This window comes from Haloferax denitrificans ATCC 35960 (genome assembly GCF_000337795.1).
In the GTDB taxonomy this organism is placed as follows: Archaea; Halobacteriota; Halobacteria; order Halobacteriales; family Haloferacaceae; genus Haloferax; species Haloferax denitrificans.
In genome coordinates, this window is the sequence record NZ_AOLP01000006.1 from 1 (window position 1) to 57,671 (window position 57,671).

53 protein-coding genes and 2 pseudogenes (1 of these 55 running past the window's edge) are annotated in these 57,671 nt (G+C 53.9%); 27 read left to right on the forward strand and 28 right to left on the reverse strand.

All coding sequences use genetic code 11. From position 1 onward, the window contains the following. The 4 genes from C438_RS18945 to C438_RS04830 all read left to right on the forward strand — a co-directional run. Positions 1-416, forward strand: a 416-nt coding sequence (locus C438_RS18945) for a sensor histidine kinase (RefSeq protein WP_004968158.1), incomplete at its 5' end; no start/stop codon positions are given. 1,172 nt (positions 417-1,588) lie between these two features. Then, a complete protein-coding gene (locus C438_RS04825; RefSeq protein WP_004968160.1) occupies positions 1,589-2,488 on the forward strand; it encodes an SOSS complex subunit B family protein in 900 nt (299 codons plus the stop codon). A 224-nt stretch (positions 2,489-2,712) separates the two neighbouring features. Next, complete coding sequence (locus C438_RS18950) at positions 2,713-3,867, forward strand: outer membrane protein assembly factor BamB family protein (RefSeq protein ID WP_004043306.1); 1,155 nt, start codon at positions 2,713-2,715, stop codon at positions 3,865-3,867. Positions 3,868-4,143: 276 nt separating this feature from the next. Then, positions 4,144-4,533: a hypothetical protein gene (locus C438_RS04830; protein WP_004968161.1), complete on the forward strand. Its 390-nt coding sequence runs from the start codon at positions 4,144-4,146 to the stop codon at positions 4,531-4,533. Between the two features lie 237 nt (positions 4,534-4,770). Here the strand turns inward: C438_RS04830 and C438_RS04835 are convergent, their stop codons facing one another. Both C438_RS04835 and C438_RS04840 read right to left on the reverse strand, forming a co-directional pair. Continuing rightward, the gene (locus C438_RS04835; protein ID WP_004062180.1) at positions 4,771-5,055 is read right to left on the reverse strand and encodes a PadR family transcriptional regulator; all 285 of its coding nucleotides are present in this window, start codon (positions 5,053-5,055) and stop codon (positions 4,771-4,773) included. A gap of 1,147 nt (positions 5,056-6,202) precedes the next feature. Then, positions 6,203-7,852 (reverse strand): sensor histidine kinase, encoded by a 1,650-nt coding sequence (locus C438_RS04840; RefSeq protein ID WP_004968162.1) that lies wholly within the window; start codon positions 7,850-7,852, stop codon positions 6,203-6,205. A 549-nt stretch (positions 7,853-8,401) separates the two neighbouring features. Here C438_RS04840 and C438_RS04845 point away from each other — a divergent pair. From C438_RS04845 to C438_RS18955, 6 genes are all read left to right on the forward strand, one after another. Beyond that, positions 8,402-8,893, forward strand: coding sequence for a hypothetical protein (locus C438_RS04845; protein ID WP_049917743.1), 492 nt, complete (start codon positions 8,402-8,404; stop codon positions 8,891-8,893). Between the two features lie 16 nt (positions 8,894-8,909). Next, the gene (locus C438_RS04850) at positions 8,910-9,170 is read left to right on the forward strand and encodes a hypothetical protein (RefSeq protein WP_004968164.1); all 261 of its coding nucleotides are present in this window, start codon (positions 8,910-8,912) and stop codon (positions 9,168-9,170) included. A gap of 331 nt (positions 9,171-9,501) precedes the next feature. Continuing rightward, positions 9,502-9,897, forward strand: a complete 396-nt coding sequence (locus tag C438_RS04855; protein WP_049917744.1) for a DUF7567 family protein — start codon at positions 9,502-9,504, stop codon at positions 9,895-9,897. A 98-nt stretch (positions 9,898-9,995) separates the two neighbouring features. Further along, a complete protein-coding gene (locus tag C438_RS04860; RefSeq protein ID WP_049917745.1) occupies positions 9,996-10,334 on the forward strand; it encodes a hypothetical protein in 339 nt (112 codons plus the stop codon). Positions 10,335-10,408: 74 nt separating this feature from the next. Beyond that, positions 10,409-11,338, forward strand: a complete 930-nt coding sequence (locus C438_RS04865; protein ID WP_004968167.1) for a hypothetical protein — start codon at positions 10,409-10,411, stop codon at positions 11,336-11,338. 581 nt (positions 11,339-11,919) lie between these two features. Further along, positions 11,920-12,324 (forward strand): SWIM zinc finger family protein, encoded by a 405-nt coding sequence (locus C438_RS18955; RefSeq protein ID WP_004968168.1) that lies wholly within the window; start codon positions 11,920-11,922, stop codon positions 12,322-12,324. Between the two features lie 35 nt (positions 12,325-12,359). Here C438_RS18955 and C438_RS04870 read toward each other — a convergent pair whose 3' ends face one another. Next, positions 12,360-12,545 carry a hypothetical protein gene (locus C438_RS04870; RefSeq protein WP_049904842.1) on the reverse strand — a complete coding sequence of 62 codons (186 nt, stop codon included), beginning with the start codon at positions 12,543-12,545 and terminating at the stop codon, positions 12,360-12,362. 374 nt (positions 12,546-12,919) lie between these two features. On the opposite strand from C438_RS04870, the gene C438_RS18960 reads away from it, so the two are divergent. Beyond that, on the forward strand, positions 12,920-13,846 hold the full coding sequence (locus tag C438_RS18960; RefSeq protein ID WP_083899959.1) for a transcription initiation factor IIB: 927 nt from the start codon (positions 12,920-12,922) through the stop codon (positions 13,844-13,846). A 262-nt stretch (positions 13,847-14,108) separates the two neighbouring features. On the opposite strand, the gene C438_RS20250 is transcribed toward C438_RS18960, so the two are convergent. Beyond that, the gene (locus C438_RS20250) at positions 14,109-14,453 is read right to left on the reverse strand and encodes a hypothetical protein (RefSeq protein ID WP_004968171.1); all 345 of its coding nucleotides are present in this window, start codon (positions 14,451-14,453) and stop codon (positions 14,109-14,111) included. Further along, a complete protein-coding gene (locus tag C438_RS04875) occupies positions 14,446-14,808 on the reverse strand; it encodes a MarR family transcriptional regulator (RefSeq protein ID WP_004968172.1) in 363 nt (120 codons plus the stop codon). Before C438_RS04875 ends, C438_RS20250 begins: the two co-directional genes overlap by 8 nt. 210 nt (positions 14,809-15,018) lie before the next feature. Between C438_RS04875 and C438_RS04880 the strand changes: the two genes are divergently transcribed. Continuing rightward, on the forward strand, positions 15,019-15,327 hold the full coding sequence (locus C438_RS04880; protein ID WP_004062141.1) for a ribbon-helix-helix protein, CopG family: 309 nt from the start codon (positions 15,019-15,021) through the stop codon (positions 15,325-15,327). Continuing rightward, the gene (locus tag C438_RS04885; protein ID WP_004968173.1) at positions 15,328-15,828 is read left to right on the forward strand and encodes a PIN domain-containing protein; all 501 of its coding nucleotides are present in this window, start codon (positions 15,328-15,330) and stop codon (positions 15,826-15,828) included. It begins immediately after the preceding gene. A gap of 931 nt (positions 15,829-16,759) precedes the next feature. Here C438_RS04885 and C438_RS18970 read toward each other — a convergent pair. The 3 genes from C438_RS18970 to C438_RS18975 form a co-directional block, all read right to left on the reverse strand. Beyond that, positions 16,760-17,701, reverse strand: coding sequence for a hypothetical protein (locus C438_RS18970; RefSeq protein ID WP_083899951.1), 942 nt, complete (start codon positions 17,699-17,701; stop codon positions 16,760-16,762). Between the two features lie 81 nt (positions 17,702-17,782). Then, complete coding sequence (locus C438_RS04890) at positions 17,783-18,232, reverse strand: outer membrane protein assembly factor BamB family protein (RefSeq protein ID WP_004968174.1); 450 nt, start codon at positions 18,230-18,232, stop codon at positions 17,783-17,785. Next, on the reverse strand, positions 18,181-18,660 hold the full coding sequence (locus C438_RS18975) for an outer membrane protein assembly factor BamB family protein (protein WP_083899953.1): 480 nt from the start codon (positions 18,658-18,660) through the stop codon (positions 18,181-18,183). The genes C438_RS04890 and C438_RS18975 overlap by 52 nt, the downstream gene beginning before the upstream one ends. A 742-nt stretch (positions 18,661-19,402) precedes the next feature. Here C438_RS18975 and C438_RS04895 point away from each other — a divergent pair. Together C438_RS04895 and C438_RS19310 are read left to right on the forward strand one after the other, a co-directional pair. Further along, the gene (locus tag C438_RS04895) at positions 19,403-20,224 is read left to right on the forward strand and encodes an IS5 family transposase (RefSeq protein WP_049913495.1); all 822 of its coding nucleotides are present in this window, start codon (positions 19,403-19,405) and stop codon (positions 20,222-20,224) included. 74 nt (positions 20,225-20,298) lie between these two features. Next, positions 20,299-20,649, forward strand: coding sequence for a hypothetical protein (locus tag C438_RS19310; RefSeq protein WP_152421749.1), 351 nt, complete (start codon positions 20,299-20,301; stop codon positions 20,647-20,649). A gap of 563 nt (positions 20,650-21,212) precedes the next feature. On the opposite strand, the gene C438_RS19315 is transcribed toward C438_RS19310, so the two are convergent. Continuing rightward, complete coding sequence (locus tag C438_RS19315; protein ID WP_152421750.1) at positions 21,213-21,674, reverse strand: hypothetical protein; 462 nt, start codon at positions 21,672-21,674, stop codon at positions 21,213-21,215. Between the two features lie 2 nt (positions 21,675-21,676). After that, a complete protein-coding gene (locus tag C438_RS19320; protein WP_152421751.1) occupies positions 21,677-22,267 on the reverse strand; it encodes a hypothetical protein in 591 nt (196 codons plus the stop codon). A gap of 106 nt (positions 22,268-22,373) precedes the next feature. On the opposite strand from C438_RS19320, the gene C438_RS04900 reads away from it, so the two are divergent. After that, complete coding sequence (locus tag C438_RS04900; RefSeq protein ID WP_004968176.1) at positions 22,374-23,258, forward strand: IS1595 family transposase; 885 nt, start codon at positions 22,374-22,376, stop codon at positions 23,256-23,258. Positions 23,259-23,522: 264 nt separating this feature from the next. Here the strand turns inward: C438_RS04900 and C438_RS19325 are convergent, their stop codons facing one another. After that, positions 23,523-24,011 (reverse strand): hypothetical protein, encoded by a 489-nt coding sequence (locus C438_RS19325; RefSeq protein WP_152419985.1) that lies wholly within the window; start codon positions 24,009-24,011, stop codon positions 23,523-23,525. An 803-nt stretch (positions 24,012-24,814) separates the two neighbouring features. Here C438_RS19325 and C438_RS19940 point away from each other — a divergent pair. The 3 genes and pseudogenes from C438_RS19940 to C438_RS19635 all read left to right on the forward strand — a co-directional run. After that, a pseudogene (locus tag C438_RS19940) lies at positions 24,815-25,129 on the forward strand (IS5/IS1182 family transposase); the annotation flags it as partial. 168 nt (positions 25,130-25,297) lie between these two features. Further along, a pseudogene (locus C438_RS20150) lies at positions 25,298-25,501 on the forward strand (transposase); the annotation flags it as partial. Positions 25,502-25,927: 426 nt separating this feature from the next. Further along, a complete protein-coding gene (locus C438_RS19635; protein WP_167321093.1) occupies positions 25,928-26,065 on the forward strand; it encodes a hypothetical protein in 138 nt (45 codons plus the stop codon). Between the two features lie 8 nt (positions 26,066-26,073). Here the strand turns inward: C438_RS19635 and C438_RS04915 are convergent, their stop codons facing one another. Then, complete coding sequence (locus tag C438_RS04915) at positions 26,074-26,385, reverse strand: hypothetical protein (RefSeq protein WP_004968180.1); 312 nt, start codon at positions 26,383-26,385, stop codon at positions 26,074-26,076. Between the two features lie 199 nt (positions 26,386-26,584). On the opposite strand from C438_RS04915, the gene C438_RS04920 reads away from it, so the two are divergent. Then, a complete protein-coding gene (locus C438_RS04920) occupies positions 26,585-27,133 on the forward strand; it encodes a hypothetical protein (protein WP_004968181.1) in 549 nt (182 codons plus the stop codon). A 202-nt stretch (positions 27,134-27,335) separates the two neighbouring features. Here the strand turns inward: C438_RS04920 and C438_RS18980 are convergent, their stop codons facing one another. The 8 genes from C438_RS18980 to C438_RS04950 form a co-directional block, all read right to left on the reverse strand. Then, positions 27,336-27,845 carry a hypothetical protein gene (locus C438_RS18980; RefSeq protein ID WP_239640642.1) on the reverse strand — a complete coding sequence of 170 codons (510 nt, stop codon included), beginning with the start codon at positions 27,843-27,845 and terminating at the stop codon, positions 27,336-27,338. 475 nt (positions 27,846-28,320) lie between these two features. After that, the gene (locus tag C438_RS18985) at positions 28,321-29,535 is read right to left on the reverse strand and encodes an MFS transporter (RefSeq protein ID WP_004968183.1); all 1,215 of its coding nucleotides are present in this window, start codon (positions 29,533-29,535) and stop codon (positions 28,321-28,323) included. A gap of 27 nt (positions 29,536-29,562) precedes the next feature. Next, positions 29,563-30,225 (reverse strand): ABC transporter permease, encoded by a 663-nt coding sequence (locus tag C438_RS04925; protein WP_004968184.1) that lies wholly within the window; start codon positions 30,223-30,225, stop codon positions 29,563-29,565. Then, a complete protein-coding gene (locus C438_RS04930; protein WP_049917746.1) occupies positions 30,226-31,212 on the reverse strand; it encodes an ABC transporter ATP-binding protein in 987 nt (328 codons plus the stop codon). It lies immediately after the preceding gene. Continuing rightward, positions 31,209-31,937 (reverse strand): ABC transporter permease, encoded by a 729-nt coding sequence (locus C438_RS04935; RefSeq protein ID WP_004968186.1) that lies wholly within the window; start codon positions 31,935-31,937, stop codon positions 31,209-31,211. The genes C438_RS04930 and C438_RS04935 overlap by 4 nt, the downstream gene beginning before the upstream one ends. Before the next feature lie 2 nt (positions 31,938-31,939). Continuing rightward, entirely contained in the window at positions 31,940-32,890 is a 951-nt protein-coding gene (locus C438_RS04940) for a glycine betaine ABC transporter substrate-binding protein (RefSeq protein ID WP_049917761.1), read from the reverse strand. A gap of 514 nt (positions 32,891-33,404) precedes the next feature. Further along, positions 33,405-33,815 carry a nuclear transport factor 2 family protein gene (locus C438_RS04945; protein WP_004968188.1) on the reverse strand — a complete coding sequence of 137 codons (411 nt, stop codon included), beginning with the start codon at positions 33,813-33,815 and terminating at the stop codon, positions 33,405-33,407. Positions 33,816-33,933: 118 nt separating this feature from the next. Further along, on the reverse strand, positions 33,934-35,391 hold the full coding sequence (locus C438_RS04950; RefSeq protein WP_049917747.1) for an aldehyde dehydrogenase family protein: 1,458 nt from the start codon (positions 35,389-35,391) through the stop codon (positions 33,934-33,936). 115 nt (positions 35,392-35,506) lie between these two features. Between C438_RS04950 and C438_RS04955 the strand changes: the two genes are divergently transcribed. Then, the gene (locus C438_RS04955) at positions 35,507-36,211 is read left to right on the forward strand and encodes a helix-turn-helix domain-containing protein (RefSeq protein ID WP_004968190.1); all 705 of its coding nucleotides are present in this window, start codon (positions 35,507-35,509) and stop codon (positions 36,209-36,211) included. An 8-nt stretch (positions 36,212-36,219) separates the two neighbouring features. Here the strand turns inward: C438_RS04955 and C438_RS04960 are convergent, their stop codons facing one another. Both C438_RS04960 and C438_RS04965 read right to left on the reverse strand, forming a co-directional pair. Next, positions 36,220-36,711 carry a universal stress protein gene (locus tag C438_RS04960; protein ID WP_049917748.1) on the reverse strand — a complete coding sequence of 164 codons (492 nt, stop codon included), beginning with the start codon at positions 36,709-36,711 and terminating at the stop codon, positions 36,220-36,222. 88 nt (positions 36,712-36,799) lie between these two features. Continuing rightward, positions 36,800-37,774 carry an aldo/keto reductase gene (locus C438_RS04965; protein ID WP_004968192.1) on the reverse strand — a complete coding sequence of 325 codons (975 nt, stop codon included), beginning with the start codon at positions 37,772-37,774 and terminating at the stop codon, positions 36,800-36,802. Positions 37,775-38,082: 308 nt separating this feature from the next. Between C438_RS04965 and C438_RS04970 the strand changes: the two genes are divergently transcribed. The 4 genes from C438_RS04970 (at position 38,083) to C438_RS04985 (ending at position 44,376) form a co-directional block, all read left to right on the forward strand. After that, on the forward strand, positions 38,083-39,282 hold the full coding sequence (locus C438_RS04970) for a tyrosine-type recombinase/integrase (protein WP_004968193.1): 1,200 nt from the start codon (positions 38,083-38,085) through the stop codon (positions 39,280-39,282). Positions 39,283-39,555: 273 nt separating this feature from the next. After that, positions 39,556-40,395 (forward strand): hypothetical protein, encoded by an 840-nt coding sequence (locus C438_RS04975; RefSeq protein WP_049917749.1) that lies wholly within the window; start codon positions 39,556-39,558, stop codon positions 40,393-40,395. Between the two features lie 132 nt (positions 40,396-40,527). Then, positions 40,528-41,934 carry a ribonuclease H-like domain-containing protein gene (locus C438_RS18990; protein ID WP_239640648.1) on the forward strand — a complete coding sequence of 469 codons (1,407 nt, stop codon included), beginning with the start codon at positions 40,528-40,530 and terminating at the stop codon, positions 41,932-41,934. A 3-nt stretch (positions 41,935-41,937) separates the two neighbouring features. Then, positions 41,938-44,376 carry a DEAD/DEAH box helicase gene (locus C438_RS04985; protein ID WP_049917751.1) on the forward strand — a complete coding sequence of 813 codons (2,439 nt, stop codon included), beginning with the start codon at positions 41,938-41,940 and terminating at the stop codon, positions 44,374-44,376. Between the two features lie 310 nt (positions 44,377-44,686). Here the strand turns inward: C438_RS04985 and C438_RS18995 are convergent, their stop codons facing one another. From C438_RS18995 to C438_RS05010, 5 genes are all read right to left on the reverse strand, one after another. Continuing rightward, the gene (locus C438_RS18995; protein WP_239640643.1) at positions 44,687-46,822 is read right to left on the reverse strand and encodes a Piwi domain-containing protein; all 2,136 of its coding nucleotides are present in this window, start codon (positions 46,820-46,822) and stop codon (positions 44,687-44,689) included. A gap of 339 nt (positions 46,823-47,161) precedes the next feature. After that, positions 47,162-50,992 carry an Eco57I restriction-modification methylase domain-containing protein gene (locus C438_RS05000; protein WP_004968198.1) on the reverse strand — a complete coding sequence of 1,277 codons (3,831 nt, stop codon included), beginning with the start codon at positions 50,990-50,992 and terminating at the stop codon, positions 47,162-47,164. 243 nt (positions 50,993-51,235) lie between these two features. Next, positions 51,236-51,838: a hypothetical protein gene (locus C438_RS05005; RefSeq protein WP_239640644.1), complete on the reverse strand. Its 603-nt coding sequence runs from the start codon at positions 51,836-51,838 to the stop codon at positions 51,236-51,238. Positions 51,839-51,898: 60 nt separating this feature from the next. Then, positions 51,899-52,897, reverse strand: coding sequence for a hypothetical protein (locus tag C438_RS19000; RefSeq protein ID WP_004968200.1), 999 nt, complete (start codon positions 52,895-52,897; stop codon positions 51,899-51,901). Positions 52,898-53,283: 386 nt separating this feature from the next. Beyond that, a complete protein-coding gene (locus C438_RS05010; protein WP_049917755.1) occupies positions 53,284-54,543 on the reverse strand; it encodes an orc1/cdc6 family replication initiation protein in 1,260 nt (419 codons plus the stop codon). Between the two features lie 891 nt (positions 54,544-55,434). Here C438_RS05010 and C438_RS19005 point away from each other — a divergent pair. Continuing rightward, positions 55,435-56,115 carry an IS6 family transposase gene (locus tag C438_RS19005; RefSeq protein ID WP_004968202.1) on the forward strand — a complete coding sequence of 227 codons (681 nt, stop codon included), beginning with the start codon at positions 55,435-55,437 and terminating at the stop codon, positions 56,113-56,115. Positions 56,116-56,176: 61 nt separating this feature from the next. Next, a complete protein-coding gene (locus C438_RS05020; protein WP_004968203.1) occupies positions 56,177-56,542 on the forward strand; it encodes a hypothetical protein in 366 nt (121 codons plus the stop codon). A gap of 731 nt (positions 56,543-57,273) precedes the next feature. Here C438_RS05020 and C438_RS19010 read toward each other — a convergent pair. Beyond that, positions 57,274-57,671: the end of an ADP-ribosylglycohydrolase family protein gene (locus tag C438_RS19010; protein ID WP_004968204.1), read on the reverse strand. Its footprint extends 511 nt past the window's final position; only the last 398 of its 909 coding nucleotides appear in the window; its start codon lies off the right edge, out of view — the gene reads right to left on this strand; the stop codon is at positions 57,274-57,276.

Sequence of the window (57,671 nt, forward strand, 5' to 3'; positions counted from 1 at the left end):
TTGGTGAGACCGAATCGGTTGATATCCGTGAGTGTCTCCATGCGTCGTGGAGTAGCGTTGAGACACAGCAAGCGACGCTCCAACTAGACGATGATCTCGGAGTGATCGCCGCGGATAAGAGTCGTTTTCAGGAACTACTAGAGAACTTGTTCCGCAATGCCGTTGAACATGCTGGTGCTGGGGCGACTGTGACTGTTGGAAGCCTCCTTGACGATACGGGACTCTATATCGAAGATGATGGCCCCGGGATCGCTGAGCCGATTCGGTCAGAGATATTTACCCATGGATATTCGACAACTGCTGACGGAACTGGCTATGGGCTCTCGATTGTCTCTCAAATTGTCGAGGGCCATGGTTGGGATATTGCCGTTACAACGGGTTCTGAAGGTGGCGCACGATTTGAGATCACGTGGTGAGAGTTGGACGACGTCTGCTGAGTTAGTTTTTCGAGAGCATCTTTGGCGGCCTCGTACTGCTGCCATATTCGAAGCAAGCGTGAGATACTCCGTTGTTGTGTTTCATTTGGGATGGAGACGAGGGTCACGTCCTCAACGATCTGGATAGCAAGCTAGCGAGTAGAAACTAGCAATCTCACGTGTTTGGGAGGTGAGTTGTGTCGGTACGTTTGGGGGGCGACTGCTCGGGTTGTGCGCGCTCCGGCGGGCAGCCCGTTCCTGCCGGGCCCGGGCGTTTCGCGCTTCCGTTGCGTCTCCGACGGACGGTGCACGGTCGCGGGGCCGGGTCGGGCCGCGTGCAGCCACCCGATACCGGTCAGCCCCGAGGGCGGGTCTGCGAGCACTCGACCCGCATCCGGGCCGTGACCGAGACCGGGCTGGCTGCATCTTCACCAGCCGTTGCGTCGGCGCTCCCTCGATGCGGTCGCGCCGCCGGCCGGCTGGCTCAGACGTGGCCGCTTGCGCGGTCCGGGCGGGCTGCTCGCCGTTCGGGCACTTGCCCTCACCCCTCGTTCACCCGGGCTGCGGTGGCTACTGGGGGCTCGCCGTGCTCACCCCCAGTATGCCACGGTCCGGGGCTCACTCAGGGCTGGCTGTGCGGCCTGCCGGGCATGCGCTCAAACTCGGCCGCGACGAGCTGTGGGTCCGCGGGCGTCCAGCCCGCGCCGGGCTGCCGCACGAGGCGTTTCCGTTGCGTCTGCGACGGACGGGACAGGCTCGTGCGGGTCCGGGCGCGGTGCTGGTCCGGCGGGTCCTCGCTCTCTGCGGCCTCGCTGTGGCCGTATGCGACGCCGTTCACCACCGTATACCCCCCGGCCGTGCCGCCTCGGCGCCGCGACCGCTGCCGTTGCGTCTGCCGACGGACGGGCGTCGGCGCGGCGCCGACCCGCGGTGACCGGTTGGGTATATGGTGGTGACCGCGCGCTCACCTCGAGGTTCACCCCCCGCACTCGTCTGTGGGGGTGCCGTCGGTGCCGCGCCGCGCCGGACAGGGTCCGGCGTGAAGGCGCGGCGCGGGCACCTCGGTGACGGCGTCATCGGTCGACGTCGGAGCCGTGGCTCAAGTGTTGGTTCGTGAGAATCCCGCGAGTGAGGTCGCGGGAGTCGGCGCGTTAGCGCCTTCAGGAACTACAATGTCTAGTAACAACTCCAATCGCAAGGTAGTTTCGGTGGCTGAACAGGCGTTCGAGCAAGCGGATGAGACGACAGTCGACGAAGACGGCTTCGAGGTTGTCGACGAGACGCCGCAGTTTCAGGCGACGGTGCAACAGGAAATCCAAGCAAAGGTGGATGCGAACCACCCAGATGGGATCGCAGACACGAGCGACGAGCGGATCGACGGCGTGACGTTGGCCCAAGAAGAGCGCATTCGAGCGCGGGAAGCTGAACTCGAACGGATTAGTGCCCGTGCGGAACTGGGCTCGCAAGAGGGTCGTGAGGCGCGGTCGCGGATGATTGCGGCCGAGCGGAGCGCTGCGCGACGGCGGCAGTTCCAGAAGCGGGCGGCGAGTGTGAATCCGATAGCTGACCCTGACCGGGCAGACCCCCGGACGGAGCTGACCCAAGAGCAGTTGGGCGCAGTACACAAGCAGGCAACGCGCTTAGCGGAGAAGCTGGATGGCTGGTCGCGAGCGGCGATCAGTCGGCGGCTGAGCGAGGCGGTGTTGAGTGGGAAAGACATGCTGTCGGCAGCGGTGAGTGTGTTCGAAGAACTCGAAGGTGCCCCGGGGACGATGGTGCCAATCGGGAAGCTTGAGGGCGTGTCGCGACGCGAAGTGTGCGTTGAAGGGACGCTGACGACAGTGTGGGAGTCGGAGTCGCCGGCGATTCAGCAAGCGGGGCTCCTCGAAGACGAAAGCGGGCAGGTGAAGCTGACGAGTTGGAAGGCCTCGGACGTGCCGTGGATTCGCGAGGGCGAACGCGTGCGGGTTCACGGAGCGGCGCGGAACTGGTACGATGGGCGCGTCTCGGTGGCGCTGACGGGGTGGACGACCGTGATGTTCCCCGAGCGCGACGCTTGGTGGGACGCCTAACGGCGCGCGGCGGCCTTCTTTTTTGCTGGTGGCCGGGCCGACCCAGACCCCACCGCCCCACCCTCCGCTCCGTGCTCGCAGACGCTGCGCGCGCAGCCACGACCTCTAGAACTCTTTTTCGACGTCACGGTGAGGATTGGTGCCTTCGATATTCTCCAATGAAAGTGACTGTTAAACTGGGGTATCACTATCATGACTATTACCCTGTCTCCCCACCGACTAGCATGCTTCGGGGGAACCAACAAGGGCTGAATCGACGACAGGCACTCCGAATTTTGGGGACCTCATTTGCGATTGGAACTGCAGCTCTCCGCACGGGACGCCCCGTTGCTGCTCGTGCAGCAACAGAGCCGTCGTGGCCGACGTTCCAGTTTGACAATGGTCGGTCTGGATATAACCCGCATGGGAGACGGCCCACAGGCAAACTCACAAAAGTATGGGAGACGACCGACGGATCATTCTCGAGTAGTCCAGCCGTCGTCGGAGAACTACTTTACCACGGGACAGCCGCGAATGGTCTCTTCGCCTACGATGTCGCTGATGGGTGCATCGTCTGGAACAGTCCAACCAACGGGCGAATCGCCCCCTCAAGACCAACTGTAGCGAACGGAGTCGTCTATATTGGCGATTGGGAGCATATCTTCTACGCATTCGATAGCGCTACTGGGAGTGAACTCTGGCGCTACGATGCTGGTGCGATACTTAATCATGATTCAGTTGTTTCTGATGGGGTGGTGTATTTTAGTGACGCGAATGGGGTTATTCACGCGATTTCAGCAGCTGACGGGACTCCTATCTGGAGTCTCGACACCGGCTTTGGAATCACATCACTTGCGATGAGTGATGGGAGTATTTTCTTCGGGGGGTCTAATTCACGGATCTCTCGGCTCGACGCAGCAACTGGCGTGGTCGAGTGGTCTCACCCTGTTCCGTACTCTCCACGACACATTGTCCTCGTCGATGGGATTGTGTATGTTGGTGGCTGGCCGTATCTCGCGACCTACGACGCAGCAGATGGAACAGAACGTTGGCGTGTCTATGTCGGGACAATTACCAACTCACCAGCGATCTCTGATCGACTCATCTATCTTGGCTCTACCAACAACCAACTACTCGCATTTGACCGAGCGACTGGTGAAGAACAATGGGCCTTCAGCGTTGGTGACCACCCGATTCAAGGAATTGTCTCGTCGCCTGCTGTTGTCCAAAACCGTGTGTATTTCGGCGGCTACGACAGGTACGTATACGAACTCCATGCACGGACAGGTAAGCTGATGTGGTCATTCGACACCGGTACTGAGATCACAGGATCGCCAGCTGTCGTTAACCGGCGTCTCTATATTGGGAGCCGCTTGGGTGGTATGTACGCATTCGGTTGATGAACAACACCGACTCTATACTGGACTCACAGTTCACCACGGGTTTCATCGTGTCGGGTAAAGTCGACGATCTAAGTCTAGTGGGCTCTGTTGAAATCCTAAGCCCCTGATGGTTTGTCGAAGGCGTGCTGAATAGAGGGCGCAAGTCGGTCACGCAACTGTCACACCTTACAGTGGCCCAGACAACTAGCAACCCAGCCATTGATTCCGCTAAATTAGCGAATTGAGGTGGATTTGACCGTGGTTATATGATTCTTCACAGACAACATACTGACAATGGCTACCAAGATGGCGTCTCGGCTCGAAGAATATTTCGAGGAAAGGACAAACGGCAATCTTCGGAGCATCGTGAAGTACAACCAAGACAGTCACGACGTCGTTTACTTGCGAGATGACGTGGCTGTCCGATACACAGAGGACGACATTAAAAAAGCGGTTGACGAGTCACGGCTGGACTCGTTGACTGCACCGGTCTACAAGGACACGTTTGCAGAGGACCACGGCGAATTGACGTGCTTGGTCCAGTGCTTCGAGAACGTCATCGAGATGAACTTCGTCCTCCGAGATGGGGTCGGTGCAGCTGTCGCTTTAGACGCAGAGGCATTTGCGGAGACTCAAGGTATCGTAGCTGAGGCCCGGAAGATCGTCATCGAAGAGCGCGAGTAGTCTTCTGTACCCAAGAATGTGAACGATGTGAGAGTCGAGCTTCTTCCTTGCTTCTGTCGGCCTCAATTCCCGAGATGTAACCTATCTACTACTCTCGAATGCTGGCTTCACTCTCTGTATGTTGCACGCACTTCCTGTCACAGTCTGAGGATTTCAATGGGGTCGATCCAACGTAATAGGAGACGCTAGTCTCACTCGTACGGACAGTCGACGAAAACAGTCACTCGTCTCGTACAGTTAGGTGGTGAGTTCGCTTGTATACTGTTGTTCCCAGTCGTCACGGGCTTCGATTTCTCGGCGACCTCTGGCTGTGATCGCGTAGACGTTCGTTCGGCGGTCCTTTTCGCCTTTGTCGAGCAGTCCCTTCTCGACGAGTGTATCGAGATTGGGATACAGCCGGCCGTGGTGGATCTCGGTTTCGTAGTAGTCTTCGAGTTGGTCTTTGATTGCGAGTCCGTGTGGTTCATCCAAGCCGGCGGTGACGTACAGCAGGTCGCGTTGGAACCCGGTCAAGTCGTACATTTTGCTGTCCGCAGCTAGTTTAAGAATACATATACGTTTGTTGGCCATCGGCCGGGTTTCAGAGTGGCCTTGCTGGACGAACGTTTATATCCGAACGTACAGCCACGACGCGGTATGCCGCCCTACCGTGACCGGACCGCTGAATTTCGACCATATGGCGAAGCGACGCAAATCCCGGACCCACAGTTGGAAACTGACCATGCCGAGTACGGCGACGGAATCCCGGAGCGTGACTACCCTGCAGGTAACGACCGGGATACGGACACCTGCCAGACCTGTGAGTGGGCTATTCCTCGGACCGAGAGCCAGTGTCGGTTCTGCCTTGAACAGGACGTCTCGGTCCCAGACAGCACCTCAGCGCCCCGCGAGCAATCACTCCACGGCATCATCTGCCTGCTCGTTCCGTCACAGTCATCGCGGGGTGCACTCGCAAAAGGGACTGCAGCAGCCCGATTACTGCAGAAGTCCCACTCATCCCCTATCGACGAGTGTACACTCATTGCGGCGCTCGAACAGTCGCTCGGGGAGCCACTTCGAATGCGATGGGGTCACCTCCCGGACGTCGTCCCAGCGACTGGGTCGCGGGAGGATGGCTTCGTGGCGAAAGCACGGTCCGTCTCGCTGTGGTCCGCCTCTCCTTCGACGGAGGGTTCTTTTTCGCGATGGTACGACGCTGCTGGGACGCAGATTACTGAGGACTCCCGTCGTGAGCAGTTACTCTCGGACTCGGAGACGTGGGTTGTCCCGGCGATTGCAGTTCGACGAGCGTCTGCCGACTCCTCGCCACCACAATCGTCGTCAGCCTCGACAACACGGCAACTGCTCCGCTGTCAGTCGTGTGGCGAGCAGACACCGCATCGGTTCGACTTACGCGACGACGGTCCGCCCACAGTGTGGGCTGGAGAGCCGATCTGGCGGTGTTCCGTGTGTCGAACACCACAGTACGGACCTGATCCAGATACCTGATATTGGTACGGAGACGACTCAGAGGGCTCTGTTGAGTTCCGTAGAACTAACAGAAACCGTGTGACATAGAGAGGGTGCATTCATCATAGAAGGCTCGTTTATTCCATCTCACCCTCCTGAACTAACCGGTGAGTAGGACTGCTGTGGTTAGCAGTGGCGCGGTCTGGGACTGCCAGTTGTTTCACGCCACGGTTTCGATACCGAAAATCTCGAAGCGAGCACCGCCAGTGTCACTCTCGGTCACCTGTACTGTCCACCCATGGGCAGCGACTATCTCGGCGACAATCGCAAGCCCAAACCCGGTCCCACCCTCTCGCGTCGTATACCCCGGCTCAAACACCGAATCACGGTCCTCCAGGGGGATACCGGGCCCATCATCCGCCACGTAAAATCCCTCTCGATCAGGAAGCACCCCCACCGTAACCGTCACATCGGGCCCACCGTGGTCAAGGGCATTCCGAAACAGGTTCTCGAACAGTCGCTGTAGCCGTGCCGTATCTGCCTTGAACTCTACGTCGTCAGCCACTCGTAAGTCGGCGGTGGCTGTCTCAACCATCCCCCAACTCTCCGTTGCAACCGATGAAAGTAACACAGCGTCCCACTGCTCAACCGGTCGTCCCTCGCGGGCAAGCGTGAGGACTTGGCCAATCAGGTCATCCATCCGGTCAAATGCTCGCTCGACAGCTACTGCATGCTCATTTTCTTCCGCTACGCTTAGTTCCTCGCACAGTAACTCGAACTGGCCTGTGGCCACGTTGAGTGGATTGCGGAGGTCATGGCTCACTAGACTAGCGAACTGGTCGAGGCGTTCGTTCTGCCGTTCTAATTCCTCACGGTACCGCTCACGCTCGGTCACGTCGGTGAGGACGATGGTTTGTCCGAGCCCAGACTTCACTGTCCCATACGGCGTCTCAGTCACCCGGTAATAGCGTGTAAAATCCGACTGTTGGACCGGCAGAATTGGGTCGTCGCTGTTGAGACAGGCAGCCACATGCGGGAGTGCCTGCTCCAACTGAGCTCCCTCAGCACCGTTGAGCGTGGGGAATACGGTCCGCGCCGCGTGGTTCGTATCCCGGATGTGGTTGTCCGCGTCGAGTGCGATGATGGGTTCGTCCCGTTCGCCGGCCAGTTGGACGGCATCAAACTGGTCGATATAGGCAAACGCAACACCGACGGCGAACACAGCGACTCCCAGAGGCTCGTAGGTGATGTCGATGAGGTAGGACGTGGTGTACCCAATAATATCTAGCACGACTGGGAGGCCCGTGATTCCGACGAGTGCGAAGAGTGGGCGTGTGTCATAGTCGATTTGGGTAAACAGTTCTAGGAGCATGAAGTAGCCGACGAAGGCGAGTGCGTACGAGAAAGCCATCGCGGTCCAGTGGAGTGGCCCGGTAGCCACGGAGAGATGGGGGAAGGGGGTGGTGACGGCGGTGGTTATGAAGTATTCGTGGTGGAGAGGGTTGGTAATTTTCACCGCGACGAGGACGACGTAGACGCCGACAGCGAGGCGGCGATACGTCGGGTTGTGGTGGTAGGTTCGACCGGTGTATGCAGAACAGAAGTAGAGCCAAGCTCCGACAGCGGCGAGACCTACCACCAGTCCGAGCGTATACCAGCCGAGTTTGAGGGCCGGCGTGGGGGAAACAAGAAAGCCGACCTGTGCGGTCGCCCAGCTACCACTAGTTAGGAGGAGTGCCCACAGGCCGCGTCGCGTGTCGGAGTCGGTGATTTGGTGGAGGCGTGTGAGGCTTGCAAAACAGGCGAGGGCGGCTACAGTGAAGGTACCAACATAGAGGTGGAAGAGCGGTGATGTTGGTACGGCTGCCATAGCGGGCGTATCTGAGGAACGACTAATAGTCTACCGATATAGACGGTGACGTAGTGTGGATCACCTGCGAGACATGCGCTCTGTATTCAGCACGGGTTGAGAAATATCATCGGAAAATGACGATCTGATTGCGTCAAGTCTGCATATGTTTTGGGCGACTCAGCTTTCTCAGGCGGATATTATACCGGGGACCGACTTGCACCCTGAGTTCAGCATGGTTTCACCGATTTATCAGCGACTGTGGATTCAGCAGAGTCAGTGTGATGTATCCTCTACAGTAGTCCACGATTTTACTGGCTGTTGTTGCATCGGGTCGACGACGTTGTCAGCTCACTTGACGAATAGCGTGGCGTACTACTGGTTAGTAAACAACATTGTCACGTGCAACAGTCACTCGTGACATCGGGCCCTACTGTGTAGGAACCCAAGAGCACCCGAACACGTGATTTCTGGCGTGTCGTAGTGGGTTGTGTTTGTGTGCGCCGGCGATGGGCGCCGGCGCAGGGGGTCGGACAGACATCGACTCCTGAGTCGGCGAGGTGACGACGAATGCACCAAGTAATCTACGCACTCGTGACTGCATCGACAACAGACGACGCCCTCTCACGGGCCGCTGACGTGTTCAACCAACTGGTGGGTGCTGCCCCGCACGCCGAGTCGGTGTTTGACTACTATGTGACGTTCGATGACGATTCAACGACCGTCGCCGGCAGCGCCCGATGGGGTGACCTCCCAGTTGCAGTGCCCGTTGGCTCGGAGGACGGCCAGGAACTCCTCGAGCGTGGGTGGCAGGCGACGACACGTGAGTTCGAACGAAATCTCGAGCGTGTTCGAGAGGGTGTTGACGAGCTTGACGCCGCGGCGATTATGCGCGATGAGGACCTTGTCAGGCATGCGTGCCACAATCTCGGGGCATACCGCGGACCGGCGGTGTACCTCTACGACGAGTTCGCTGACGGGATTCGGCATCGCGAGCGGCTTGAGCAACTCGTTGGGCCCAACGACCATCTGTGGATCGTTCCCGCTGATGTCCATTACTGAGTCGACGCTGTGGCCAATGGCACTCCTGAGAGAGACACTTTCTGATCGTGGTATCGCTGTTCGAATCGTCGTCGACGACGTGGCTGACACCTATCGTGTCGAGTACACGCCGCTGTCCGGTGGTGTGGTGACCGACGAGTGGACTGTGTTCGGTGGCTCCGTCGGCTATGATGCGTCGGTGTTTGCGACTGACACTGCTGCACGTGCGTTTGTCGAGTGCGTTCGAACGACCTCACACGATGACGTCCTCGCGGAGTTAGCAGTAGACACAGAGTAAAGTCTTCCTGTGGTGTGTCGCACCGGGCTCATATTGGGATACTACTCTGCAATTGCCACAGGAAGACAGACGAAATGTACTCTCACTCTGCCACTTTCACGATTGTATCCGTGAACTCGCAACCTCACAGTCGACGGATTACCTAACTCCTACGACAGGGTACCTCATTCAGCTCTATTGCGCATTCAGCAGGTCTACACTACGGCGTTGTTTTTGCGCCGCCCGAAGGGGCGGAGGCACAGTAACAGATGTTGATTCCAACGTCAGCAGCCGAGTTGTCTCACTTCCCACACCAGCCGCTCGTGACACCTGCAACGGTGGTGAATGATCGATGAGTCTTGAGCGTGTGTGCCGCCACGACGACGCGCTGTTCGAGTTTCTGTGGTGTCCGGTGTGTGGCACGGAAGCGTTCACGCACATTCCCTTCGAGGGGGTGTTCTGCACAGAGTGCAATACCAGTGTGACGTGCCGTGAGTCGCCTGAGTCGCGGGGGTACGATGAGGCGGTCATCATCACATTCGACGCGACGACGACGTGGAATCTCCACGTTGACGAAAAACTTCGCCGGCCGCTCCCGGACGACGAAGCACAAGTTAAGATTCTCGGTGCACCGGGTGACTACCACGTCGATTGGTGGGCACCAACCACGACCGAAGACTGGACGCCAGTCGAGCGCAACGAGTTCGCTGACGAATCCGAACCGGAGGAAGTGTCGCACCTCGCATAGTGTCGGTTGAGAGACCCGTCGGTACTAGCGCGACATCGAGATTTTTTGCGCCCGTGATGGGTGCGGGCTGAAGACACAGTCCGTGTGACGTGATTTCCATGAGTCACCAACAAACAGAGTCAGACGTATCAATCGATCAGGTTCCGGTCGACCTCGAACTCGTGCATCGTTCGGAGTTCACCCGAGCCGACGTTCCCGATGAAATCGAGTCGATTTCGTGGGACCTTCTGAGTGAACAACCGCCGACGAATCCGCTCGTTGTGCTCAAAGCCGCTCGCTGGTGGTACATCCACGGCACAGGTGAGTCCGATCCCGTGTACTGCTGGGCGATTGAGTGGGTTCGCCACCTCACGACTGGCGAGGCGACTGCAAGCGGCCTGTTCGGCGAGTGTCGACAGTACCTTCGGAGCCTCGAGTGCGAGGACACCGACCAGTAGGTCGTCTTACCTGTTTTTTGTGCGCCCCAGAGGGGTGCGGCGCGTCCTAGAGAGACGTGTTAGAACTGAAACCAATGGCAACAACGAGTTCTCCGTCGGTGTCGTTCGACGAGACCGACACGCGACACGATGAGATGCATCGCACGATCGAACAATGGCTTGCGGACCTCGCTGACGACGTCTCCGACGCTCGGGCGAGCAAGCAGTTCCAAGCGTGGCTGGACGTCCAGAGCCAGTTCCACGACTACTCCCACCGCAACACACTCCTCATCACCCTCCAATGCCCCGAGGCGACGAAAGTCGCTGGCTACCGGACGTGGCAGGAGGTGTTCGACCGATACGTCCAGGAAGGCGAGTCGGCGATCTGGATTTGGGCGCCGATCATCACGACCCAATGCCCCGAGTGTGGGAACGCACCGAGCTATCACGAAAACAGCGAGTGTGAGTACGATGAGACGCCACCCGAAGAGTGGTCGGAGGGCCTCGTGGGCTTCAAGCCTGCACCGGTTTTCGACATTTCGCAGACTGAGGGCGAGCCACTCCCAAAGCTGGATACGGCGGCGACCGGTGAGCCTGATACGCTCGTCGATGACCTCACTCACATCGCGTCGGACCTCGGCGTGACCATCCGCATCGTCGATCCCGACGAGTGGCGACATGGGGAGGCGAAGGGCGTCTGCCAGTCGCGGAGCGTCCAAGACCTCACCCCACTCGTGGAAGTGAAGGACCGGCCGAACCGTGCCGATCTCGCATCGACGATCATCCACGAGTACGCCCACGCGATTTTGCACTTCGACATCACCGACGCAACCGAGCGGGCGAAACGCGAGGTCGAAGCGGAGGCCGTTGCGTACGTGGTCGGTCGATATCTCGGCTTAGACACGAGTGGGTCGGCGTTCTATCTCGCGGCGTGGCAGGGCGAGGAGACAGACGTGCTGCAAGAGCGACTGGGTCGGATTAGTGGGACGGCTGAAGAGATTCTCTCAACACTCGACGCGGTCTGAGATCTCTCATCTGTGGTTCTGCTGTCGCGGCTCTGTTGAACCTCTTTGTCAGCTATATCTTGCCCTGCGACAGAGGGTGTTGAGGAACACTTTACAGGGTGTTGTTTTCGTAGATTCAGCGGTGAATCACCTGAGACATCGAGAAAGCATGCTTATCAGCACCACCAATGGCACAGATATTCTTGAAAATTCTACACTAGAGTTGTATTGTCATCAAAAATCTACCCGCTGCAGCACAGCTATCTAAAGCCAATGTACTTCTGAAAAGTTGGGAAAGGGGACCCAACTAACCCTAAACCGGCCGGGCACCCGGATTAGGGACTTGCCGGTGTTAACACAGAGGCACCCCGGCATTGTGGAGTTCACACATTTATTATTAAATCTATTGATTGAACAGATGTCACTATAACATCTGGAGAAAACCAAACACAGTTGCTCGATACGGTCTCTGTATTGACTTCAGGACAATCAGGATAGGTCAGCACAAAGAATCCGACCTGATTCTGTGTCACCTGTCACTCCGTTCGACAGCGTAGTTTTTCATGCGCCCGAAGGGGTGCGCGCAGTGCGCGCTGGCTACCATGACTCCTGTACTCCCAGAGTTCGTACCTACGCGCGTCCTCAAGCGGGCGCAGTACGAGGCGTTCGCGTTCGAACTCCTTGATGGCGATGTCCGTGTTCGAAACGAGAGCTATGCTGACCCAACCGCGCACGAGTACCGCGTTCGAATTCGGGATGGCGTCCCCCATTTGTGTTCATGTCCTGCTGATGCGAGCGGTGACGGCCCGTGTAAACATCGGGTTGCAGTCGCGATTCGTCCCCAAGTACTCGAACTCGCCGTGCAGATGCGTGTCGTCGCAGATGGTGGGTCAACATCGAGCGGCGATGATGACACAACAGACCTGCCCTGCGAGTGTGAACAGCTATCTGAAGCTCTTCCCTGTTGGAACTGCGTCGACGCTGGGCGGCGTGATCTGTCTGAATAGTCGTTAGTGAGTATTTCGTACGTCACTAGTACTCGTTAGTCGTCGGACTGTTGGGACGCAGTGTACGCATCAGCAAACTGCTCGCGCATCTCTCGACGGAGCAGTTCGCTCATGACTTCGTAGACGACTGGCTGTGGGTACTTCTCGAGGAGGCGTTGGACGTCGGCTGCACATTCGCTTTTTTCAGTCGCAAAGTTCGCAGTCCATGGTGAGCTACTCATACCAGATAGTAATTTGTTGTCTCAGTTAACTGTTCGCCTGGTGAGAGATTCCTACGACCGCAGTCCGCGACTCGTGGCCCACAGATATCGATAACTCGAGTGTGCGAAACGCGGTGGGCACGAGGCCCACGAGGGAGTTATCAAGGGGTGGGCGCGGATGGCTTGGTACGCGATTTCGCACCCGTTGCAGAGCAGGGCGCGTCTTGTGTGACACGACGAGCCTGCAACGGCAGTCCACCTGCTAGCATGTTTGGTATTGTGGTTCAGTCATTTAATGACCGCCAACCGAAGCCAACCTGTCCGAGACGGCGGCGGCGTTTTTTGAGCCCCTGACGGGTGCGGGGCGCAGCGAGATGCGTCGCGCGGTGTTCGAGATGGCGACACGAGATGTCTACGAGCGACAGTTCGACGAATCGTGCGGGAAATCCTGTGGAAACGCCTCCTGTTCAGAATGTGGCGGGCAGGTCATTACAGACGCTGGTGAGCGGCGGTGTGAGTCCTGTGGGTTCATCATCGACGGGCACGGCATCGACCGCGGCCCGGAGTGGCGGTCGTTCGAACGTGACGAGTGCAAGCGAGTGGGTGCGCCGCGAACGCCGACGCGACACGATCACGGTCTCGCGACTGAAATCGGCCGACATGTCGACGCGAACGGGACACCGATCCCGGGCGAGCGCCGACAGCAACTCTCCCGGCTCCGGACCCAGCACAGTCGGAGTCGATACCAGTCGAGTCGCGAGCGCCGGTTGGCTCACGGGTTGGACGAAGTCCGGCGGCTTGCCGGCGCACTCGACCTTCTCGATAGCCTGCGTGACCAAGCCTGCCGGTGCTTCCGGTCTGCTCAGCAGGCGGATCTGTTGCCGGGGCGGTCGATCGAAGCAGTCGCGGCTGCAAGCGTCCACGCGGCCTGTCGATGTGCGGGGCTTTCGCGGACGCTCGCTGAACTTGCCCCACTCGCACGGGTGGCTGAATCGCGCGTCCGGTCGGCGTATAACGCACTCAATACAGAACTCGGGCTGTCTGCGAAGCCAGTTACATCGGTTGAGTTCGTTCCGCGAGTGGCGGATGCGCTTGATGTGACGGACCTGATTCGGCGACGAGCACGGTCGTTAGCCGAGGCGTCAAGCGACGAGTGGGCTCATCGGGGCGCGAATCCGCATGCAGTCGCTGCGGCGTGTGTGTATACGGCTGCAGCTGAGCGGGACTGGCCGCTCACACAGTCGCGTGTTGCGGCCGTGAGTGACACCTCAGTCAAAACGGTTCGAACGCATTACCAGACGTTGTGTGATGCAGATGGGTGAACCTCAACGCTGAGAGCAAAGATCACGCGTATCTGAGCGAGAAGTTCGAGTCGTTTGGACTCCTCGGTTGAATATCCGTGTTTTCTCCGGAAACGATGGGGTGTGTTGAGCACCAACTCGATTGTTTCTCTGTATGTGACGACACACTAGAATTTTCACTAAAGGTGCTAGTGGTCGGTCATGAGCAGCGAACCAGCAGACGCTAAGCACAATGTGTGCGGACTTGAATCGTAGTGGTGAGACAAGCACTCGAGTGTGCAGACTACTGGGGGCCGAGATACTGCTTGCACTCTGCAATCATTTCGTCGGCGAATGACTCGGTCACTTGTCCCTGTGGATTGACAACGGCGTCATGTTTGATTGTAGCGACGACCCACGGAGAACAATACGAGGTCTTGGTCGGGTCGTTGCCACTCACCCAATCAGCTCCAACTTCGAAGTTTCGCGGGAGATTACTGGTTGTGAGAGCTGCACACAGATACTCCTCGCCAGGATACGGGAGCGAGTCTGCAGCAAGAACGACCCAGAGGCGTGGATTTGACCCGCGTCGAAATGGATCCGGTGCCCAGAATACGTCGCCCTTCTGGAAGCGGTTGGTGTCAGTCACGCTGTTGTCGTGGGTCAACGGCGTGTTCTTGCCACTCGTCGTAGTCGAATGGTTCTTCTTCACGGCTCGCTGCTGTAGCAGCAGCATGGTTAGCTGCAGCGTCAAGGCTCAAGACGTGGTCACTCACGCGCCAGTATGTCCCCCGGTGCTCGACACGACCTCGTTCTCTGAGCCTGACGAGAGTCGGACCAACCGAGCCGGGCTTGACGGACGTCCGCTCGGCGATCTCGCTTTGGGTGAACGCTTGGTCAGCATTCTGAGCTAAGAACGAGAGGAGCTTGTAGGCGTTCGTCCCCGGTTTTGGGTTTTCATTGCCGTCGTCAATGGTCTCGAAGCGATCCGCGCTGATGGGCATAGTATATTAGATGTACTAAGATGTATTGAATGTATTGGACAGCAGCACCAGCGCTTATTCGGATAGCAGCGGGCATGGTGAGAACTGTCAACTCTGTTTCGCTCCTTATAGAACTGGACTCCAAATCTTCTGACGATATCTGAGGGGGCTTTGCGAGGGTAACCAAGCGACGAGCAGGCCGACAAAGTTTTGAATACGTACATACATTGTATGTACATGAGCACGAAACGGGTTAACTTCCGACTGCCCGAAGAGTTAGTAGCACACGCGGACATCGCTGCCGAAGTCACTCACAAAAACCGAACGGAGATTCTCATCGAAGCACTCCGACAGTATCTCGAAGAGAAAGAGTCTGATGAGAGTTTCCGTGAGGCTGTTGTCGAACTGTATCTGAATAACCACATCGAGTTCGAGAAACTGGCCGAGATTATCGGGCGACAGGATGCCGAAGCCGTCCGCGCTTCGAAAGAGGTACTTGATCGTGGTGAAGAACTCGCAGACAAACTCGCAGACCTCTAAATGCTCGTTGTAGACACGAGCGCATTCATCTCTCTTTCAGTCGGCGAAGTTCTCAACGTCTTCGTCACCGAGTTTGACGTCGCAACCACAGAGGCAGTTCTTGAGGAACTCCAAAGAACTGCTGAGTACGATGACCGCCATGGCAAAGCCGCCAATGCCGTCCTCGATACGGCCGACGAGTTCACCGTTGTTGCTGTCGCTGGTGGTGAGTTTGTGACGAGCCGAATCGACGATGGTGAAGCCAGCTGCGTAGCTGCAGTCCGTGAGGTGGATGCAGCGTTCTTGATCACCGACGACTACAGAGCTCTTCCTGAACTTCGAAAACTAGTGAGTGCAGAAGTTGCGCTATCTCCGATCGTTCTCCGGGCGCTGGTCAAGCGCGATGCCCTCAGCGAGGAGGAAGCAAGAGTCACCTTCGAGGCAATGGCAGAAGGACGTGATTGGCTCGGTGCGCCGATCTACCGGTACGCTCGACAGCTCCTCGAAGGTACCTCAAAGTAAGGCATCTCTTCTCAAACTCTCCTTCTGACTCTACTGCTACAAGATGATTGGTACGGAACTAGTCCATCCTCTGAAACTGTGTGTCGACACATCCTCGGAGAGTGGATGTGTGCGGGCCTTCTCAAAGACGATCTCGAGCTTAGATAAAATCTGATGGCGAATTATCTGCATTCTGACTTCGTTTCTCCGGAAGCAATGGCATGTGTAGTTCGAATATCAGCGGTTAGATTGACTAGTGCAATTATCGGTTTTTGTGACGGCTTAGGTGAAACAGATTGCGTCCAATGAAACTGCAGTCACACTCTGAGCCAGCAATATTGTATAATATGTGTACTATAATCTGGTAGATAGTGACTTTGTGCCGTGATTGTTGTCCGATAACAGACTAGTCAAATGATGTGATTTTTCTATGGGTAATCGAGGCATACAACTAAATAAGTGGAGTCTCTGTACAAATATATTGTAAATAAGATTCTATCTATCAATTATATCTGAGATGTGACGAGACCTGACTGTGGGATACAGTTATTTACGCTCATGACCGAGCGGATTTTATCAATTAAGTAACCAGGTAGTATTGTTAGTAAATTAGAATTGTGTCTTGGAGATATGACCTGGTTCCAAGTGTCAACATATTATATATTGTACTATACCACGCATATTCTATGACGGTAGTACTGTTGTAACTGTACCTCAGACTTGATTATTAGATGCCAAGTCTCGGTAGCTATACGATCAGAGAATTATTCCGGAGTATCTATCGAGTCTAAGGGTGTTACTCAGTTCTGTGGCACTTGTCTGCTACTAGCTTCGGTGTTAGATCACACAACCAATCACTGAACGCCACGCATCAAACCATCCCCTGAGGTTGTGGTAGTTGGCGCTCTAAGCCGAGCGAAAACCGAAATGTGTTGGGGTAATCCCTAAAACACTACTCCGAATCCGGAAGTGGGTGTTCGAAAAGACGTTCACCAGACTCCTCACAACTGACCGCAATGACTCTGTGAGAGCTACAACACGACTCGACGACTTCTTCACTAAGTTGAATGTCGCCACCCGTCGTCGGACACGTTTCGAGGAACATCCGCAAACTATTGAGAATCGGTCCTCGTTCCTCTGAGTCAAAACTGTTCCATCCTGAAACCCATGACTGAAGCACACGACTCGCTGCGATATCTGCGATAAGTGCTGCACGAGATGGCCACTGTCCGATCCATTCAGACTCGGATTGGAGAATCTGTACCTCGTCTTGCTTGATAAGTTCGAACCCCTCGTGAACGTCAGCCTCCATCCCGAAAGTATCTGCGACCAGTTCACCTGTGATATCCAAGTTGACTAGCGGCTCAGTCGCCGCAACCCAGTCTGCCTCAAAGTCGTCGGTTAAACAGAGGTCATCTGTATCCGTACAGGGTTCAAGGATGTCATGATTCAAAAAGAAGGCCTCGAGTTCCTCTTCCGAAGAATCGGACTTTGACTCAGGTGTGCTAGCCGCATCACCTGTCGACCCATCGGTTACCGATGGCGTGTTGTGAGTGGTTGACTGCGACTGGTTCTCTGAGGACGACTGTGTTGCCGTGTTGTCGCGTCCAAATCCGGATGCCAACTTTGGATCTGGGTCTTTTCCAAACCACCGGAGTACTGCTGGCGGGAGATAGCGCTTCGTTATCGTCGGTGTGCCAGGAACAAGGTACCCACGGAGGTAAATAAGCCCGATTGAGACGCCAACTGCGACTGCACCGCCAAGCTTTGATTTTCGTGCGATAACAGAGCCGAGTATCGCGGCGATGACGAGATTCAACAGCGTACACGGCTCACACCTGTTCTCGCCAGTATACTCTGGTTGTCGGAGTGTATCAAGTACAGCGATCTGCATACGCTCCCGAAAAGAGTCAATAAGTTATCTATTTTTTGCTTGCGGAATTGGTTCTGTTATCTCTCTCGCATGATTGTGGAATCAGTCAGCTAGCGCCACCAGCGTCCCGCCGCTCTCTCGATCGACAGCAAACGTCTCCACCCGCGCGTCGAGCTGTGGCTTCTCCGTGGTGACGACGACCGAGTGGGTGGTCACGAGCGGGCGCGTCCGGAAGAAGACACCCGCCTCGGGGGCAAGAGAGACACGCCAGCGATCGGTGCCATCCGCGGTGTCGAGCGCCACCAGCGACCCGTCGTCGACGGGGGTAAGCCGCTCCCCGTCGGTCGAGACACCAGCTGTCGCTCGCACGGGGGCCGTCCAGCGCACCGCCCCGGTCGCGGCCGACAACGCGTGGAGCCGCTCGCCAGGGATGTATACATCGCCGTCGACCACCGTGGGAGTCTCGAAGTTGGTCTCACCGGGTGCGTACCGCCACTCAGTCAGCGGGTCTCCAACAGCACCGGGCTGGATGGCGACGACGCTTCCAAGCACCCGAGTCGTGTAGAGGACGGAGCCGCCGCCAGCCGCGGGGACGGCCGTCGAAAACCAGTCATCATCGTCGTGTAGGTCCAGCCCTCTCGACCGCGCGTGTCGAGCGCCAGCAGCGTCTGACCGGTGGAGGCAAATACCCGACCATCGTGGCCGAGGACGGCCTCGTTCACCGATCCGGCAGTGACGCGACTCCACCGCGGACGTCCATCACGAGCAGCAAGTGCGTACACTCCGTCGAGGCCGCCGACATACACAGAGCCGCGGTGGACAATCGGAGGACACCCTGAGAAGTCGCCGCCACCCGGCAGCGCCCGCCGCCAGCGTTCGTCGCCGGACTCGGCCCGACCTGAACAAACACTCGGTCCCCGACCACGGCCGGAGAAGTCAGCCCCCATCGACGCGCACCGACTAGACCGTGTCAGGGTCATCGACCCGAACCTCGGATGCGAACCCCGTGTGACCGGGCGTGTGTCCAAACTGCGCCCAGTCGCGTTGCTCGCCGGGAAGCGGGTCGGTCGTCGTCTCGGCAGTCCGGGGCCACCTCCCGCAGAACCGGCTGGTTGAGCAGCCGGCCAGAGCGGCGCCACCGGCGGCCCCGACAGTCGCGAGCACTTGGCGTCTCGTATGGAGGGACACTGTCACTACTGCTGGAGCCGAGAAAATATGCTGTCGACAGCCTAGGTCGCTAGCCGACCGACTGCACCGCTCCATTCGGCACTGGTGCCCGTCCATTCGGACGCAAGAGCAACCACCCCGTCAGCGGGCGATTCAGCACAGCCGCAACAACCTATCCGTTCTTGTGGGTGTAACAGCATCCTGACGGAGTTAGGTCGGCGAGACAAGTCTGTGGCCGTGTCAAGGCGGTCGACATCGTCTAGAGCAGCAAAGGCATCGTCAAAAGCGAGATATTCAAGTGAGTATTCCTCGGAGGAGGTGTTCAATACCTCCAAAGACAAGGGCAACGACGAACGGTATAAACCACCACCCGAAAAAGAGCGGTGCCGGACTATCAACAACTGCAGTATAGTCCTTCCAGAGCACAAATCCGGTCATTGAGACTGTAGTGAGGAGCGGAAGTATGAGCGAGTATCTTAATAAGAGGTATATTGGAATTGCTAGGCTCTGTTGAAATCCTCAGAGAGTTACACGTTCATCCGGTAGTTTGATCGGATGCAGACCCTCCCGAAGTCGCAGTTACTCCAGTTCGTTGAGCAGGCATTCCACTTAGCTCGACGAGCTGTCGCCCGCTACTCCTCGAAGTTCTCAAAACGACGCTATACACTCCACCAACACATCGTTCTACTCTGCCTCAAAGTGCGAAAGAACACGACGTACCGAATGCTTCTCGACGAACTGATCGAGATGCCCCGCATTCGGAGCGCCATCGAGCTTGAGGAACTTCCGTCACCCTCGACGTTGTGTAAAGCGTTCAATCGGCTCGATATGGCAGTCTGGCGTGTTCTGCTCAACCTCTCAGCCACGCTTCTCCCGACCAACGGTGTCGTCGGGATCGACGCTTCCGGGTTCGACCGCAGTCATGCCTCGAAGCACTACACAAAGCGCACGAAGTTGACAATTCAGCAGTTGGAAGTCACGCTTCTCGTGGACACGAGAGCGAACGCTATCATCGACTTACATGTAACGACGACACGAAAACACGACTCGAAGATCGCGCCGTCGCTCATCAAGCGGAACACTGGAGAAGTAGCGGTTCTCCTCGGCGATAAGGGATACGACGACCAGAAGATTCGGGCGTTAGTCCGTGAAACAGGTGTTCGTCCGGTCATCAAGCATCGAGAATTTTCGTCACTTCATAAGGCGTGGAACGCTCGACTGGACGCCGACCTCTACGGTCAGCGTAGTCAGAACGAGACGGTGAACTCTCGCCTCAAACGCAAGTACGGAGCGTTCGTCCGTTCACGCCTCTGGTGGAAGCAGTTCCGGGAACTCGTTGTCGGCTGTCTCACTCACAACATCGACAAGACACTCTAAACGTGAGATATGCGGAACTACGTAACGCCCTTCTCCGAGAAGCTTATTGAAATGGGGTTAGAAATGACAGAAAGATGGCGATAGAGAGGATACCAATTCGACGTCTTGCGGTCATCACCATCGGTAGCCTCATCGGGGCTGCTATTATTTCCCAGATTCCTATAGCTATGATTGGGGGTTTCAGTCTCCAGACTAGTTTCCTATTCGGCATACTCGCTGGCATTCTCTCCCTTTGGACGAGCCAATCTGCTTATCGTAATGGGAACAAACGAATGGCAATTCAGTATGGTCTCCTCGGTCTCGGAGTTCCACTTGCACTGAGCGGATACGCTACGCTCGCCACACTCGGAGCAGCTATGACTGTACTAAGTGCAGGAGTAGCTTGGAGAATCGACCGTCGCATCCTTGAGCAGGTCACCGGATAGTAGACCTGTGAATCAATAAATACGCAGTCCTACCGAACGGCTGTTTCAGGGGAGACGTGTCGAACCAATAAGATTTCAACAGAGCCGTCCGTTTGAATCGGCCGAAAGCTACAGACGTATTCTTTTTGCTAGCAGCAGCAAAGTATAGCTCCCCAATTGTTTCTGGGATGGTCGCTGGACCATCATATTGACCGATCACTTTTGCGTTATCCCGGCCAGTATGCTTGCGTGGTTTCTTGGACGATTTCTTAGATCGTCTGCCTGAGCTCTCTTTTGCCGTTTCGAGGTGCTTCTTCATGTCGTCGATGTCGTCGTTCATAGCAGTGAGTGCGTAATGTGCGGTAGTATTCTCTAATCAGTCCCTGCGTTAGACATCGTATCTTCGATCTTGGACCCTGCCCGAAGTGATCAATGGGTCGTCAATGAATTTATTGCTGCTACGTCAGAGTCACGCGGTGTGAAATGATAACAACGATTTTTTACTTTCCCATTTCGGCCCTTGGTCTGCTGACTCGGTTGTTGTAAAAAGATTAGAAGCCGTTGTCGTACTCTTACAAGGCTCTTTAGATCACTTCAGAAACAATGCTCAATTTGTGAGGAGTAGCGCGGACCCTAATCGTTTCATATTGCCGGTGACCCTTGGGTGAAACAATGATCTCACTTTGAGCCGTTCGACCATCGGAACATTCGACATAGAAGATATACTTCCCACCTCGAACTGGTAAATCAGTGTTGGGCCTACTAGTCGCATTTTTCCCGGGGTTGATACCGGATTCTACCGTCTCTTCTCGTGAGAACTTGGATTTGCCTTTTTCAACACTCTCACCTCGAATGGCATCGAGTTTAAATTCTAGATCACCAGTCGTGTGGTTCACAAATTGAATATCGGCTTCGAACTGATCAGAGTGAATCTCAGGCGGAGCTTCAGAATCAGATTGATCTGCACTTGCAACCCCCGCAAATCCAGTCATTGCAGCGGCACTTGTCAGCTTGAGAATCTGTCGTCGGTTGATTTTTTTGCTCATTGTTAATCCAGGTGATTGGTCGTCTTTTCGAAGTTGTCCACCGCACAGTTGGGGTTGTACCACATTTTCTCAGCATGGTCATCATGCGCCGATGAGACACTATTACAGGATTGTTCCCCGATCTCATATCCCATTGGGGTGCGGTGATATTTCGATGTGCCAAAGCTAAAGAATGTACTGCCTGATCGGTGTTCCCAGTAAGGGCCCTTGTCTAACAGCGTATGTCCAGCTTCATGAAGTGCAGTTTGCATGTCATCGAAATTTTCTCCGACACCCTCTGAATTATAAATACTGGGGGTTGCTGCGATGCCTGGTCCACCTTCTGCCATTGCGTAGTAATTCTCAAGTGCGCTTCCTGCACCACTATCGTAATTAGTGATAAGCAGCATTGCGTCCTCTCTTTTCGTAAGGTAGGCATCAACAAAGTCGAGCCACCACTCAGTGAGCGTGTCGTAGGTCACTTGAAATTGATACCCAGGAACATTAGTAGTAAATGGGCCTGGCCTGAGCTCTTGTGGTGCACTGATCGACGTTGTAGGAGTATCAACCGTTATCGTATGCTGGTTTTCTGGGTGATCAAACGCTCCTTCCATGTACTCTTTAAATCTTCGCTCTTCGGAAGCAGATTGTTGGTCGGGTAGAGCTGGCGCTGTAGAAGCGTAGCGGGCAAGGGTGACGCGGGAGCGTCACCCGAATGCAATGTTCCCATTTGAATTGCTTAGCTCGGAGGCGAGCGCCGCGAACCTGCTGGAGCAGGTTCGCTGGCGCGAGGGCCTCCAGTGCCCGCGCTGCCGGTCTGAGTCAGTGATCAAACACGGCAGCTATCGGCAGTATCAACGGTATCTCTGTAAGGATTGCGACCGCACGTTCAACGACAAGACCGGCACGATCTTCGCGCACGCGAAGATCGGCCTCGACAAGCTCTTGTTCGCGTTCTACGCGTTCCTCCGATTCAACACGAGTATCCGCCAGCTAGACGCTGAACTCGACGTGTCGTATCGGTCGCTTCGGCGGCGCGTCGAGCAGTTCGCCAGAACGCTCGACGCGCCAACCATCGATCTCGTTGGCCCCGTCGAGATCGACGAATTCTATGTCTCTGCCGGGAAGAAAGGCCGCGAGCGCGACTGGGAGTCGCGCTCGCGTGCCCTCTCGAAACGCGGACGAGGAACGTACGAGGAGGACAAACCGCCAGTGTTCACGCTCGTAGATCGCGGCAGCGATCAGCGATACGTCGTCCCGGCGAAATCCGCCGACGAAGCGACCGTGCGACTCCTTCTCGACAACCGCGAGACGGAGTCGCTGACCGTCTACACCGACGGATTTCGGGCGTACGATCCGCTCGACGACGATGAGACGTTCCACCGAGAATCAGTGATTCACGGCGATGGTGAGTACGTCGATGGAGACGCGCACGTGAACACGTGCGAGAGCCACGCGTCGCTGGCGCGACGGTGGCTCTCGCCGCATCGAGGCGTCTCAAAAGACAAACTGACAGCGTATCTCAGACCGTTCCAACTTCGGCGACGAATCCTCCGCAAACCGGGCCGAGAAGCACTCAAAGAGATCGTCCAAGCAGTTCTCTGACTCGCCAACAATGTACTTCACAAGAGCGTAAATCTTTTTGCAGCTCTGTACTCGTCACCGTAATTTGAATCACAGTGGTCAGTCAGATCTGTTGTCTGATACACCGCTACTTCAAAGTCATATGATGGCATTACAGAAGTATCAAAATGGCAGATGTAAATAATTCTATGGGTTGATTTACTGTGATATTAAGTTTGTAAAAATAGAAGTAGAATATCTAATCCAGAACTTTGAGCCGTTCAAAGGCAGGATTACAGAAGAGTATTAAAAGAGATAATCATTGAGGTTGTTATACTTTTTACATGGAGAAGTGAGGGTCCCATCCAGGCGGGTAGTACTGTTTTGGGTTACAAGGTATGTTGCAATCGATCGGGAGTCAGCTTCTTCCTCATCCGTTCCGTACGTCAAAGGTAGCGTTACTTCGATTACAACACCACCATTACTCTGGTTCACGAGTTCTGCATCCTCTTCGATACCAGTAAAGGATGTCAGACTCCACGAATTCACACACGATGAATTGTTCATCACATCAGATATGTGCTTTTTTTCAGCATTGAGTGCGCGATCTTTTGCTTCTGGTATATTGACTGGAGGTCCAGAATTCGTTTGTTCAGTAGGGGTAGGGGTAGCGGTGGTGTCTGGAGTAGGGCTTGACGTGGTTGTAATCTCAGTCGATGTCTGACCATTACTCACGCACCCAGAAAACGTGAGTAGAGACATCACGAGAATGATTTTCATCAGCTTGTTATACATACAAAGAGTGAATCAGACATACTATGAATATCTTGTGACCGGCTCTGTTGAAATCATTAGTCACTGATAGTTTGTTGAGGCCGTACTGAATACAGTAGATTCACGTATCGGTTATTGCCGAACTGGGTTACCCAAGTTCGTACAAGTTCTCCCCAACGGGGTACCGATGTTTTTCGGTGAGTCTATACTCGTTATCCTCAAATAGGTCTTCGAGTTCGTAATCGAACAACTTGGCTCTGTTGAAATCCTTCAAGGTTGACATTGGAGAGAGCGCTCCTTCTGGCTAGTTTCCGTAGATCACAGTAGAACTAGTCTCTCAAGAAATCGCAAGGCGGCAAGAGGGTTTCAACAGAGCCAGCCGCAATCAAAAACTCACCACCATTCTCCACGTTCCAACTCAAGGATGAAACAGTTGGTACTTTTCATTGTTTGGACCCTGTACCGAAAAAGGGTTGATGGCTACCGAATAGCGTTTCAAGCAACCAGTTGGATACACACGCTGCCATCGCTGATTCTCCAGGAGTATTCATAACGGATGCTTCAAATCACTCAATAACTCATATTTAAAAACCACATGGGTCAATGTAACTACAATAATTTATTTACTCTAAAATATATGGTCACAAGGCTCTGTTGAAATCCTTCAGCGTTGACATTGAGAAGAGCGACTCTTCCCACCGGTTTTTGCCGATCCGGTGAGAAACTAGCCACTCAGCAAATCGCAAGACGTGAGGAGGTTTTCAACAGAGCCGAGAGCCATTGAACTGGTGGGACTTCTTCCCCTTCGACTTTATATAATGATTTTGGCCATTCAGAAGTTGAAAATAACGCTCCCCGTCGACACGAGGTCGAGTCCAATCATCGACTCACACGTGACGACGACACGAAAATACGACTCGCAAATTGCGCCCTCGATTATCAAGCACCGCAAGTATTCGTCGCTTCACATAGCGTGGAACGCTCAATTGGACGCCGATATTTACGTCAACGGTGTCGAGACAGTAAGCTTTCGGATCAAACGGAAGTACGGCGCATTCGTTCGCTCATGAAACTTGTGGACGCAATTCCGTGAACTCGTTGTCGCCTGTCTCACTCGCGACATCGACAAGGTACTCTGAACGTTAGATACAGGGAACTCAGTATTGGAGCTACGTATCCAAGAAGGGGTACTTCCCCAAATCACGGCACCAATACCTGCCACCAAGATAGCGATTCCAAGGAGAGCCAGCTCGTTTCATGACGTCAGTACCGTTGTAACTGTAACTCAGATTTGATTATTGGCTGTTGGGTATTGGCAGCTAAAGACCTCGTCGAAGGACTATCGAGTTCGGTTGTTCTATTTTGTCTTCGCCGTCCTCTTGTACAATATCTGGCGACTCACTGACTTCCTGTTGGAAGCTGGGACTGGTGATGAGATGGACTACGCGCCCGCGATAACCGCTGGTGAATGCGTCGAGTTGGTCTCTTCAGCGCTGCTTCCGCCGGACTGAGCTAATGAGCAAACTGGCTTGCCTCTCGTGAGCGGTGGCGCTATCTTTAGGTGAAGTATGTCGGCTGATTTCTGACAACTACAGGGAATAAACTGGTTTAACCGAATCTTCTAGCTCGCTTTTCCCATGATCTGGACTAATTCAGCGGCGAATCAACGCCAAAACTGTCCATCCTCCGAAACTGTGGGATCTTCAGGATACGAAAGTTAATATAGCGATATATGATATATCTTGTCTCACCATGCATGTGTGGCGTTTTTACTAATTTTTGTTGTGTATGGTCCACTCCCGCATAAGCCATAATGTTAACTCAATAGAAGAAAGTCAGTGAGTAATGAAAATCTGCAACTCAGAATTACCCCAACATACAGCGAGCGGGTTACTCGCCAATGAGCAGGCGTGAATCAGCAATCCAACTCCCAGGGTTTGGACGTCGAAGAGGAGGCTTCAGAGAACGAGACGAGAGAGCGCCGCTACAAGTGGTCTCAGATGAGCCTCGACGAACTTGCCAGCGTCGTCCACTGCGTCGGTATCCACAAGAACAGGGTGCCGTATCTCGTCTGACCCATTCGTTACTTGTTCTGGAAGACGCCATCGGTACTGAGCGTCTCCGCCTTCCGGACTGCCTCGCGTTCACGCTCGATATCCTCGGGCAGATCGCCGATGAGAATCTTTGCAACACCTTCGTCCAGTTCTCCGTCGAGGTACTGTTGGTGCAACTCGACTCGCTCTTCATTCGAGAGTACTTCCCGAAGCTTCTCCTTGAGACCCTCTCGAGCGAGTTCACTGATGTTAATCCCTCCCAGGCGCATCTCACTGAGGCGTTGACTTGCTCGCTTCTCGTCAGCCCCCCTAAACTGGATTTTGTCGTTAGATGTCGTCATGATAACCGGAGACAATCGCTCTAGGAACAATTTTGTTGTGACCAGCCATTCGTGTCATAACAAACTGCTCGGGTGACAGTCTTAAGATCAAGATAGAAAGAAGTACTCTGTCAGTTGCACGCAGTTTCTGACACTGAACCATTCGTTTCAGAGGTTGCGATTCACGAACGTATTTGATTGCACGGCTGGATCGTCTATCATGAACTCTGCTGACTTCCTCACCACTCTCGGAACGACGTGCAAACGGTACGGCCCGGGCCGGTTGCCGAGAGCAGAGCGTCATGACATCGGCGCGGGATACGCCCTCGCCTCTGCTGCAACGGGTGCAACACTGCTATTCGCGCTAATCTCGTGGAGTCTGTATACTCTCGGAGAACCAATCGGTAGTGACTGGAAGTTCTTGGGCACTTGGGCGCTGATTGCGCTTCCACTCGTCGTCCCGGCCTCATTCATTTCGGCGGTCATCGTCTGGCGTACTCTCCCCTCGGATACTCCGTACTTCGGTGCGAGCGCTGGCGTGTTAGCGGCATTGGGAACGTATATTCTCGCCCTACTCGCCCTCTTTGCGTTCAGTATGATCGCGCTAGTAATCAATGGGCAATACACAGAGATTCCGGAAGCGCTAGGATTTATGGTTGTTATCGGGTTCGTCGCACTGGCATCAACGTTCTGGCTCACATTCCCCATCGGGGCGATTAGCGGTATTATTCACGAACGCGTGACCCTCAACGGAACCAAGCGGACGTAGTGACTGTCGGCCCCAAACGCAACTCTCCGCACACGATACACAAGTACGATATCGTGATTAGTTCAATGATGATACGGTAGAATACCCGTGGTCTCAACGAGCGACATCTTCTGTCTGATTCACGCCGCTGCTGACAACGACTGGGTAGCTTTCAGTGGCCGTGCTGATTTCAGGGCACGAGTCTACCGACAGTCCCACCCAGTTACCTATGCAGAGTCGGTCTGTCACCCGACCCCGTCGAACTAGAGGATGACGGGTGGCAGGTATCCATACCACTGAACGCAGCTAGAATCTCCTCGCTGGTGATATCGAAGTGCACGTAGAAGCACTCGTTTTCGCCCCAGTCCTCGACTAATTGTTCTGCGTCCGACGTTGAGAAGGTGGCCTCAACTCGGGGATTACGAGCAGTTACCGCAATCTCGTAGGCAACATTCTGTCCCATCCACGCTTCAACAACTTCGACCATATCAACGCGATTCGCTTCCCTACCTTCGAGCGTGTGCGATTGTTCGTACACAGGGCGACCACCTCTGAGGACGGTGATGTCGGCAGTAGTCCGGGTGTCTCGACTATTGAGCACACTGATCTTCCCGAGGCCGACACGTGGTGACCCTGATTCATCACGAAGTGGGAGAGAACCCATACACCCTGCTCCGAGAGTAACAAAGGGGATAGTGGCGATGAAGTGGCGGCGCGTGGTGGAGGGAGCCATTGTCGAATGGTAGGAAGAGCGACGTATAGTTGTTTACTGGCCAAGCGAGGGATTCGATTGGCTGCTAGTTAGACCACTCCTGGGTGACACCCTGCCCACGGTAAGCGGCGGGGATTCACACAAGCCAAGACTCGTTGGTTTGGGAGATTCACGGGTTAACATCATTCGAGGGAATGCTGGCACTGCCACGCTGCCGTTACCCCTATCTCTCGTCGTGAGACAGGATTCAAGATTATCTTTTGCGTCCTGCAGCCTGGTCGTCTAATGGAAGGGATGTCTTCCAAGAAGAGAGGGCGAATCCCCGATATTGTCTCATCGGAGTAGGGCGGGTAGACCTCCTCGGTTAGCATTCTGTGTGTTGTATTAGCTGTTAAAACTACGTTCGGGCACTGTATCCCCGCCGTAAACGTCGAGGTTGTAGTACCCTGGCGCACAGAAGAAGCAGTCTGGAGGTTGTCCCCCAACACTTCAGTGGCTATTCATCGATATCGAATCCGAAGTAACTCAAGCCAGCACCTATACACCCGAGAACTCCTCCGCCTGTGAACGGTATCCAATATGAGCCAATCTCAGCCTGAAGGATTGAGGTCAACGGTGGGGCGACCAGTCCGGCAATTGCAAACGAAATTGATACCACCGCGAACAGACCGTCAATGTCGTTTGTTCCGTATTGGTCTGCGAGAACTGGTGCGAGGAGGGCACCATTGCCACCGTATGCAATCCCAAAGGTAGCAGCAAAGATTCCGACACCAAGTGTGTCAGAAACTACCGGGAGGAAAGCAATGGTGATACTTGCTAATCCCGAAGCCGCGACGAACAGTTCCATACGACCGACCCTGTCCGCTAGGGGGCCAATGAGCAAACGCGTGAGACTAGCAGAGACACCAAATGCGCCGAGGGCCCATGCACCGGTTGAGGCCGTGAGTGACGGTTGAGATGCGACAAACGGGACGAGATGAGCAAGGGCGGCATACACGGGTACGTAAATGAGTAGCCACCCACAGAATATCAGCACAAATGGTGGTGACTTCACGACTGGCCAGATAGTTCGCCACTTGTTTTGCGACGTGGTCCGTGTTTTATCGGTCGGTGCTCGGCCTGTATGCTTCAATAGCAGTCCGCCTATTAACAGAAGCACCAGAACCAGAACTACAATGACAAGGTACGCTTTTCGCCATCCCTCAACCGCGATGAGATGACGGCTGAGTGGTGAAATACCGAGCATCCCGACGCCGATCCCAGAGCTGGCGAGACCCGACGCAAACGCACGTCTGCCAGCGAACCACCGAGTAATCGTCGTCGAAGAGACGACGTAAATAAAGCTCATTCCCAACGCTGCAACTACACCGTACGAAAGCGTCAACATGAACAACGAGTTAGAGAAACTCGCACCGAGAAGTCCAACCCCGAAGAGCGTGGTGCCGAGAATCCACGTCCGAACGACGCTAATGCGGTCGAAGACTTCTGCGAACACTGCTGCGCCGCTACACATAACGAACGTCTGCAGCGCAAAGACGAGTGACGTTGACCCACCCGAGCGACTGAATTCGTTGAGTAGCCGGGTGAAGAAGACACTGAACGAGTAGGAGACGCCGAATACAGCGACAGTACCCAGAAAACTTGCCAACACGACGAACCAACCGTCGTATACCCCCCTTTCGGGAGAAACAAACCAATCTGGGTGCTTCATTGAGAGAAAGTCAGAATTGGGTGCCGCTCACGCGGATACACCGACTTGAACGTCGTGTCCACGGCCGACGTATCGTTCGACTCCTGCAAGCAGTAAATCGGCACAAATCGCAAGTAGTGCACCCGGAATCGCACCAGCCAACATCTGAGGTGTATTGAATAGCTGGATTCCACTAATCACCCAGAGACCAAGCCCACCGCCACCGATGAAGAATGCGAGATAGGCAGTCCCCACATTGATGACAGAGCTCGTCCGTATTCCAGCGAAGATGACGGGGATAGCAAGTGGAAGCTGGATTCTTTTCATTATCTCCCAGTCAGTCATCCCCATTCCACGGGCTGCGTTGACCGTCTCTCGGTCAACATTCTCGATGCCAGTGACTGTATTTGTGAGAATTGGAAGTAACGCGTAAACCCAGATTCCGAAGATTGCAGACTTGAGGCCGATTCCAAGCAAGGGGTAGACGAGTGCGATGATGGCGAGGGTTGGAATCGTTTGCGCAACGTTCCCGACGTTCAAAATCCATTTCTTTGCCCGGTCGGAACGTGTTGCAACTATCGCTGCAGGAACAGCAACTGCGATTGCAGCCAGTTCTGCAACAGCGACCATGAACAGGTGCTCTTGAAGCAGGGTCAGGAATTCCCCGAAATTAGTCAGGAGATACTGCCATCCCTCAATCAGTGCACCCATTCAGTCTCCCCTCCGCGCGATGTTGTGAATCGTGTCCTTCGTGACTGTACCAACGACAGCACTATCAGCGACGACTGGAAGCTTCTCTACGTCATGTTGAATCATCCGCGAGAGAGCAACTTGGGCCGAGTCGGCGGGTGAAAGCGTCACGTCCATTTTACCGTTTCCATCAGCGGCAATTGCAGTCCCTGTGTCTGCTTCCGCTCCAGGTTCGGACATGATAGTCTGGACCTGTGTGACTTGCAATCGTTTGAGCCCCCTATCGGCACCAACGAAGTCTTCGACGAACTCGTTCGCCGGGTTTTCGAGAATCTCCTGCGGTGTGTCGTACTGGACGACTTGGCCAACGTCGTAGATCGCAATTTTGTCGCCCATCTTGAGGGCTTCGTCGATGCTGTGCGTGACGAACAGAATGGTCGTGTCGATTTGTTGCTGAAGTTCCAAGAACTCGTCTTGGAGGTTCTCTCTGGTAATCGGGTCCAGTGCTCCGAACGGTTCGTCCATGAGCATCACGTCCGGTTCACTGGCAAGTGCACGAGCGATACCGACGCGCTGTCGTTGGCCGCCAGAGAGTTCACGTGGGTATTGGTCACAGTAGTCTTCTGGAGGCATATCCATCAGCTCCAACAATTCGTCGATGCGTTCGTCGATTCTCGACTCGTCCCATCCTTTGAGTTCAGGGACTGTTGCGATATTCTCACCGACAGTCATGTGGCCGAACAGACCAATTTCTTGGATGACGTACCCAATATCCCGTCGGAGGTCGATTCTGTCGAGTTCCTCGACGTCCGATCCCTCATAATAAACGGTCCCACCAGAGGGATCTTCAAGTCTGTTGACCAGTTTCATTGTCGTCGTCTTTCCACACCCAGAGGGCCCAACGAGCACAGTGGTCGTCCCCTCTTCAACTTCGTAGGAGACGTTTTCGATGGCAACGGTTCCGTCTGAGTACACTTTCGTCACGTCTTCGAATCTGATTGCAGTCATGCGATCACCTGCTGGAATATGCGCGTCAGTCGCGTCGATTGGATCTCTTCGCCATTTCGGGCTCTGAGGAGTCTCTCGCTGAGTCCGAACCCGTAGTCGAGTGCCAGTGCCAGTGCAGAGAGAATAACCGTCGTCACGACGATCATGTCCACGTTACGCTCACGAATCCCCTGGAAGAGGTAATCGCCAAGCCCACCTGCCCCGATGAAGGCTCCGATAGCAGCGATGCCAACAATGATGACCACAGCATTTCTGACGCCGGCCATGACCACCGGAAGGGCGAGTGGAATTTGCACTCTGCGGAGTCGAGAGAGACGTCCCATCCCAAGCCCGCGACCGGCCTCAATGGCTGCTTCGTCGACCTGCGTGAGTCCGATATGAGTATTCCGGACGATTGGCAGCTGTGAGTAGAGGACCAGTGAAATGATGACTGGTGGACTCCCGATACCGAGAAATGGGATGAGGAGGCCGAACAGTGCGATTGATGGGATCGTCTGCATGATTCCTGCAAACCAAAGGATGGGGGTTGCTGCCCACTCGTAGAGACTGATAAATGTCCCAAGGAGAACACCCATTGGAAGCGCGATGCCGATCGTAAGCAGAGTTATCACGAGATGCTCGACGATGAGCTGCGTGATTTGTGTAGAGTGGGACGCGAGGAACTCCAGATAACCCCCGATAACTGCTGGCGTAATCCCCGAACTGGCGAGTGATTCTGCTATCATCTCTAGATGAGACCGTTGGAAGAGAGGAATGACTTAGCGACCGTTTGCGGGTCCTTTTTGTCAATCGAGACTTGTTTGTTCAGGCCTCGAATCGCTTCCGTGGTGAGCTTCGGTGGAATCGGGTTAAGTGCTTCTTCGATTTCTGGATTCGATTCGAGTGTCTTCTGCTGGATGAGCGGAGCAGGATTGTACACTGGGAAAAACTGTTTGTCATCTTCGAGGACGACGAGGTCGTACTTCGGGATGTTCGGGTTGGTGTTGAACCCGAGGCCGACTTGCGCTTCACCTTTGCCGACAATCTGGTAGGTCAGTCCGATACCGACCTGTTTGATGTTTGACTTGAGGTCCGTGAGTTTGTCTTCGAAGCTGTAGTGGCTCGCAACACCCTTCCAGCCATCAGACCGATTGATGAACTCTGCTGTGTACGCCATTTGGAAGTCGGTGTTACCCTCGTTGACGTACTCAGCGAAGTCCGAGAGCGTTCGAACACCCGTCTTTTCCGCCCAATCCGGGTTGACCATCAGCACGAACGTGTTGTTCAATGGCGCGCGGTCGAGGAAGATGAGTCCGTGTTCGTTCTTGAACTCTTGTTTCACTTTCTGGTAGAGTTTTTCAGGGTCGTTGATCGTCTTCTCGTGCTTCGGTGGTTCAGTGTACCACGCAGTCCCGGTGTACTCCCAGTAGGCGTCAACTTCCGCATTTTGGAGGGCCTTGAAATTCTGCACTGACCCGCCAAGACCTGTCTTATCTTCAGTCGAGAGGTCGGTGTTGGCCTTCAGCGCCTCGAGCGCCATGTTCCCCAATATCTTTTGTTCGGCGAATCGTTTCGAGCTGACTGAGACTGTGGTTCCAGAACCAAGGACACCCGAACAGCCGGCTAACCCGGCCGTCGCTGCAGTTCCAATTGCTGCTGCAGTGTTGCGCAAGACGTCCCGCCTGTTACGTTGTGCCATGTCTATGCCACCCGAACGTAGTATCATATGCATTCGGTGGAACATGGTAGTCAATATATAACTGCATGATTTTTGAGCGGTTTGTCCCGAGAACATGAGCTATGGCCTTTTGTGATGGCTCCCCACGAGCAACGGCCCGCTGACTTGGGAGATTTACAGGCGGTCGAGGCGAATGCCTCAGGGCTTGACCCCGAGGTGGTTCACTGTCGGTATCCAACCTATCCTGAAGAGGATACCTCCGGTTCTCGGTTGGGAAATCCGATACTGTCCGATTGTCTCGATGTGGGCGCGGATGTACCGCGTCGGATAGCACCCATTACAACGACGAACACGTTACAGTATCATGCGCCGGTTCATCCTACGACTAATGTCGTAGGCTTTCTCGGCTGATTTCTGCGAGAAGTATACGACATTCCATACTACTCGTTCTGTGCAGTGGGTTCAGCGAAAGATGAAAGCGCCCCGCAGTAACCGTGTAGCGGGGGGGGGCCAGTGGCTCACGTAGAGGAGTCGATCAGTTTCCGTGGAAGGATGGTACCTCGTCGTCGCTGGGGAGTTCGCTCAAAATGGCGCTGTAGTCGAGATACGCGCGGAACTCTGTGATTTTATCGTCTGAATCAAATGTCATGATGTCGGTGAGGGCGATCCCTTCGAATTCACGCCCCGCAGCAGTCTCGCCGTCGAGCAATCCCTCACAGACAACGGTGTCGCCGTCCTCATGGAACTGTTGCATCACGTGCTCACCACCGACAAAGAACTCGCTGTTGGCTTCGTAGAACTGTCGAATCTCGTCTTTTCCTTCAATGACACCTTTCCGAGGCGATTTGACGACGGCGTCCTCTGCGTACAACTCAAGGACATCTTCGGTTCCAGCGTCAGAGCTATCCATCAGTTCGAAGTACCGCTTGGCAGTTTCAACGCTCACGACAGTGTATCCAATTCGGGTTGCTTGCTAACCTGTTCGGGCAAACATAGTGTCGGCTTTTAAGTAGAGACGACAGTGTGAGGCGCCGTCGTCGACACCTCACATCGAGAATTAGATGTTACCGCTGTTCGATGTTGGCACAGACGTTCTTCGTCTGCGTATACGAGTCGATTGCAGCGAGACCTTTCTCCCGCCCGAACCCACTGTCTTTGAATCCACCGAATGGCGTCTCAACGCCACCGGCAAACCATTCATTGATGAATATCTGGCCTGCGCGCACGTCACGGGCGAACCTATGTGCACGGCCGAGATTCTCGGTGAATACACCGGCAACAAGACCGTAATTCACGTCGTTCGCAAGTTCGATGGCTTCCTCCTCGTCAGCGAACGGAATGACCGACAGAACCGGTCCGAATATCTCTTCTTGAGCGATTCGCATGTCGTTCGACACGCCATCGAAGATTGTTGGCTCAACAAAATACCCGTCCCTGTCGATGACGTCCCCACCTGTGACCGGTTCTCCGACTTCATTGCGTCCGACCTCGAGATATCGCGTGACCTTTTCGAGGTGGCCCTCAGAGACGAGTGGACCCATATCGTTGTCGTCGATGCCTGGGCCAACAGACAGCGACGAGGCTCTGTCAGCGAGGCGGCTGACGAACTCGTCGTGGATATCTTCGTGAACCAGTAGTCTGGACCCAGCAGAACAAACCTGACCCGCGTTCGCGAAGATACCTGTTATCGCACCATCGAGAGCAGTTTCCATGTCCGCGTCTGGGAAGACCACGTTTGGACTCTTCCCACCGAGTTCAAGATGAACCTCGGTGATGTTGTCCGATGCAGTACGCATCACTTCCTGTCCTGTGGGGACTGACCCAGTGAAACTGATTCCGTCGACATCTGGATTCGACGAGAGCGCAGCACCTGCTTCGGCCCCGAATCCAGGGACGACGTTAAGAACCCCTGCAGGAATGCCTACTTCGAGTGCCAACTTACCGATTTCGACAGCTGTGAGCGGTGTCTGTTCGGCAGGTTTCACTACCGAGACATTGCCAGAAGCGAGCGCCGGTGCAACCGACCGCCCAAAGATATTCGTCGGGAGGTTCCACGGGATTATCTGGCCGGTGACACCGAGAGGTTCTCGTATCGTATAATCTGCGTATTCACTGGTCAGTGGAATGCTGTCGCCGTGAATTTTGTCGGCAATTCCGGCGTAGTACTCGAAGTACCGAGCACACACTTCGACGTCCGAACGAGCGTGTGAGATTGGTTTGCCGTTGTCCAATGTTTCTAACCGTGCCAACTCGTCTTCTTGCTCGCGAATTCGGCGTGCGAGCTCGTTTAGGAGTCGACCTCGTTCCTGCGGAGGGGTGGCTTTCCAATCAGGGAAGGCATCTCGTGCTGCATCAACGGCATCCACAACGTCTTCGGTCTGTGCAGCAGCAACCGTAGCAATCACTTCCTCCGTTGCTGGGTCGACAGCGTCGAACAGTTCACCGGACTGACTGTCGACGACCTCGCCATCAATTACTAATCCGTAGTCGGCAGTCGTGGTTGAGAGCGTCTCCTGCGTCATCGAACGGATGTTTCCAAGCTCAAGAGATGACGATTCGGGCAAACATGGTGTCCCGTATAAACCCACTACTATCGGGCACCATAGAATTACGAAGGCCCAGTGATTCCCTACGCTCATGCTCAACGTGAAAATTCGGGTCAAATACGAGGGAGATTGGACGGCGGAGTTACGCGACAAAGACGTCTTCGGCCAATTTCTAGCGACCACGTTCAGAAACCGCCAATATCTGGGCGTCGTGACACTCGACGTCGCGTCCGAGGACTGTGACGAAGTTCTCGAGACGATACGGAACCACAGACACACAGAGTCGATGGAAGTCATCGAAATCCGCGAAACTGATTACGGAAAGCGGTCCACAGCAACCATCGTGATCAACGGGTTGTACCACGAATACACTCCACTTCAAATTCTCCTCTATGAGGGATATCTCCCCTACGGTGCCTTTGGTGAGTTGGACAACGGTGAGATGACGTACGACTTGCTCGTCGAAGACCGGGACAGTATCTCCGACGCCGTCAGTCTCCTCCGTGAGTTCGGGCCCGTCAGCGTCGACCGAATCACACAGAGCTTCAGTAGTTACGTGGTTCCAAGTGTCACCGAGTGGCAGAGCCTGCTCAGTTCACTCCCACCGCGACAGCGCGAATTACTCGATACTGCACTTGAGGAGGGATATTACGACATGCCGCGCGAAATCACGCTCAAAGAATTAGCGGACGAGGTTGGTGTCGCAAAAACTACCGCTTCGCAGCATCTTCGGAAGGCGGAACGACAGATCGTCTCGTTCGTAGTTCGGTATATGAACCTCACACAACCCAACTGAGTTGACGACTACTTTTCGATCTCGGGCAGCGATTCTCTGTTAGGAGCGTACTCTGCAGCAGCATCGGCTGGAAGGACGACGATGGGGACATCTGCATTGAACAATAGATACTGGTTACTGCTGCCGAATACCGCCTTCCCAACTGGACTCCGTTTCCGACTGTATACGTACAGACGGTCGACGTCGTGTTCCTCTGCAGTTGATAGAATCGCTTTGCCTGGTTTGTCTGATTTTACGCCCTCAATGTCCGTAGTGAAGTCCGCTTCCTGAAGCAACGCTTTCGCAGCACTAACCGCCGATTTCCGAGCTGCGAGTTCGTCGAGGGATGGATCACCATCGATTGCGAGATTGTCTATCGTCGACTGATGCTCACCCTCGTCGAATACATGAAGGAGACGAACCGACATCTCGTCCGACGATTCCATCTCGATAACCGTCTTTGCGACCGAACGTGCCCATGGAGCGAAGTTATCCACTGGGACGAGTACCTGGCTGGACATATATTGTCTACTATCCTACAACCAGTTTACTATTCACCCAAACACAGTCCACGTTTAAAATAGGAAACGTCGGCTGATATTACGAGGGTTATTCGTGACCAGCGATTGGCAGCGGTTCGTACGGTTCTTCGAGCCACTCCATATCCGAGTCAGACAGCGAAATATCCAAGGCAGCGACCGATTGTTCGAGATGTTCGATGGAATTACAACCAATAATCGGGACGTCGACGTGCTCTTTGTGCAAGATCCACGCGAGAGATATCTGGGCCATCGTCACTCCTTTCTCCGCAGCGAGTTCTTGCACACGGCGGTTGATTTCGGAGCCCCCACCCTCGCGGTACGGATAATCGTGGGCCCATGGGTCTGAGTTCCCGCGTTTCGTGTCCTCGAACTCGTCAAATGGCATTGCGAGGTTTCCACGAGCTAGTGGGCTGTAGGTCATGACACCCACGTCCTTATCTTCAGTCAGTTTGTACATCTCGCGCTCTTCTTCCCGGTAGAGCAAGTTGTAGTGGTTTTGCATGACCTCGAACCGTTCGAGGTCGAGTTCTGAACTCGTGCGAAGCGCATCTGCGAACTGGTGTGCCCACATCGACGACGTGCCGATGTATCGGGTCTTCTCACGACGGACCGCATCGTCGAACGCTTTCAGAGACACGTCGATGGGAGTGTCGTAATCCCAGCGGTGTGCCATGAAAATATCGACGGTATCCATCCCAAGTCGGTCGAGTGAGTTGTCGAGCTCCTGCTCGATGGCCTTCCGAGAGAGCCCTTGTGAGTTGGGGTCGTCTTCGTCCATCTGGTAGTAACACTTCGTCGTGACGACCATCTCGTCTCGACGTCCATCCAAGGCCTTCCCAAGGACGCGTTCACTCTCGCCTTGAGAATAGAGGTTCGCGTTATCGAAGAAGTTGATCCCAAGGTCGATTGCTCGGTCAATAATCTCGAGGCTCTCTTCTTCGTCGAGAACCCACTCTCGCCAGTCGCTTGAACCGAAACTCATGCAGCCCAGCGCGAGGCGACTCACTTCCAATCCTGTGTTGCCAAGTGTCGTGTACTCCATTGACACATGGTTGCAAAGTTCAGCCTTAGGGTAAGCGTACTGCGAACCATAGTGTTGTTTTTATTATTCCCAAAGCATCTCCTCATCAACAGAATATTCAGTCACACCTGCATAAGCCAAAGTATTAACTATGTGTGAGATTGTCGTAGACCGATGAATATCCTGCATTCAAAAACACCTCAACACGCAGCGAGAGGGTCACTTGCCGGTGAGCAGGCGTGAATCAGCGGACTGATTACCAGGGATTGGAGGGCGAAGAGACGCCTTCAGAGAACGAGCCACGAAGTCGTCGCTACAACTGGTCGCGTATGGACCTCGACGAACTTGTCGACGTCTACTGGCAAGACATTGCGCCGAAACGATATCGCGATGGGTTCGATGAGGACCGCGACGTTCCGACCTACGAGTGGCTCACCGAACACGGATACAGTGGCATCGCGTACGCGCTACGCGAGCATCACGACCTCACACCCAAGCAGTTCTTCGTCGACGTCGTCGGCCTCGAAGACGATGCATCTGAGGAGTGGGAATGGAACGTTGACCACGACGACACGGTGAACGCGCTCAACGCGTACCTCACATCGATAGAGACTCGTGGTGGACGGGCAGAGAGTACCGTTGAGACCCATCGGACGAGGTTGGCCAAGTGGGTTCGGACGTACCGGGAGCTGCACGGGACAGATGCGTTGCTCGAACCACTGTCTGAGTTAGACCAGCAACCGCGAGAGATAGAACGCTGTCTCGCCGTCCTCGACGTCTTCGACGAGGAGCTATCGACCGATCGGTCGAAGCTCGAGTACCTGCACGTCGCAAGAGCGTGGTATGCGTTCGTGAAACGCCGGAAGTACGCGAAGTACAACCCACTTTCAGAGGCCGGCGAAGAGTTCGGCTGGGAAGCCAGTGAACCAGACCCACAGGCATTGTCCGCATCGCAAGTGCGTCGAATCTACGGCGAGGTAGATTCGCCCGAGGCGGAGTTACTCGTCGTTGCACTCGCTGGGTGGGGGTTACGACCTTCAGAGGTCGCCGCGTTGCACGTCGAACAGGTGGCCTTGGATGCAGAGGACCCCCATCTGTCGTTCGGGGATGGAGAGCGCAAGAACGGCCCTGGTGAAGTGACGCTGCTGTATGGCGTGGATGTCGTCGCTGATCGGATTGATTCGCTCTCTGACCGTGAGACGTGGAATGGGTATCTGTTCCCCTCTCGGTCATCGTCGACGGGGCACGTGTCAGTTAGCACGATACGTCGTCGGTTCAAGCAGCTCGCTGACACTGCTGGCGTGGTCGTCGATGGGGGTACGCCCACGCCGAAGATGGGGCGTCGGTTCTGGTACTCGGCGTATCAGGAAGCCGTTGGTGAGGTTCTTGAGGGGCTAGAGGGTGTTGCTGAAGACCAGGGGAGTTCGTCGACGGAGGTTGTGCTACGGAACTATCTATCGAGGGAGCAAGAGCGGAAGGCTCGGCGGAGGAGGATGTATGAGAAGTTGGAAGCAGCATTCGATCGATAGAATTGTTCTCAATTAGCTGGCTGATTTAGGGGCTATCAAGTCACCGGCCAGCGAGACGTATTAGCCCCTATTTTCAGCCCTCAAGCCATTGACACAGACGGCTCTTGATGAACCAGTGGCGGACCTAATGATGCTATCGAACCTGTGATTTTTGAAAATGAATTTGATAGTTAGTACTTAAATGAAGTATCATCATGATTACTTGAATCGGCAGACAGCGGCCGATTTTGAAAAATAGGGAGCCCTATGGGGTATGCCTGAGTAAGTTGTCACATGGCTGGCGACCGAACGCACTCAACAACACCCGCCAAGATTGCACGTCAACAGTTGGCACTCTTCGAGTCGATATCGGAAGCCGACTTAGAGCGAATCATCCCGCTCAGTACCATAGAGACCCAACACTACTGCGAGCAAAAAGCGCAATTCGAACGCGCGGAAACCCCGGATGAGGAATCTCTACCAGAGCGCCTAATTCGTGCACAAGAACAGCACAACGAACTGGTCGAGACGACGGGGACGACCAGTGGTGAGTACACACTTGCAGATGCCTGGGACGACATTCAATCGGAGGATGTCTCGTTGCTCTATCCGCCGCTCGCTCATGAGCTCGTGAACATGATCTTGATAGGGCGGCCGACCTTTCTACGGTTCGTAGATGGGCGGCCGGTCCAGTTGACACTCGTTCGTGGCGTGACGAAAGGTCGATATCTTGAAGAGCTCTTCCCGAACGAGCAGTTCCTCTTATGGTGTCATGGAAACCTGTTGGACCGAATCGGATTTGATGTTTCAGGCCTCTCCATTCGCTATCTCAAATATTCACAGTCAAAGTTCAACGCCGTCGAGGTGAGCAGGGCACAACTCTTACTCGCAGGCGAAGATGGCGACGACGTCGCTATCAAGCTCAACGAGAAGTCACCAATACACCCGAATATCCGCCAACATCCGCTTGCATACGAACGAGACACAGAGAGAGGTAAGCAACTTCGAGCATACGCAGCCTTCTGGCGTGACGGGGGAAAGCCATCAGGTGCCAATCACTGGAAGCAGTGTGTCAGTTGTCGCTTCAACACCGAGTGTGACCTAGCGCTGGCCCAAGGGGAAGTACGCAGGTAACCCACTCATGAATAATTCTAACAATAAGCCTCGAATGGGATCAAATCCAGAATTGTACCGAAGAGAAACCATGTGGGACACTCGGACAGGTGTCGATTCATGATTGGGTTGACGGTCCTCCCAGAGGTGACAATGCAGCGTTGTGGAGGGAACCAGCTCCAAGACATTGTCCGCTACTTCGATTCCGATGTCATCTTCACCCCCAACCGAATCCACGAGCCATTCTTGAGCACAGAACTTGACGACTCTGTGCATGTGATGACCCAACCGCTCAACTCCGGTGAGCCAATCGAAATAGCGGGGGACAATGATATTCAGCTGGTCTGGGTCTCCACTCCCGCAGACCTTGAGACGCTCATACAGAATACGCAACAGAACCTAAGACAGGAAAGCTCCGAGGTATATCTTCTGTCGGATCAACTTGCAGTTTCTGTCAACCTCATCGATTTGGAGGCGCGTCTCGATGGTCTTGCAGCCTACCGGGACACACTCGCCGAGCGCAATGCCGTTGGTGAATTCACCCACCTCACAATCAAAGCAAACCCAGAGTATCGTGCGGAGTGGCAAGGTGTCGATGTCCAGGGCGTTATGCCTAGTGCCAATGAACAGCAGGGAATAAGCTATGCTGGAATTGCACACTTCGAACTCCAGTCTAACGGTATTGTCGGCGGAAAAACTAGAAAACTAGAGAGGTTTGGTTTGCGGGCCGTTGACCAAGTTGGTGGGACACGCATAGAAACACTCCGCGAGGCCAACATACATTCCCGTCAAGACCTTTCGATGTCATCGGTCAAGAAAATCTCGAGCCTTTCCGGCTTTGGTCAGACAACAGCTCGAACAGCTATCGAATCGGCACAGGTGATTGAACAAGGGGAGATTCGAAAGGCCTCCGGTGCGAGCCTACCAGAAGGTAAGCCGATTTTCATAGATATCGAAACCGATGGTCTCAATCCCACGATTATCTGGCTTATCGGCGTCTACCTTCCAGACCAAGACGGCCGATATATGCCGTTCATTGAGACCGATCCAGACAAACCCGATGTGGCACTAGAGGCGTTTCTGTCTTGGCTCGCAGAGTTCGGACGTGATCGGCCAATCGTGGCCTATAACGGCTGGAATTTTGACTTCCCCGTGATCAACGAACATATCGCCGACCATTGCCCCAGATATCTCGAACTCTGGGAAAGCTCGTATCGTTTCGATCTCTACGACTGGGCAGTCAAAAAGAATAACGCGACCCTCCCTGGGTTAACAAACAAATTGGAAGATGTCGCGGAGGCACTCGGTTGGGAGCCATTCGATACCGGTCTAACCGGTGCTGAAGTCGCCCGGTTGTTCCAGCGTTATGCTGCGAATCCCTGCCCAGCTACCGAGCTAGATTGGGAGCGTCACAAACGATATTGCGAAGACGACGTCCGGGCGTTAGCACACATCTATAATCAAATAAAGGCATCCACCAACCGAATGACGTCGAGCGGGGGTCGATCCCGTTCGTCAAATAAAAACTCCACGTCACAAGGAACTCTTAGTGATTTCTAAACCATGAGCCAGAATACAACTCCATCACTCGACGCAGTCCTGAACGCCAACACCCTTGAAGAGACCTTCCCCGACTACGAAGGACAACTTATAGACACAATCGCAGACCCTCCTCGAAAGGCAAACACGGTTCCAGCAACGGATGTGTTACCGGATGAGCTTGGTGACCTACTCGAAAACGATCTCTACAGCCATCAAGCCGAGGCGATTCGCGAGTTACAGTCAGGCAATAATGTAACTGTCGCTACGTCCACCTCTTCTGGTAAAACTTGGGTCTACACGCTCTATTTTTGTCTTCAGAAAATGCAGAATCCGGATGCTCGCGCCCTGTTCCTGTATCCCACGAAAGCATTGAGTGTTAATCAAGAACGGAAAGTCAATGATCTCTTCGATCAGCTTGGTATTGACGCTGTTGCTGAAACCTATGATGGTGATACGAAAGATGACCGGAAAAAACTGATCAGAGACCGAGTTGACGTTGTTATCTCAAACTTTGCAGGCATCAACCAGTATCTTGACTCACACATGAAATGGCGTGATATCTTCAAAAACTGTGAACTCATGGCCATCGACGAATGCCACACCTATACCGGAGTTCATGGGATGCACGTCGCGTGGGTCATTCGCCGGCTCCGCCGTCTTCTTGACCACTACGGCTCAGACCCACAGTTGGTCTGTTCAACTGCCACAATCGGAAACCCCAGAGAACATTCGGAGCACCTGACCGGAGCCGAATTCGAAATCATCGACGAGGACGGTAGTCCCCACGGCCGACGGGAGGTTGGCTTCTGGCAACCACCACTCCAAGAAACGGGGGATTTGGTCGAGGAGTTGGAAGAAGACGAGATTCTTCCCTCTATGCGACGGAATTCCGATGAGGAAGCCGCAGGTGCTCTAGTCCACCTAGCGAAGAACGATGTCCAAACACTGATGTTCACTGATTCGCGCCAGGGGACCGAGATTGGCGTCAAACGCGCTATCGAAGCCGCCCGAAGTCATCCTGATGGAAAATATATCGACGTGGAGCCATACCACGCTGGGCTCAGTAAGCGGAAGCGACGTGCCGTAGAGAACCAGCTAAATGCTGGCCAAGTCGACGGAGTGATATCGACCAGTGCACTAGAGCTTGGAATCGATATAGGTTCAATGGATGCGACGGTGCTCGCTGGGTATCCCGGTACCCGGCAATCCTTTTGGCAGCGAATCGGCCGTGCAGGTCGGGGAACCACCGATTCGCTATCCGTGTTTGTTCCCCAATCGGACGCCATCGACCAGTATATTTTGAACAACCCCGACTACGTGCTTGAAGAAAACGTAGAAGATGCCGTCATCGACCTTTCAAATAACCCAGTGTACGCCAAGCACATTCTCTGTGCTGCATCTGAACGGCCACTTACTGAAGCTGACACCAAGTGGTTCGGACCAAGGGATCGGCTTTCACGAGCGATCAACATGTGGCAGGCAGCCGGGCAGCTAGTCGGAGACTTGGATCGGGGCGCACAGTACAACGGAACCGCTCGACCGCAGAGCGGGATTTCGATGTATGCGACCACCGATGAACAGTACGACGTGAGACAGGTAGATGGAGAGATCGACATGGAGCCCCTTGACAAAGAACGTGTGTACCGCGAGTATCACCCCGGCGCATTGGTGCTTTATGACGGGGACCAGTACGAAGTCCAAGAAGTCGTTGAGGACCGAATCAACCCGTACGTCACCGTTGAGCGGTCAAATTCTGCGAACTATACCCAGGCAATCCACAACAAACGGATCACTGACTTGGATGTTGAGAGGTCGTATGACCTAGGTGGCGGCTATCAACTCTGTGCTGGGATGGGGACGGTGCATATCAATTACAGCGCCTACAACGTCATCGACATGTACACCGGGGAAATCGTCGAACCGATGATTCCCATTGATCTTGCACCAATTTCGCTCCGTACACAGGTCATGTGGATTGCGTTCCCTCGGGAGATTGTTAGTAGGGTATTGAATGAGATCCCGCGGAGCTCATACCTCCAACCGGAGGATAGCGGTGAATTCGCATCGATGGGTGAAGAAGAGTATACCTTGGCTGGTGGCCTCCATGGGGGAGAACATGGTATGATCAAGATGGCACCGCTGGAACTCCGATTAGACAACAGCGATATGGGTGGGTTGTCAACACTCCACCACAACGAGGTGGGCTCTCCGGTGTGGTTCATTCACGATGCGGTTGAGGGCGGCGTAGGTTTCGCTCACAGCGTCTACGAAAACTTCCAGTCGGTTGCACAGCGTACTGTCGAGCGCATTGATAACTGCGACTGCGAGCGCGACGTTGGTTGTCCTGCATGCTTGATGAGCAGCCAATGTGGGAATCAAAACGAACCGCTCCATCGGCCGGCAGCGATAAGCTTCCTTCGTGCCGCTCTAAATAAAGTTGAAGACGCAACTACCGGTTGAATCACCGACTACTGAAGATAATACCCTTGTTGAAACCCTCAATCGGTGATGGGTTGCTGGCACTGTATTAACTGGTCTGTGTTCAAAGGAAATCGTTTCATGGGCGCTACACTGAATAGACGAATGCACAGCTTAGCCCCACTATTCTGGTCATCTACGAGTTTTCGTACTCGAAAATAGTAACCGGACCTCAAGGGTCACAAAAACAGACTTGATCTTGAGCTTACTCTTTCAAATTCACCCATTAATTTCGAGACAGACGTCTCAACGAATCACCAGACGTGAAGAGGATTTCAACAAAGCCAGCCAATTAGATGTAGGCAGGACCTTTTATCACCTTTCCAGGAGAAACATATTCCTTGCGCACATATTCTGCAGCTTTGTCTGCATATTCAATTGGAATCGGAAGTCGAGGACTCTTGGCTGGGCTACCGACGTGAACTTCTGATAGCCAGTAAGCCTGCCTTGCCAGGGTCTCGATATCAGTCGGTCCCGAGTGTCGAACGAGTTTGAAAGTCTGCGGTGTCCCAACAGGGTTGTCATCTCTAATCTCAGGTTTCCCAAATCCGTGAATAACTGCCTCGTCGCGGTCGGCGTCGACAAAGGCCATACCCTTATATGCGATTTTGAAGCGGGTTCCGTTGTAGTCTGCGATTCGGGGTTGCCCTCGCTTTCGAACTCCTACGATGTCGATCTCGGCATCAAGCTCGGAGAGTCCCTCTCGTACAGCGTCAATATCTTCATGAACCTTCCCGTCGCGCATGATACACACACGGTTAATCTCTCTTTCTTGACCCTCCGCAAAGTCAACGACAAGGTCACGAACAAATTGTTCAACGTGGCGAGCAGCAAACTTTTCACCTCCCTGTTGGGTTGTCGATTCTGCTGCGAAGGTTGTTCCATCCGCAAGTACAACACTAGCGCTAGCTCCGGAATGTTGTCCACTCTCTGAGTCGCGCGTCACGTCAAGACCCATGAAAGCATCAGTTTCACCGGGTAGAGAGTCAACTTGCCAAGGAGTACCACCTGCTTTCGCAACGATTGCGCTCAAGATGTTCAGGAATTTATCATTATTTGGTGTAGCTCGTTGCTTGATAAGTTCCTGAGCGCTAGACTTCTGGAGCATCTGAGTGGGGATACCTTTCCGCATCAATGTCCGTTTTAGCTCATGATGGGGGTCATCGATACCGAAATCATCTGCAGCCCCCTTATTAGGGACGACTGCAACAACAGCATCAGTCTCACTACGGATCTCATGCGCAACTGGCGTGTAATTCGAAATATCCCCGAGACCGTAATGGTAGCCAGTCACCCCGGCGGGCGCTCCGATATTATTGAGGCCTTTTACCAGAAGAGGTGTTAGTTTCTGTAGCGTCTCTTCCCACTGAGAAGGCATTAAGAGACCGACGCGGTACCTCCCTGGGGAAGCATACACCCCGTACTCGCGGAGTCCGCCGCTCGGGGTATTGCTCTGTTGGTCGTCAGAGAAGACAAGCCGTGTGTTCTGTTCTCGGACGTTAATTCGTTTGTATGGGTGATTTGTCGGGCCGGGTTCAAATTCTAAATCGATGACTGGCAGCCTCGAAAGTGACTCGAAGAATGATTTTGAATAATCATACTTCTCATCAGGCATCATCGCACGCCGTGAGATAAACTGGGAAAAGAAGTCGTAATCCTGCCTCTGCACTTGTTCCGGTCGTGGAGATAATCGGAGGAAGTGAGGTAGTTGGTTACCAACCATATTTCCATATTTGACCTTGACAAGCCGTGGATTTTCCTCAATGAGACGTTGCCTCCAGTCTTCGTCAGCAGTTCCCTCATGAAGTTCGGCGATGGATGAACCGACATCGCGGATATAATCAGTATAGTTGAACTCACTCCAGCCTTTTAGCCATCCTTGTCCTTCCTTAGCATAGCGGTCTGTATCATGGGCGACCTTCATGTTCGGCAACTGGCTACCGGGGGAGTACAAATTGTCAAGTGTCGATTTGGACTTAATAGAGTACCCTGATTCGACATGAGCTAATACAGTACCATCACTAGCTATCTGTACCTTGACCTCGTGTTTGGGATGTGCAGCAAATCCATCGGTACCGGTGGAGAACGCAGGGTCGTTTCTGACGATATCATTGATGAATTTGTATGCATAGGTGTCATCTGGGACCGCTCGCCGGAGACAAGATTGAACAAAAGCACGGAGGTGCTCTCGGTCACGTTTCTTTTTCGGATCTAACTGGACAGTCTCCGTTTTCACCGGTGTTACTCGTTTCCCCCAGACGTTCACCGGTTTCGAGAGCCCAGTGACGGAGATTACACTCAGCGGGCCAGCTGATGCAACAGGTGTTCCGTGAGTGCGGTCTAGGTAGTACGCCGCAGATGAGGTGAATGATTGACTGTCCCAGTGGTTTTCGACACCACCATCGACACGCAGTTCGTACCGATTCACCTTGACATCGGTAAGTCGCCGGTTCCCACGACCATGCAGTACGTACGTGCCCGGGTTGATGTCAGCCTGACGTTCAGGTGTTCTAGAATTCGTTTGAGGGGACCGATTTGTCATTACAAGTTATGTGTAGGAACTGATGGTAAATCCATCGTCGGCCAATGTAACGAAATAAATAAAGCCCGCAGAACCACATATTTTTAGCCAATCCAGACACGGTACAATCACTCCTGTTATCCTCCAGCTGCAACACGCCGTGTATATTCAGATCCGACAGGTGGTCATACACACGAGTTCGATGGTTAAGCAAACTTCCGGTTGTAAGCTAACCTCTGAATTGGTTCAGGCGAGTTCGTCGTACTTCTCCAGTACCATCTCGAAGTAGGCATCGTTCATCAAACGAGGATTCTGCACCTGGTGAAAGTCCGCCAGCACGAAGGCGGTCTGCTCCCGGTCGAGACCGTAAGCGTGGAACGCGGCGGCGTCGAGTTCGGCCTGTACCTCCCGACGCTCGTCCATGTCTGTCGCCGGTTCGATGCCACCCAGTCGCTCTCGCATCTCCTCAAAGGCGTCCCCGTAGCAGTTGAGCCGGGCCGCGCGAGTCCAGATGTAGTCGAACCAGTCATCGCCTTTGGTCAATTTCGGTACTTGTGACTCCTCGAATTTGTACATGACAACAGTTGTGTCAATTTTTGTCTTCATCAAGAAGTCGAACGGTATGCTGTTGATGAGACCGAGTGCAACGAACAGTTCTCGGTCATCAAAGACTCGCTCGTAAACGTCGTGGAGAGTAGGCTTATCGAGGTCTTGGTCACTGGGGTTCAGTGTATAGGGACGAATAGTGTGGAGTTTGTTGTGACACACTATTCCCTTTGGAATAACTGAGGCAACCAAGGTTCTCTCATTTGTTGCACTCGTGATGTCACGATACACGATACGGTACTCTGTACAGTCAAGGAGTACGTCTTTTTTAGAGAGGGGTTCTCCTCTCCGTTCCTCCAAGAGGCCGTTTACGAAGCCGACCTGTGAACCAGTTCCATCAAAAGCATCATAGACGGCTCGTTTTAATTTGGGGAGGCTCTTCTCACGGACTCGGTATTTTGCGCTCTTTTCAGGCGGGTTTTCAACACTCCAAAACTCTGGGCTATCAATATCGAGATACGTTGAGTCGTGAACGAATTGATAGATATTCTTCCCCCCAAGAACAGGATAATCTCCCGCACTTTCTGACTCAACAAACCGGTCTGCATCATTCGTTCGGTCGAGTTCACGATAGGGTTTCGCACTCCAATTCCCGGTTGATTGCTCACTAATTGATGGGTGCTGAATTATGGTTTCAAGTACTTCACTCTCTGATTCTGATTTCAGTAATGGGAACACTCGCGCCTCCGGAGAGTACTGTTCCAAAACAGCACGGGGCGTCCAGAACGCGTCTTCGTTTAGACTCTGGAGAACATCAACGTCGCCTTCCCGATACAGGCTTCGAATTTCTTCCGTTTGTCCTCTATTTTCGAACGTTATGACGGTGAACTTGTACCGAGTGTCGATATTATCAAAAATTCCGTGATTCATGAAGTGTGCCATCACATCGACTCGGGTGTTATCAAGTAAGTGAGTCCGGAGGTCTTTGCCAGATGAACCTGTGAAGATGGTTCCGGGAAGGATTTGAGCGACGTACCCATCATCTCGCGCAATCTGGAAGACCCGTTCCAAGAAGAGCGCAGACAGGTCGTTTTCTGTCCCTTCTGTTCGACCAGCAATAGTCGGTCGCTGGAGTTCGTAGGTTTCAGAATTGTTGAAGTAGTCTGCCTGAATCTTGATGTTCCGTTTGTAGTCTTCCCACCCCTCGGCGATTACCGGGTCGCCGAGCAGTTCCTCTTGGCGGGCGTCCTTCGCCTCGGGAAGGTACGTTCTGAACTCTCGGTCGTATCGAGAGAAGAAATCGTCTCGGAGCGGTTTGATTCTGTCCCATGGCGGGTTCCCCACAATTACATCGAACCCACCATCGGCGTACACTTCGGCGAACTCCAGCACCCAGTTGAACGGTTGCATGGCTTCGACCGCTTCAGGCGTGATGTCGTTGATTCCGGCGGCGACGAAGTCGGCGTGAATGTCGTCTATCAGTTCCTTACGAGCCTTCTCAAGTTTCTTCAGGGCACTCTGCCGGTACTCTTCGGCGGTCTCGCTGTCAATGGCCTGCTCGTGCTTCTGGATGTCCTCGATGATGTTCCGGTAGCGGTCTCGAACGGTGTCTTCGCTGAAACTCCCGAGCGTGTATTCCCCGTTGTCGGTCGTCTCGGGGAAGCCGGTGTACCCGATGAGGCTGTTTCCAGCGCGGAGGTTGAAGGCGATGTTCGGGAGTGCGAGGGCGTCGTCGTCGGCGAGTTCGTCCACGTTCTCTTCGGTCAGTTCGGAAATGACCGAGAGCCACAGACGGAGCTTGCCGATTTCGACCGCCGGGCCGACGATATCGACGCCGTAGACGTTGTTGAGAACGGTCGTCTTCTTCAGGCGATACTCGTCGGGATACTGCTCGTTGCGGGCGTACAGCGCCTTTCGGATGTTGACGATTTCTTCGAGAACCGACGTGAGGAAGTGTCCACTCCCCATCGCAGGGTCAACCACTCGGAAGTCGTCCACCGTGGCGAGAAGGGCGCTTATCGTCCCCCAGCGTCCCGGCAGTTCGTCGATGAGTTCGTACACCGACTCGAACCCCGTGACGGAGTGTTCGGGCCAGTCGCACTCTTCGACAAGCGTGGTCTGGAAGCGGTCTAACAGCGCCGGGCGAACGGTCTCTTCAGCGCAGAAGCGGGTGATCTCGCTCGGGGTGTAGTACGCTCCGAGTTCCTTGTTGGTGTCGGCGTTGTCGCTGGTGATGTAGTTGATCGTTTTCTCGAAGACGTTACCGAGGATACTGGGGTCGAGGTCAGTGGGTGCGCCGCCTGCGGAGAAACTGTACCCTTCCAGCAGGTCGATGATGGAGTAGAGAACGGAGTTCCGAACGTCGAAGTCGTCTTCGTCGAAGTCGTCGCCGTTGATGGTTGGTCGGAAGAGACCGCCGTTGAGGTACGGGATGCCATTGAACAGGTCGATGTTCTGGACGGTCGATGGCCGGTCTTCCGGCTTGTTGTTCATCACGTCGTAGAAGAGTAGTTGCAGGAACTCGTCGTAGAAGGTGCCCCCGTAAATGCCGTTCTCATAGGTATCTTTCAGCGTCCGAAGCAGGTTCGGCTGGACGAGAGATTTGTCTTCGAGGAACTTGATGAAGATGAGCCGGTTCATCAGTTCGACCGCGAACAGGCGGGTGTCCTCTTCGGTCGCCTCCTCGGGGGGCATGACGCCGTCGCCGATGAGCGAGCGGGAAGTCGTCTCGTCGTCGCTGACGACGCCGAAGACGAACCGGATGTAGTCGTCGTAAAACTCGTCGGTAATCTCCTCTTGGGTCTGCTTGATGACCTGCCGGGCGTCCCCCGCGATGGACGTGAAGTTCTCGAACTCGAAGGTGCGGATGAGCCGGACGACTCGCTCCCGGTCGGCGTCGAAGAGGGCTTCTGTCGGTGGTTCCTGCTTGCCGGTCTGGTTCTCGAAGAGGGCGACGAAAACCGGCTGTAAATCCACTTCCTCGATAATGTTGTGGGTATAGGTGTCCGGGTCGTAGCGGACGAAGTACCACCGGAGGCCGTCGGTGGCGAAGCCGAAGTCGGATTCGAATTCCCGTTGGCTCAGCCAGTCTCGGACCTGGCCGACGCCGTGTTCCCGGCTATCGAGGTCTTTGTTGATTGGTTCGGCCTCGATGAGCAGGCGTGTGGAGTCGATGTCAGCATAGTCCCGAAGGGAAACCGTGTAGTCTGCAACCATCGTCCGCCCGCCCGAGAGTCCACCCGCTTCGGTCGAATACTCGTGACCGAGCGCGTCAAGGAGCGGATTGATGACGGCGTCTTGGGTGAAGGACTCGGGTTGGAGACCGTCGCGGGTCATGCTTCCCCGAAGCAGGTAGGAACCGGCTCCGGCCCGGAGCATCTTCCCGAGCGTCTCGTCTTTGATTTGCTTCCGGAGATTCGCAATCGTCTCGTCAAGTACGTCAATGAGGTCGGTGACTTCGTCGTCAGAAACCTTCGTCTCGAAGGCCTCTTCGACGAACTCAGTAGGTGAGGGAGATGTTGTGGATGACATGAGTTGGAGGCTGTATCCTGAGTTGTTAGTATTCAGAAATCAACCTCCAATAAACCTGTATGGTCGCAGGAGAAAAAACGTCGAAGTTGGCTTCCAAGACGAGTCTTTACTCGGGACGCAAAACCACGGAATCTTTTCAGGCCCACCGACTACCAGATCAAGAATGTTGAAAACTGGTTTCGATCAATTTCGCGACATTCAACATCGAATTTATCGGAGACAGAATGCCACAACAGCACTATTTTATTGATTGCAGGCAGCCTTCACTGTCAGAATCTCCAGCACTGCCTCAGGGCTCCTTGACAGATCTATTGCTTCGTTTATTTGTTCGGTGTTTTTGAGGATGTCTCCTTTGTCTTTAGTAATGAAAACCCCAGAGCCGCCATTCCCACTCCAGTCGGACGCATCCACCAACACTTGTCTGTCCATCCGATTCCGGACGGCCCCCTGTAGATATCGTTTTAGCATGGCGTCCGAACTTGCTTCAAGTACTGAGTCGAGTTCCTCATAGATACCCTGCCGTCGGTCCTCGACTTGCATATGATATTCCCGAAGTTGCCGAAGAAGCTCTTCTTTATTACTCTCGCTCAGTTCGTCGACGACGCGCTGGACGAAGCTCCGGTCGTGGTTAGTGATATACTCCGGATTATCGCGATCATCAACCGGATACTCTTCGAGTCTACCGTCGTCGTACAAGATGTAGTCGACAATATCTGAATATATGAACTCGCGGGAATCACATCTCTCGTCGAACTCAGACTCAACGGTCGTGCTGATTAGTTTGCTACTATCGTGTTGTTCGAACAATTGCTCAGAGTAGTAACTTCTCTCGAGCCATGCTTGCACGTAATTGAGGAGAACACAAGTGTCTAGAAATAGTTCCGTTGCAGCCATCGGTTTACCTGATTAATTTGATAGATATCGATTTGTTAGTTCGGCAATTAGTTCCATCGATTGACTATTGTCTGGCTCGGGGTACTTCACATCGCCATCTAACAATCCGGCAGCTCGACAGTCCTCAGCTAAATCCTCCAAACCCCTCGAATACCTAGGTTCAAAATTGTCGAGTTTCTGACTCCTGTCGGCGATTATTTCATCACACCGGGGGCCACGTGCAGTATTTAATGATATTACGAGTGCAGGCAGTTTCCAAGCGTTGTGGTAGTGAAATTCGTCAAGCTTTGAGATACATCTAATCTGTTCATCACCCACGTCTGCTGCGTTCATATTTGAAAGCCCAAACAAAGCCCGTTCCAGCAAGTCCGTGTAGCGTTTGTACTGAGGCATCGCCTTTCGAAGGTCCGAGTCCGCAGAGAGTTCCAAGTGTATACGCGATATTTTCCTCCCAATATCCTCGTAGCGAACGTTTACTGACGGCTGTTCCTCTTCAAAGCTACTGAGCCCAGTTTGGAGTGTCGAATCAGATGAATCTAATTCGTTGACAGTCTCGTCGAGAAGCGTGCGGACACTGTGGACGCTCAGATACAATTCCTGGTACTCATCGGGTGCTTCGGAACTGTAGAAGTCCTCAAGGAACTCATATTTGCTTTTCACTAGCCAGTGAACATACTCGTCGAAGAATTCTGCATACTCCTCCTCTCGTTCTGTTGGCGAGTACGGTATCGAATCGTCCGCAAACGATTCGTTCACGTCTGGAGTTACTGTTTGTGCAGTGGTCTGGTACGACGGTTTGAACGAGCTCGAAGAACGTGCTTTGACGCCGGCGAGGTACCAGCTGTACGTGTACGGGCAGTCAAACTCGTCTGCCGCCATATACACGAGCTTCTCAAGTTTTGTTTTCGTGACGTAGCGGGGGTCAGCAGAGATATCATCATGCCGTTGGACAGCCAAGGCTAAGCCGGTTAATATGTCATCAACCACACTCACCTCTGGGCCTTCCGGCATATTCGTTAATATATTGTTATATTTCAACGGTATGAATCTTCTGTGACGTCTCGACAGAGGGATAGGGGTTCGACCACCAGCTTCACTGATTTGTTGTCATCCCTTATTGTAAGACGAAATCGGCCCCACCCACGATCTCACTCTTCACCGCATCGACGAGATGGGCACCATGTAAGGCAGGGTACGTACTTTGCGAAACACGGAGAGATGGAGGGCGTCAGCGGACGACCGAACCGCGGACTTGCTTGGGAGGGGTGCCTCTGACGACAGCAGTTTCAAATTGGTCAAGTCACTAACAACCAGTCTATTGTCTGGAAAGTGTCTGGCGGGATTACGACAATCCACACCCCAGGCGTCGAATGTAAAATCAGGCGACAGGGACGCTTTCAGGGAATCAATGGTTGCCCACCAAGCGGCTCGAATCGCGAGTCCCGAAGGATAACCGCCTGGACGATGTCTGAGTCCTCGAGTAGATGGTAGAGGTAGGGAGTGACGCCTCGTCCCCGTCCCCTCCCGACAACGCGTTCGGTCCGTCCGAGAATATCGAGAAACACGGCCTCGTTAAGCCGGTCATTCATCCGGCGTTGCGAGAGTGTATCCATGTCCAGTTGGTTTGTGATGTACCTGTAGACCTCGTAAATCTCGTTGCTCGAAAACTCGGCCTCATTCTTGGACTCAACGAGTGCCGCGAGCGCGAGAATTGGTGCTTTTGCCTGGGTTGGTTGGTCTTTGAGTAAGGCAGCAAAGCGGTCCATGTCAGCCTTATCGCGAGCGTCCTTGACGTGTTGATCAGTTACTTTCTCAGCATCGCTATTCTTCGCGAGTTCGCCCGCGTTTCGGAGGATGTCTAGTGCCTTCCTGGCGTCGCCATGTTCTTGTGCTGCGTACGCCGCACAGAGCGGGATGACGTCGTCAGTAATCACGCCCGGTCTGAAGGCGTCCTTACGATTCTCCATAATAGCACGGAGTTGATTCGCATCGTACGGGGGGAAGATGAATTCAGTATCTTGGAGACTACTCAACACACGTTCGTCGAGCGATTTTTTGAACGAGATTTTGTTGCTGATCGCGATGATCCCCAGATTGCACGAATCAATCTTCCCAGCCTCACCAGCACGCGAGAGTTGCATCAGAACTTCGTTCTCTTGCAGTTTGTCGATTTCGTCGAGAATGACGATCACGACATCATAGAGTTCGTCGAGGATTTGCCAGAGTCGATGATAGTACGCGTCGGTCGAGAGCCCTGTTTCGGGGATAGAGATACCAGTCCTCTCGGGGTTATTGAGTTCTCGAGCAAGGTTGACGACGACACGGGTTTCGGTAGACGATTGTGTACAGTCAACGTATGCTCGACCCATATCCACGCCTTGATTTCCGGCATAGCGTTGGGCACTCCGTGTGACGTGTTTCGTGACGAGAGACTTTCCCGTTCCAGTTTTCCCGTAGATAAGCGTGTTCCGCGGCGAGCCACCGCTGATAGCTGGATGAAGGGAAGACACGATATTCTCAATCTCCTCGTCCCGTCCGATGATGCGGTCCTCGTTAGGGATGTGGTCGATCTCGAGCAGTTGTTTTCGCTCGAATATCGGGTCCTCAGCAGCCCACATTTCATCAAGTGAGCTTTGTTCCTTGCCGCCTGAATCCATACAATCGACACCCGGTGGAGATCATATAAATATAGGGTAATTCACACCCCATGCGTCGAATGTAAGAACCACCATAGACGGTCGTTTGAACCTATTAACTGCGTATTCAAGAACCACTTAGACATCCAAGCGTCGATTGTAACACACACCCCAACTGTCGAGTGTAAACCTCGCTTCGACGCGGGTCTGCACCGGGAGTGCACCCTAGGTCTCGAATGTAAATCGGCCCATCCTGACGTTACAAAACACTCGCTTAGCGTCGGCCAAGCAGACACACCCCACCTGTCGAAAGTAAATACCCGGTGAATACGGTCGACAGAAGCTCTATCGCCCCGTAGGATGAGGCCCAACAAGCATAGTGTCTCGTCTAATTGGTATACGGAATTCGTTTTCGTGTATTCGACTTATACTTTCCGCTAATTAGATATGTCCGCGAGCAGAGAATCGAACAATCGAAGTGGGCTCAGGCACTTTCAACCGGCAATCTGAGTCCCCTTACCCCATCTATTTCGAGCGTTTACATTCGACACCTGGGGTGTGGGTGTCGTGGTAATAATTCAGACAAGAATACAACTCGTGCAATACGATTATTTCGAATGGCCGCATCAAGCTCTTGACGGACGAACGCCAGCCAAGGTGGTCCTAAACTGGACAGTGCCTCGGAAGCAAATGTGTCCTATAGATTATAATCACCGCGTGACATTACCGTCGTAGGACTATGCTCGGACTTTCAGCTCAAGAGGTTCTACGGGTTCTAACGGTACTGGTGTCGTTTGTCGTTGCCTCAGCACCTATACTCTACCCAGACTACTCATTCTTCACAAAGAGAGCAAACGGCACTGTCTAGTTAAGTCAGTTTGAGAAGCGAGCAGGTCGTTGAGTTAATTTGGGATGAAGCTCGCAGACCTGCTCAGCGAGTGCTTTGCGGTGGATTTAGAAGAAACTTGGGAGCGTGAGCGGACGGCAACGCCCGTCAGGGCGTTCGCCGTCCAGCTCCACGCGACCGGATGTTCACTCAGAGAGACAAAAGAAATTCTTCGATTACTCGGCGTTGAACGGTCTCATCAAGCTGTTTGGCAGTGGGTACATCGACTGGCTGACAGCGGTCACAACCCGCCTGAGGCGAAGCCGAAGCGGGTTGCAGTCGACGAAACCGCTGTCAAAATCAATGGCGAGTGGTCTTGGTTGTATGCTACAATAGACATCGAGACAAAGCTGATTCTTGACGTCGAATTGTTTGGACGACATGGTACCGATCCGGCTGCTGCGTTTCTCCATCGACTTTCCGAGAAACACGATCTCTCAGAGGCTGTGTTTCTGGTTGATGGCTACGGCTATCAGACTGCCCTCTCTCGGTTAGGATTGAGCGGTCGGCTTGACTACGTCGAGCGAAACCTCATCGAAAAATGGTTTCACACCCTCAAAATGCGAGTCGACCGCTTCCATAATTCGTGGGTGGGCAGTCACGGAAGCGTCCGCGAGTGGTTCATACAATTTGCGCAATACTATAACTTTCAACGACCGCATCAAGCGCTCAACGGACGAACGCCGGTTGAGAAAGTCACTAACTAGACAGTGCCGAGCAAACAATGGTATCGAGAAGTTGTCACGTATCCGTGAGAAACATGACGACGTGAAACTATCATACTTGGAGGTTGATGATAACGAGTTCCAAGAAATCGTTGAGGTCATTGAATTAGTCTACTCGTACAACGGTGACCCAGAGCGTATCTGTATGGCAGTTGGGCCAATTTCTTCGATCGGGGAATTCACTGGGTTTGGAATGGAGTATGGTATCGGTGAAAACGGAGTGATATATGTCGAAGAGAAAGACGGCAGCCAGGAACTTTTGCAGTGGCGGCCTTGGACCCCCAGTGCTACTCTTGGAATGAAGCGCTTGAAGAGGGGAATTAAACAGAGAGCCCAGGAACGGAGCCATACGATTACGGTAGAGTTTGCAGTGTTGTGGGCTACAATTTCGATTGTCCTCGTCGTTTGAATGGCGATACCAGGCTCTTCTCAGAAGTCCACAAATGGGATACCACCAGTAGATTCAGCATAGGTTAGTCTAATTTGACAACATAAGTCTGATAGAAACCTTCGTCAGCATCTTTCAGAACCCGGCATTAGGAAACCTGTTTTTGCTACTAGCAGCTGTGATTGGTGTTGCGGGGAATTACAAACTATATCGGGATCGGCAAAGCCATCGTCGTGACATCCTTCGTGTAGCCCTCCTCTCGGAGATCGTCAGTATGCAGCCAGCTGTTAGAGATCTTGACCACCAAAAGCCAGTTGATGAAATGGCTACGGGTTTCCCGGAGTTTTTCCGAAGACGAGAGAGACTCTACTTTCGATACCGGACTACGTAATCTCGACAAGGTAGATTGGGTTCCTCCAGAGTACCAATCCCATTTAGATGAGGCAAAACAGCAGTTACGCAACGGTAGCGTAGAAGCTTTAGCTGAGTACGAACGAAAATCCGCTCTCCGAATAGCATTGGATGAACTCGAAAAGATCGAGTGGGCACCACCGTCGGATGAGGAGAGCGTTTGATAATTGTATCTGAGCTGCCGGAATACGGTTTCTGAGAATACTCCTGAGTCGTGAGTCGACTTCTATATCAAGCCGACCAAGACGGTGTGACTGCTCGTCTGTTCGAACGAATTTGGGTGACCCACTAACGCCCAATCTCGACCGAACACAGCAGTTCTGAATAGAGAGTAACTACCCTCACACCCGACTGGCCAACCGATCTTCGAGGTCTCTGACCTCTGCTGTCTCATCAACGGCTTCCGTCCAACGGCGAGGTAGCTGTGACTGACCAAATCGAGCACCAGCGACTGCCCCAGCGATAGCACCGATCGTGTCTGCATCACCACCGCGGTTGACCGCGGTTACAATCGCGTCCTCAAGCGTCGCTGCACCAAGTGCGTCGTGAAGTGCAGTCTGCAGCGAGGACACGACGTATCCAGAGGTTTTCAATGCGTCCGGAGACTCTCCACAAGCAATCGGTTCGAGCGCATCAGTAAGCGCCACAGGAGCATCACTACCAACGAAGTCAAGTGCGTCACGAAGCGGTGTGTCAGCGTCCTTGAGAAGACCAGCGATTGTGAGGTTCAACACAGCAC

Bases quoted from the DNA above. Each gene is read 5' to 3' on its own strand.
- C438_RS04955 (WP_004968190.1), top strand. From the start codon at position 35,507: ATGCTCAACGTGAAAATTCGGGTCAAATACGAGGGAGATTGGACGGCG.
- C438_RS04985 (WP_049917751.1), top strand. From the start codon at position 41,938: ATGAGCCAGAATACAACTCCATCACTCGACGCAGTCCTGAACGCCAAC.
- C438_RS04935 (WP_004968186.1), bottom strand. From the start codon at position 31,937: ATGATAGCAGAATCACTCGCCAGTTCGGGGATTACGCCAGCAGTTATC.
- C438_RS19000 (WP_004968200.1), bottom strand. From the start codon at position 52,897: ATGCCGGAAGGCCCAGAGGTGAGTGTGGTTGATGACATATTAACCGGC.
- C438_RS04930 (WP_049917746.1), bottom strand. From the start codon at position 31,212: ATGACTGCAATCAGATTCGAAGACGTGACGAAAGTGTACTCAGACGGA.
- C438_RS04925 (WP_004968184.1), bottom strand. From the start codon at position 30,225: ATGGGTGCACTGATTGAGGGATGGCAGTATCTCCTGACTAATTTCGGG.
- C438_RS04855 (WP_049917744.1), top strand. From the start codon at position 9,502: ATGAGTCTTGAGCGTGTGTGCCGCCACGACGACGCGCTGTTCGAGTTT.
- C438_RS19310 (WP_152421749.1), top strand. From the start codon at position 20,299: ATGGCGATAGAGAGGATACCAATTCGACGTCTTGCGGTCATCACCATC.
- C438_RS18975 (WP_083899953.1), bottom strand. From the start codon at position 18,660: ATGACCCTGACACGGTCTAGTCGGTGCGCGTCGATGGGGGCTGACTTC.
- C438_RS04840 (WP_004968162.1), bottom strand. From the start codon at position 7,852: ATGGCAGCCGTACCAACATCACCGCTCTTCCACCTCTATGTTGGTACC.
- C438_RS18985 (WP_004968183.1), bottom strand. From the start codon at position 29,535: ATGAAGCACCCAGATTGGTTTGTTTCTCCCGAAAGGGGGGTATACGAC.
- C438_RS04835 (WP_004062180.1), bottom strand. From the start codon at position 5,055: ATGTACGACTTGACCGGGTTCCAACGCGACCTGCTGTACGTCACCGCC.
- C438_RS04850 (WP_004968164.1), top strand. From the start codon at position 8,910: ATGGCACTCCTGAGAGAGACACTTTCTGATCGTGGTATCGCTGTTCGA.
- C438_RS04965 (WP_004968192.1), bottom strand. From the start codon at position 37,774: ATGGAGTACACGACACTTGGCAACACAGGATTGGAAGTGAGTCGCCTC.
- C438_RS18980 (WP_239640642.1), bottom strand. From the start codon at position 27,845: ATGGCTCCCTCCACCACGCGCCGCCACTTCATCGCCACTATCCCCTTT.
- C438_RS04950 (WP_049917747.1), bottom strand. From the start codon at position 35,391: ATGACGCAGGAGACGCTCTCAACCACGACTGCCGACTACGGATTAGTA.
- C438_RS04885 (WP_004968173.1), top strand. From the start codon at position 15,328: ATGCTCGTTGTAGACACGAGCGCATTCATCTCTCTTTCAGTCGGCGAA.
- C438_RS18960 (WP_083899959.1), top strand. From the start codon at position 12,920: ATGGCGACACGAGATGTCTACGAGCGACAGTTCGACGAATCGTGCGGG.
- C438_RS04860 (WP_049917745.1), top strand. From the start codon at position 9,996: ATGAGTCACCAACAAACAGAGTCAGACGTATCAATCGATCAGGTTCCG.
- C438_RS04880 (WP_004062141.1), top strand. From the start codon at position 15,019: ATGTACATGAGCACGAAACGGGTTAACTTCCGACTGCCCGAAGAGTTA.
- C438_RS04940 (WP_049917761.1), bottom strand. From the start codon at position 32,890: ATGGCACAACGTAACAGGCGGGACGTCTTGCGCAACACTGCAGCAGCA.
- C438_RS04975 (WP_049917749.1), top strand. From the start codon at position 39,556: ATGGCTGGCGACCGAACGCACTCAACAACACCCGCCAAGATTGCACGT.
- C438_RS04830 (WP_004968161.1), top strand. From the start codon at position 4,144: ATGGCTACCAAGATGGCGTCTCGGCTCGAAGAATATTTCGAGGAAAGG.
- C438_RS19005 (WP_004968202.1), top strand. From the start codon at position 55,435: ATGAAGCTCGCAGACCTGCTCAGCGAGTGCTTTGCGGTGGATTTAGAA.
- C438_RS04870 (WP_049904842.1), bottom strand. From the start codon at position 12,545: ATGAGTAGCTCACCATGGACTGCGAACTTTGCGACTGAAAAAAGCGAA.
- C438_RS18970 (WP_083899951.1), bottom strand. From the start codon at position 17,701: ATGCAGATCGCTGTACTTGATACACTCCGACAACCAGAGTATACTGGC.
- C438_RS18955 (WP_004968168.1), top strand. From the start codon at position 11,920: ATGACTCCTGTACTCCCAGAGTTCGTACCTACGCGCGTCCTCAAGCGG.
- C438_RS04970 (WP_004968193.1), top strand. From the start codon at position 38,083: ATGGACCTCGACGAACTTGTCGACGTCTACTGGCAAGACATTGCGCCG.
- C438_RS04895 (WP_049913495.1), top strand. From the start codon at position 19,403: ATGCAGACCCTCCCGAAGTCGCAGTTACTCCAGTTCGTTGAGCAGGCA.
- C438_RS04915 (WP_004968180.1), bottom strand. From the start codon at position 26,385: ATGACGACATCTAACGACAAAATCCAGTTTAGGGGGGCTGACGAGAAG.
- C438_RS04875 (WP_004968172.1), bottom strand. From the start codon at position 14,808: ATGCCCATCAGCGCGGATCGCTTCGAGACCATTGACGACGGCAATGAA.
- C438_RS19325 (WP_152419985.1), bottom strand. From the start codon at position 24,011: ATGTATAACAAGCTGATGAAAATCATTCTCGTGATGTCTCTACTCACG.
- C438_RS19320 (WP_152421751.1), bottom strand. From the start codon at position 22,267: ATGGAAGGAGCGTTTGATCACCCAGAAAACCAGCATACGATAACGGTT.
- C438_RS05010 (WP_049917755.1), bottom strand. From the start codon at position 54,543: ATGGATTCAGGCGGCAAGGAACAAAGCTCACTTGATGAAATGTGGGCT.
- C438_RS04865 (WP_004968167.1), top strand. From the start codon at position 10,409: ATGGCAACAACGAGTTCTCCGTCGGTGTCGTTCGACGAGACCGACACG.
- C438_RS04960 (WP_049917748.1), bottom strand. From the start codon at position 36,711: ATGTCCAGCCAGGTACTCGTCCCAGTGGATAACTTCGCTCCATGGGCA.
- C438_RS19315 (WP_152421750.1), bottom strand. From the start codon at position 21,674: ATGAGCAAAAAAATCAACCGACGACAGATTCTCAAGCTGACAAGTGCC.
- C438_RS04920 (WP_004968181.1), top strand. From the start codon at position 26,585: ATGAACTCTGCTGACTTCCTCACCACTCTCGGAACGACGTGCAAACGG.
- C438_RS05000 (WP_004968198.1), bottom strand. From the start codon at position 50,992: ATGTCATCCACAACATCTCCCTCACCTACTGAGTTCGTCGAAGAGGCC.
- C438_RS04900 (WP_004968176.1), top strand. From the start codon at position 22,374: ATGTTCCCATTTGAATTGCTTAGCTCGGAGGCGAGCGCCGCGAACCTG.
- C438_RS18990 (WP_239640648.1), top strand. From the start codon at position 40,528: ATGCAGCGTTGTGGAGGGAACCAGCTCCAAGACATTGTCCGCTACTTC.
- C438_RS04825 (WP_004968160.1), top strand. From the start codon at position 1,589: ATGTCTAGTAACAACTCCAATCGCAAGGTAGTTTCGGTGGCTGAACAG.
- C438_RS04845 (WP_049917743.1), top strand. From the start codon at position 8,402: ATGCACCAAGTAATCTACGCACTCGTGACTGCATCGACAACAGACGAC.
- C438_RS18950 (WP_004043306.1), top strand. From the start codon at position 2,713: ATGCTTCGGGGGAACCAACAAGGGCTGAATCGACGACAGGCACTCCGA.